The sequence below is a fragment of the Xanthomonas sp. WHRI 8932A genome, from assembly GCF_035012785.1.
GTDB lineage: Bacteria > Pseudomonadota > Gammaproteobacteria > Xanthomonadales > Xanthomonadaceae > Xanthomonas.
In genome coordinates this window covers 115,343-173,013 of the sequence record NZ_JAYGQQ010000008.1, presented here as the reverse complement: position 1 = coordinate 173,013, position 57,671 = coordinate 115,343, and the positions used below count along the sequence as shown (strand labels likewise).

Genomic DNA, 57,671 nt, shown 5'->3' with positions numbered 1-57,671 from the left:
CCCAGGCCGACGCCGATCAGCAGCCCCTGGGCGTAATCGCTCACCTGCCATGGCAGCCAGCGCCGCAAGGCACCCAGCAGAATCAGGACAACGCTGCAGACCTGCAGTACACGCAGCGCCACTGTCTTGGCGCTCATCGTGCGCCCAGCGATATCGTGGCCGTCTGCGCGTAGAGCGCTGTGCACTGCATGGCAGTACAAGTAGATTCCTTGAGCATCACAGCACTGCAAGGCAATGCGTGCACCGGCGACATGTTTGCGCTGCTGTTCACCCCATACCCCTGTGTCAAGTTCCCTTGACACAGAGAGTGCGCGCAGATTTGGGGCGTGTCAAGCATCCTTTACACCGATGTGGAGCGGATGCGTAGGTTGATCCGTCATCGTTGCGGATGCCGCTGTAGCGACACTCCAAGTCGGTACGCATAAGACATAGCGCACACGATATGGAGCGATCATTCGCCTCCTATCCGTGCCGCGTATAGAGGTTAATTGGCCAAGATGGTGTTACTCGTGCACTGAGATGCCGCTCATTGTGTGCATCGCATGCCAGCACTGCGCCATCAGCGAGCGCTGGCTAAGGTGTTGGAAAGAGCGAAGCGCAGCACTGCGCACCTTCGTGGCAAGACGCGCGCCTAGCGACCAGAGGCTTGAGCATTCCCGCTTTGACTTTAACGCAGCTAAAAAAACGACTGTACTCACCGCCAGGCGGGCGCGGCCGGTGCTCGGTGCTCGGTGCGGCATGGTCCACGCGTACACGCCGGTTCCTCCGCGCCGTCCTCTCCTACCTGACGACTGCTCGCTACGTGGTGTTAGCCACTCTTCATCGTTTGCAAAAACAGTGCGGGTGGATGGAACAGAGGTTCCATCCACCCGCAACGTGGCGCCTTGTGATTAAAGCTTTACGAAGTTCTGGGCAGAGAGCGAGCCGAAAGGCAGCGATGCAAGCGTCCCGCCGACATCGAGCGACCCGAGGTCGACCGGCGCAAAGCCCATCGCGTCGATGAGCGCGTGCACCTCGGCCTTAGCGGCAGCGTCGTCCCCGGAATAGAACAGCACACGCTTACCGCCGGCTACTTCAGGTTCGGCCAGGACGTTGACGTCGAGGTGATTGAACGCTTTGACAACCCTCGCCCCTGGCACGAAGTGCTTGAACACCTCGCTCGAATGCTTGCCCGCCAGATCCACGGCCTTGATGCCGTAGGCCGCCAGTGGATTGCTGGGATCATTGGCGTCCGCAGAAGCCGGGTCGATAAACTCCACCGGATTGGTGCCATCGATCACGATGCGCCCATTCCACGCTGGCAGGCCAGTCATGACTTTCTCGGCATCGACCCAGCGTACCGCGGCGATCACGATGTCGGCGCTCGCCGCTTCGGCAGCGGTAACCGCAGTAATCGAGGGACCAAGCTCATCGACCAGCGCAGCGAGCGAAGCCGGTCCACGGCTGTTTGAAATCGATGCTGCAATCCCTTTCTTGGCGAGTGCACGTGCCACGTTGGCGCCAAGCGCGCCAGAACCAATAATGCCGATGCTCATGATCTATTCCTGTTGATGTGATTGAAGTTGAGGGGTTCTAAAGTGAGAGAGGTTGCCAGCACCCCAAAACACTGGCGGCTCTGATGTCGACGTAATTCATCGAAATATCTATGTGTCGTCGACGTAGTGACATTTAAACTAAAAAATTACCAGACCAGAGGGATCGAGAAGCTTCCCAGCCGCGCGACGTCGGTGGCCACATCTGCGATGGTGGTTTTTCCGAGTTCGCCTTCAAGTGCTTTGCGAGCTCGGGTCAATGTCGGTTCAAGCGCGGCCAGGATGTTACCGCCCACCGCACAACTCTTGCAGGGCGGCGTCCGATGCACCGCAAACAGCTCCGTATCCTCCACCGCCGCATAGACATCGAGCAGTTTGATCTGCTTCGCCGGTTTGGCCAGCATCGCGCCACCGCCGGCGCCAAGTTGCGAACGCGTCAGCCCCGCCTCGCTGAGGCGCGACAGCAGGCCACGGATGACCACAGCACCGGTATTGGCCGAATACGCCAGGTCCTCCGAACGCATCGGCGTGCCATCGCCCACTGCAAGCGCAGTCAGGATATGGGTGGCGACGGCGAAACGGCTGCTGGTGGGCATGGGTTGAAGTGGATCTAGTGAATGTGTGTAACAAACACTAATACATATATTTGAGCGTGTCCATCTTTTTGTTTGATCTCTGCCTGTCTGGGCGCCATTCGACGCACCAACCGTCCAATGCCCCGCTAGTCCGGTAGGTCCGTGGCGACCTGCCGGCCCCTGGTGCAATGCTTTAGACGCTCAATCATCCAGCGGCCTGCAGGGCCCGGCGGCGCGCTGAGCCGGTAGATCGCCGAGATGGGCATGTGATATCCCCCGACCGGTGTGGCCTCGATCGGAAGCACGACAAGTCGTCCTTCGGCGATGTCGTTGGAGACCGCGTGAAACGGCATGCCGCCCCACCCCAGGCCACTGAGAAGAAAAGCATGCTTGGCAAACAGGTCCGCCAACCGCCAGGTCAGGGGAGACAGCACACCGAACTCCTGCCCTTCCGAGATGCTGGAGCGGTCCGTCAATACCAGTTGCACATGCTTGGCGAGCTCCTCGCGCGGAATCGGCCCGTCATAAGCGGCAAGCGGGTGATCGCTGGCTGCCACGCTGACAAAGTTGATCGTGGCAATTTGTTCCGACTCCAAGCCACTGGGCAACATCTGCAAGGACCCGACAACACCAAAGCTGGCGCGGCCATCGACCACCGGCTGCATCGCGCCGCCAAGCGCCTCGACAAATAACCGCAGCGGCGTGTCCGGGAACTGGACACGAAATTCGTGCGCGGCTTCTGCCATGGCAGTGATCGGGAAAAAGACGTCGATCACTGCGACGAGCTCAGGCTCCAGGCCACCGGATATCCCTTTCGCCCGGGCTTTCAGGTTCTCGACGCCTGCGATGATGGCTCTTGCATCCGAGAGCAGCACCTTCCCTTCCGGGGTCAGCTTGGGATATCGGCCCTGCCGATCGAACAGGCGGACGCCGAGCTGCCGTTCAAGATTGTTCATCGTTTCCGAGATGGCGGACTGCGTGCGTCGAAGGCGTCTGCCCGCCGAGGAAAAGCTCCCCTCTTCGGCTGCGGCGACAAAAGTTCTCAATTGATCGAGCGAAAGACCATCCAGCATGTTGGCGCCTTATGTGATTTTTGCTTACTAGCCCTTCCAACGGATTAAACGATGGATCGCATCGAAAAATACAGGCTTGTTGGCAGTAACACCCAGGTGTCAGCATCGCCGCCACATCTTCAGAAGCCACTCTCGATGATCGATCGCAACGACGCTGGAAGCACCGGCAAGGATCTGCCGCAGCCCCATTCCAATGCCGCAGGCATCATCGATGCATCAGATGCTACATACGACCTGATCATCGTTGGTGGCGGGTCCGCCGGCGCAGTATTGGCCAACCGTCTGAGTGCCGATGCATCGCGTCGCGTGCTGTTGATTGAGGCAGGCGTGGCCTATGCACCTAACGCGTATCCGGACGCAGTACGGCGCCAGGATCTGGTGGGCGGCGATCCACAGCACGACTGGGGCTTTCAATCAGAGCCTGGCCTGCTCGGCAGGCGCATGCCACTCAATCGCGGCAAGGTGCTGGGGGGCTCGTCGGCGATCAACGGTGCAGTGGCGATGCGGTTGCCAAAATCAGACCACGACCGCTGGGCCCAGGAACACGATCTGGCGGCACTGAGCTGGGACGCTACACAGCCGTTCTACCAGTCGCTGGAGCGTACCTCCGGGACCGGTGGCACTGGCCATGACGGTCCGTTCCCCGTGCATCAGCTCGGCGACGAAGAAGTGTCAGACCAGCACCGCGCCTTCATTGCCTCCGCGGTTGCTGCAGGCCATGAGCGCTCGGCCGGGTTTGCGACCGCGCACCCACTGGGCGTCGGCCCTTATGTCATGAACACCCGCATGGGCGTGCGGCTCACCACTGGCATGACCCTGCTGAGCGAGGCGGTGCGTGCCCGCGCCAACCTGACCATCCGCGACCAGGTGCTGGTCGATGCCGTCGTGCTGGAAGGTACGCGCGCCACCGGAGTGCGTCTGGCCAATGGCGAGGTGATCAGCGCTGACACAGTCGTTTTATCGGCAGGCACCTACGCCAGCCCGGCGATTCTGATGCGCTCGGGGATCGGTCCTGCCGACACGCTGCGCAACCTCGGCATCGACGTGGTGGCCGATCTGCCGGTGGGCCGTCGCCTGCAGGACCACCCGCTGGTTCCGACCGTGTGGTCGATTAAAAAGGAGGCCGTCGGCCTGCCGTATCCGCCCATCGGCGCCATGCTGTGGACGCGATCGCAGCATGCCGTCGGGGATGAGGCCGACCTCAACATCAGCACTGCAGCGCTGCCCGACGATGGGCAGTCATCCGACAACGCCATGTTCCTGCTGTTCGCGGCGCTGGTGCGCCCGCGGTCGGTCGGCTCTGTGACCATCGCCAGCCGCGACCCGCAGGCGCCACCGATCATCGATCTGGGTTTCCTCAGCGACGCGGGCGATCGGGAGCGCTTGATCGACGGCGTGGAACTGATCCGGAACATCGCGCGGCACACGCCGTTTGCAGAGGTGGTCGGCGGCGAGCTCGCGCCGGGCGCAGCTGTGAGCGATCGCGCCGCGCTGGATGCCACCCTGCCTGCCAGCGTGGCGACCTACCAACATCCAACCTCCACTGTGCCGATGGGAGGACAGCGCGACCCGACTGCCGTGGTCGACATCGATGGGCGCGTCCGCGGGATTGAGGGATTGCGTGTTGTCGATGCATCGATCTGGCCCGACGTGCCTTCGGTGGCGACAGCATTCCCGACCATGATGCTGGCCGAACGTATCGCATCCAACTGGATCTGGCCAAAAGCCTGACCACACCACCAACCCACCGGAGCAACGCATGAACACGCCCAACACCCACACCGCTGTCCAACTTCTACAACGCACCTTGGACACGTTTCTCGCCAAGGATATGAAAGGTTGGTCCGAACTCTGCGACGAGAACGTGGTCGTTGAGTTCCCGTTCGCACCCGATGTGTCGTCCAGGAAACTGGTAGGTCGCGCCGCCATTTACGAGTACCTGCGCAATTACCCGAACGTGATCGACGTCAAGACCATCCCGAGCCTGAAGATCCATGCCACCGACGATCCCAACGTGGCCATCGCCGAATGGAGTGCCTCAGGCACGGTCATCTCCAACGGCAACCCGTATGAAATGAGTTATGCCACGGTGGTGACGTTCAAGGATGGCCTGGTGGTCAATTACCGCGAGTACTGGAATCCGATGGCGTTTCTTGCAGCACTGAGCGACGCAAAGTTCTAAGCGTGATCGGTTGGGGAGCAGCCATGGTGGCGCCTGCGGTCAAGGCCGCACGTGGCCAACCGCGACTTAGAGCGGCTAACAAACCGTAGCGAGCAGTCGCCAGGCGGGTGTGGACGGCGCGGAGGAACCGGAGTGTATGCGTGGACCATGCCGCACTGAGCACGGGCCGCGCCCGCCTGGCGACTGCAAAGTTCTTTTACTAACCGCTCTTAGCGTTGGGAAGATTGTCGCAAGGCTTCTCGCTCGACCAGCATGTCCACAAATGCGCGGACCTTGGTCGGGCGATAACGGGCAGCAGGAAATACCGCATGGATACCGCCCAAAGGCAGGCGCCAATGCGGCAGTACTTCAATCAGGCGCCCTGCAGCGAGGTCCGCTGCCACTACATAGTCTGGAAGCACGGACAAGCCGGCACCCTGGCACACCGCTTCGCGTACCGCCATCGTGGCATCCAGAAAAATGGATGCCTGCACGTGTACCACCTGGGTCTGTCGCTGATTCGACGAGAAGGTCCACCGCAAATGATCACGCAACGCAGTGTTGGCGACGAAGGGCAACGAGAGGATGTCGGCCGGGCTATCGAGCGTTGCGAGCTCCGCTGCCATGGATGCGGGAGCGACAAGCAGTTGGCGGAAGGTGCCAATTTTTCGCGCTTGCTCGCTTGTTTCGGCCAGCCATCCGACACGGATGGCAACTTCGATATGACTGGAAATCAAATCCAGCGTTTGGTCGCTGAGCACCGCATCCACCTTGCACAGGGGATAGCGCTTGGTGAATGCAGCGATCGCAGGCACTACCACGCCCACGCCATAGTCGAACGGTGCAGTGAGCCGCAACATCCCCGACGGCTCGGCGGATCGATCGGCCAAGCCGTCAAACGCATGCTCGGCCTCGCGCAGAATCGATGCGCAGCGCGCGTAAAACTCCTGCCCCACTTCGGTGGCTTGCACTTTACGCGTGGTGCGCACCAGCAGAGAGGTACGGAACTCGCGTTCCAGTCGAGCCACTTGTTGGCTCACTACCGCCTTGGTAATGCCCAGGCGCTCGGCCGCAGCGGTGAACGAGCCGGTTTCTACCACGGCAACGAAGTACGCCAGGCGGCGGAGATTGCCGAGGTCGCCGGGTCCGTCTCCTATTTGATTGGATGCTTTCAACATACGATGCATTTACCACGTATGTATTTATCGATCAATGATCGATCCCTAGGATGGGTCCCACAGTCACAAGGAAAGCGCATGAACACCACTTTGCACTATCTGTTCGACCCACTTTGCGGCTGGTGCTACGGCGCAGCGTCGACCATTTCCGCACTGGCCACTGCGCCTGGCATCGCTGTTCAATTGCAGCCTTCCGGGTTGTTCGCCGGCAAGGGTGCTCGAGCGATGGACGATCAATTCGCCGCGTTTGCCTGGGCGAACGATCAGCGCATCGAACATCTGACCGGGCAGCGTTTCACTGAGCGCTATCGCCAGCAGGTTCTCGGCGATCGCCAGCACCCCTTCGACAGTGGTGCAGCCATATTGGCGCTGACTGCTGTGTCCCTGGTAGCACCGGCACAGCAACTGACGACGCTGACGGCCATTCAACAGGCCCGTTACGTTGACGGGAAAGATGTGACCACCACTGCCGGGCTAGTCAGGCTTCTAGAAGATCTACACCTTGCGGACGCCGCCACACGGCTGGCGCAGGCAGATGCCGAGCTTCTCGCCGTGGATCGGACGCGCATTGAAGGTGCGCAAGCACTGATGCGCGAGTTCGGCGTCCAAGGCGTACCGACGTTCATCGCAGAATCCGGCGGGAAGCGATGGCAAATCGATGCACATGCCGCCTACACCGATCCAAGCGCATTCATACGTCAACTTCAGGCTGCTTGAAAACACCGTTGCATCTTTCCAAAAGGAACGAACCATGACGACACGCAGAGAGCTCATCAAAACCATTGCCGTGGCAGGTATCGCCTCAGCCGTGCCCGCCGTCAACACTGCAATGGCCGCACAGGCGCCTTTAAAGCTGCAGCATTTTCCCGCGGGTGAAAACGGGTTTTTTCGCGCCCCGGTCCTGATCTCCGGCGCGCGCGAAGCGGTGCTGATCGATGGAGGCTTCACGCTACCCGATGGCAAAGCGCTGGCTGATGCAATCAAGGCCGGTGGCAAAACGCTGACCACCATTTACGTCAGCCAAAGCGACCCTGACTATTACTTCAGCCTGGGCCCGATCAAGGCCGCGTTTCCGGATGCACGCATCATCGCCGCATCTGCCACCGTTGCGGCCATCAAGCATAGCGTCGAGAAAAAGCTTGCGACCTGGGGTCCCCAGCTCAAGGAGAACGGGCCGCAGACACTTGCAGACATCGTCATGCCGGACGCATTCGATGGCAACGCAATCACGCTGGAAGGTCAATCCATCGCCATTGTGGATGCAGACGGCCTGGCCAACCGCCGTTACCTCGCACTCAAATCGCTCGATGCAATCTTTGGTGGCGTGCTGGTGTTCTCTGGCGTGCATGTATGGACGGCCGACACGCCGAGTGCGGAAGGACGTAAGGCATGGATCAAGACACTGGATGCGATGGCGGCCCGCAAACCGGCGCTGGTGATTCCTGGACATATGGCACCGGGCGCCGCGACCGACGTGTCGGCGATCCACTACACGCGCGACTATCTGTTGGCATTCGAAGAGGAACTGGGCAAGGCGTCCAATAGCGCCGCGCTCATCGAGGCCATGACCAAGCGCTACCCGGGAGCCGGCATGGGCACGGCATTGCAGATCGGTGCGAAAGTCGCCAAGGGCGAGATGAAGTGGGGTTGATCCGATGAAGACCAATCTGGACATCATCCGGGCAACCTATGAAGGCTCTTCCGAAGAGAACGGCAAACACCTGTTCGCAGCGCTAGCGCCTGAGGCCACCTGGACAGAGGCGGCAGGCTTCCCTTACGCGGGGACCTATACCGGTCCCGCAGAAGTCTTCGAACAGGTGTTTCATCGGCTGGCGACCGAGTGGGTGGGCTACAAGGCCGAGGTTCACACGTACTTGGCCGACAAGGACTACGTCGCAGCATTTGGCACGTATTCCGGCACCTACGCAAAGACCGGGAAATTCATGCGCGCAACCTTCGCGCATCTGTATCGGCTCAAGGACGGCAAGATCCAGAGCATGGAGCAGTATGTCGATAGCTTGATGGTTCACCGGGCGATCGCAGTCGCCGAGGAACCGCAGGGTTAGCAGCAGATCTGCGGACGTGTTGGTGCGGGCAGTGGTCTTGACGATATCTGGCATCGTCAAGACCACGTTCGAAAGACCACGGCCGATTGCAGCTGCGCGCCCGACTCAGCCAGATTGCATTGGCCAAGTGGACCACGCTGGCGATCGCGATGATGTAGCGCAGCTAGCAAAACGACTGTACTCACCGCCAGGCGGGTGCGGCCGGTGCTCGGTGCGGTATGTGCCACGCGTCCACTTCGGTACCTGCGCGCAATCCACACCCACGACGATTGCTCGCTAGGTTTTACTAGCTGCTTTTAGGTGCTCACGCGCTGTAGCGAAGTCGATCAGCTGCGAAAGGGTCCCGGCAGCGGCCGCGCCGATGTGCGGCACCGCTGCTGAGTATTCTTTCTTCCAAGCGTGCTAAGACAATCTGCACTCACACACAATCGCACCGCGCTGCTGCAATGGCGGCACCGCTGCTCGCCTCCTGCAACGGATGCGACCGCTAACGAACGCGACTGCACGCATCCCTGCGCACGAACATCCCACGGCTAGCCGCGATGGTCAGCACATGCATTCCGTTATTCTTGAGCGCCCGGCGACGGTCACCTGCAAAACGCCTGCACGCGTCATCGCGCACGTGCGTTTGCATAGGCCGCTGCACACACCATCAGGAGAGACGATGCGGTTACCCATCTTGCTTGCGATGACGCTGGCCTGCAGCACGGCATTACCGGCGCCGGCGCATGCCGCCGCACCGCGCGAAATTGCAGTGGATCTCTCCACCGCCGGCAAGCCGGTGGATCGCTTCGCCACGCTGTCGGTGGGCTCGGATTTTCCGGGCACGCTGATCCGCGCCGAGACGCAGGCGCATCTGGTGCCTGCCGTGCAGGAACTGGGATTTCGCTACATCCGCTTTCACGATGTCTTCCACGATGCGCTTGGCACCGTCAAAGAAGTGGACGGCAAGCTGGTGTACGACTGGACCAAGCTGGACCAGCTGTACGACGCATTGCTGGCCAAGCGCATTCGCCCGTTTGTCGAGCTGGGCTTTACCCCAGGCGCGATGAAAACCTCCGAGCAGACATTGTTCTATTGGAATGGCAACACCTCGCATCCGGATCCGGCCAAGTGGACCCAGTTGATCGATGCGTATGTGCGGCACATCCGTGCGCGCTACGGCGCCGATGAAGTACGGCAGTGGTACTTCGAGGTGTGGAACGAACCAAATTTGAAGGACTTCTGGGAAAACGCCGACCAGCAGGCCTACTTCGATCTGTATGCCAACACCGCGCGCACCATCAAGGCGATCGACCCGCAGCTGCGCGTCGGTGGCCCGTCCACTGCCGGCGCGGACTGGGTGCCGGAGCTGCTGGCCTTCGTTGCTAAGAACAAGCTACCCATCGATTTCGTCACCACGCATACCTATGGCGTGGACGGCGGTTTTCTCGATGAAGACGGCAAGCAGGACGTCAAGCTGTCCTCATCGCCGGATGCCATCGTGGGCGATGTGCGTCGCGTGCATGCGCAGATCAAGGCATCGGCGTTTCCGCAGTTGCCGCTGTATTTCACTGAGTGGAGCAGCAGCTACACGCCGCGCGATTATGTCCACGACAGCTATATCAGTGCGCCCTACATTCTGACCAAACTCAAGCAAGTGCAAGGGCTGGTGCAGGGCATGAGCTACTGGACCTATACCGATCTGTTCGAAGAACCCGGCCCGCCGCCGACGCCGTTCCATGGCGGGTTCGGGCTGATGAATCGCGAAGGCATTCGCAAGCCGGCCTGGTTTGCCTACAAATATTTGAACGCGCTGCAGGGCTGCGAAATTCCGCTACCCGATGCGCATGCGCTGGCAGCGGTGGATGGCAAGCGCATCGCCGCGCTGGTGTGGGATTGGCAGCAGCCGGTGCAGGCGGTGAGCAATACGCCGTTCTATACCAAACTAGTGGCCGCCACCGAGAGCGCACCGCTGCAGTTGCGCATGACCAACGTGCCCGCAGGCAATTACACCTTGCAGGTGCGCAAGACCGGCTATCGCCGTAACGACCCGCTATCGCTGTACATCGACATGGGCCTGCCCAAGGCCTTGAACCAGACCCAGTTGACCCAGCTGCAGCAAGCCACACGCGACACGCCCGAGCAGGACACACGCATCCGTGTCGGCGCCGAGGGCCTGGTGGAGGTCAATGTGCCGATGCGTAGCAATGATGTGGTGCTGGTGACCTTGCAGCCGCGCTGAGCGATGCGTCGCCGATGTTGCCAGTCACATCATCGCCGTGGCTGGCAGCGCGCAGGGATGGACGCTGCTGTTGGCGCCGCTGCGCAGGTAATCCGCGCACGGTATCAGACCAGCAGCAGGGTCACTTGAGATAGGTCTTGAGGATGGCGGCGACATCGTCGACCGCCAGCTCCCGGTCGCCCAGCGCATCCGGCGCGGCCACGTGATGCTTGAGATGTTCGCTGAGCAACTCGACCATCAACCCCTGCGCCGCACCACGGAACGCGGCGACCTGGGTCAACAGCGCGGTGCAGTCCACATCCTGCGCCAAGGCTTTCTCGAGCCCTTCCACCTGCCCGCGGATCCTGCGCACGCGCGCCAGGAGTTTGGATTTATCGTGGTTCAGATGTGACATTGCGCTATACCCCGTGGGGGTATCTCAGATACCCTATGGGGGTATCGTAGCCAGAGCTCACACCGATGTCGATCACGCCCACCGCGCCCCACTGCGCGCAGTCGCACCGCTTTGCCAGCACCAACCCCCTGGCCGAGCGCAACACCCGCAAGGCCGTGATCCTGACCGTCGTGATGATGGTGGTGGAAATCGTCGGCGGCTGGACACTCAATTCCATGGCTTTGCTCGCCGATGGCTGGCATATGAGCTCGCATGCGCTTGCATTGGGGCTGGCGTTGTTCGCCTACCGCTTTGCGCGGCGGCATGCCACCGACGCGCGCTTCACCTTCGGCACCTGGAAGGTCGAGGTGCTGGGCGGCTACAGCAGCGCGCTGCTGTTGCTGGGCGTGGCCGGCCTGATGGCCTTCCAGTCGGTGGAACGGCTGTTCTCGCCCCAGCCCGTCCAGTATCAGGAAGCCACGGTCATCGCGGTGGTCGGCCTGGCGGTCAATCTGATCTGCGCGTGGTGGCTGCGCGACTCGCATGCGCACGGGCACGATCACAGCCATGGGCATGAGCACGCGCATCATGGTCATGGTCACGCGCATGGTGAGCATGCTCACCACCACGACGGTCACGCCGATCTGAATCTACGTGCCGCGTATCTGCACGTGGTCGCCGATGCCGCCACCTCGGTGTTGGCGATCGTGGCATTGGTCGCCGGCATGCATTGGGGGGTGACGTGGCTGGACCCGCTCATGGGTATCGTCGGCGCGGTGCTGGTCACCGTGTGGGCGTGGGGACTGCTACGCAGTACCGGCCGCGTGCTGCTGGATGCGGAAATGGACGCGCCGGTGGTGGCGGAAGTGAAGCAGGTCATCGCCGAGCTTCCGCATGCGATCACCATCGCCGACCTGCATGTGTGGCGCGTCGGCAGCAATCGCTATGCCTGCGTGCTCAGCCTGGTCACTGACGCAGACATCGATGCGGATCTAGTCCGCGCTGCGTTGCAGATTCACGAAGAACTGGTGCACATCACGGTCGAGCTGCAACGCCCGCCACTGCACACAGCGCGGGCATAGCCTGGCGCATGTGCAACCGCAGGCACGCTGCCATGACGGTGCAGCACGCCTGCGGTTGCCGGCGCCATCGCGGCGGCGCCGGCGGTCCTCAGGTCTTCGCCGGTGGCGGGCTGACGTATTTTTCGCGACGAATCTGCGCGTTCGGCAGACCGGCGGCCTTCAGTGCCTCGACGCAGGTGTCCACCATGTCCGGGTTGCCGCAGAGATAGGCAATATCGGTCTGGGCATCGGGCGCGAATTCGGGCAGATGCTGCTGCACATAGCCGTGCCGCACATCGGCATGCGGCGAGTCAGGCAGCTCGCGCGACAAGCACGGCACGTAACGGAACTGCGGGTGCGCGTCGGCAAACGCGCGGAAATCCTCGCCGTACAGCAGCTCGGCCGGGGTGCGCGCGCCCTGCAGCAGGACCACCTGCACGCCACGGCTGGCGATCGCCTCGGCCAGCAACGGCAGCATCGACCGGTACGGGGTGACCCCGGTGCCGGTGGCGATCAGCACATAGCGCTGGTTGGCATCGCCCGGCGGCAGGCAGAAACGGCCGTAGGGGCCGCTGGCCTGCAACTGGTCGCCGATCTGCAGGCCTTCGAACAGCGCGGTGGCCGAGCCGCCGGGCACGAAGCTCACCGCGATCTCCACCGCCTCGCCCGGTCCCAGCGCATGGTCGTGAATGGTCGCCAGCGAATAGCTGCGCTTGGTCGGCGTGCCATCGGCGCCATTGAAGTGGATCTGGATGAACTGCCCGGGCTGGAAATCCAGCGGCTGCCCGTCGTCACGCACGAACTGGCAGTGGGCCACGGTGGGCGCAATCATGCGCCGGTCGACAAGCTTGAGGGGAAATTGAACAGGCACGAACGTATTTAGGACAGTCTGTGATCGGGGCTTGCCCCCGCGGGCTTCTATAATAACGGCCTGCAACTCGCTGCGCCGTCACGCTGACGCGAAGGAACACCTTGAATTCCCCATCTCCGATCACCGCACCCGCCCTGCGCGTGTGCGATCTGCGCAAGACCTACGACAACGGCACCCAGGCGCTCAAGGGCGTGTCGCTGGATGTGGCGCCAGGCGATTTCTTCGCCCTGCTGGGCCCCAACGGCGCCGGCAAATCGACCCTGATCGGCATCATCAGCTCGCTGGTGAACCTGTCCGGCGGGCAGGTGGAAGTGTTCGGCACCGATCTGGTCGCCCATCGCAGCGAGGCGATGCGGCTGATCGGCCTGGTGCCGCAGGAGGTCAACTTCAACCTGTTCGAAAAGCCCTTCGATATCCTGGTCAACTACGCCGGTTTCTACGGCATGCCGCGTGCGGAAGCCGAGCGTCTGGCCGAAGTGGAGCTGCGCCGCGCACACCTGTGGGAAAAGGCCCAGGTGATGAGCCGCACGCTGTCCGGCGGCATGAAACGGCGGTTGATGATCGCCCGCGCGATGATGACCCAGCCGCGCCTGCTGATTCTGGACGAGCCCACCGCCGGTGTGGATATCGAGATCCGCCGCGATATGTGGCGCGTTCTGAAAGAGATCAACGCCGCCGGCACCACCATCATCCTGACCACGCATTACCTGGAAGAAGCCGAGCACCTGTGCCGCAACCTGGCCATCATCAACCACGGCCAGATCGTCACCCAGGGGCCGATGCGCGAATTGCTGGCCAAGCTCGACGTGGAAGGCTTCCTGTTCGATATCGACGGTGACCTGCCCACTCAGCTGCCGGCGATCGAAGGCACCACGCTCACCGCCATCGACAGCCACACGCTGGATCTGGACATGCCGCGCGCGATGGACCTCAACCGCGTGTTCGCCGCGCTAGGCGATGCCGGCATCCGGGTGCGCTCGATGCGTACCAAGAGCAACCGGCTGGAAGAATTGTTCGTTCGTCTGACCGGACCCGGCGAAACCCTCGCCGACCCGGCTCCTGCTACAGCGGCGCCCGTGCGCCCGGCAGGTCACCCATGAGTTCCCCGGAGCCTTCGATGTCCGCTGTTCCCGCAACACCCCGCCAACGCAACTGGATTGCGCTGGGCACCATCGTGCGCCGCGAAGTGCAGCGCATCCTGCGCATCTGGGGCCAGACCCTGGTGCCGCCGGCCATCACCATGACGCTGTACTTCCTGATCTTCGGCGGGCTGATCGGCTCGCGCGTGGGCGACATGGGCGGCTACACCTACATGCAGTTCATCGTGCCGGGCCTGGTGATGATGAGCGTGATCCAGAACAGCTACGGCAACATTTCGTCGAGCTTTTTCGGTGCCAAGTTCGGCCGCCACGTGGAAGAACTGCTGGTCAGCCCGATGCCCAACTGGGTGATCCTGTGGGGCTATGTGTCCGGCGCGGTGCTGCGCGGGGTGATGGTCGGTGCGCTGGTGCTGATCATCGCCATGTTCTTCACTCCGGTCCGCATCCCGCATCCCTTCGTAACGCTGACCACCGTGCTGCTGGGCGCGATCATCTTTTCGCTGGCCGGCTTCGTCAACGCGGTGTACGCCAAGAAGTTCGATGACGTGGCGATCGTGCCCACCTTCATCCTGACCCCGCTGACCTACCTGGGCGGTGTGTTCTATTCGGTCAAATTGCTGCCCGGCTGGGCCGAGGCGGCCACGCATGCCAACCCGATCTTCTACATGGTCAACGCCTTCCGCTACGGCCTGCTCGGCAGCTCCGACGTGCCGATCTGGGTGGCCTACGCGCTGATGCTGGGCTTTGTCGCCGTGCTCAGCGCGCTGGCGCTGTGGCTGCTGCGCCGTGGTGTGGGGTTGCGGAGCTAACGCCGGGCGCGGATTTTATTGGGAACGCCGGTTGCTGGCGGACGCGCTTCCCCCCATCCGCCCTTCGGGCACCTTCCCCCGCCTGCGGGGGAAGGGCAAAACCAGATTGACTGAGGACAGATCACATCATGCGCATGCTCATTCTCGGCGCCGGCGGCACCGGCGGCTACTTCGGCGGACGTCTGGCGCAGGCCGGCGTGGACGTTACCTTCCTGGTGCGCGATGCGCGGGCGGCGCAGTTACAGGCCGATGGCTTGCGTCTTCGCAGCCCGCTGGGCGATGCGGATCTGCAAGTGGCGCATGTCACTGCCGCTGCCTTGCCGGCGCTGGTAGCGCAGCAGCCGTTCGACCTGGTGATCCTCAGCTGCAAGGCCTACGACCTGGATAGCGCGCTTGAGGCGATTGCACCGGCCGTGGGCGAACACACCACGGTACTGCCGATTCTCAACGGGCTGCGCCATTACGCGGCGCTGGACGAGCGCTTCGGCGCGGCGCGGGTGCTGGGCGGGCTGTGCTTCATCAGCGCCACCAAGGGCGAACACGGCGAGATTCTGCATCTGGGCAAGCCGGCAGCGATCACCTTTGGCGAGCGCGATGGCAGCGCAGACTCGACGCGCGTGCAGGCGTTTGCCGCAGCATGCACGCAGGCGGGTATTGACCATGTGGCCAGCACGCAGATCGCGCAGGAGCAGTGGAATAAATACAGCTTCCTCACCGCACTGGCAGCGGCCACCTGCCTGATGCGCGCACCGGTCGGCGCAATCGTCGCCACCGACGATGGGCGTGCGTTGATCAACGGTGTGTACAACGAATGCCTATGGGCCGCCGATGCGGCCGGGCAGACGATTCCCGAGCCGGCGCGTGCGAAAGCTTTGCAGACCTTGTTACAGGTGGATTCGCCGTTGAAGGCGTCGATGCTGCGCGATCTGGAAGCCGGCCAGGATGTGGAAGCGGCGCAGATCGTTGGCGACATGCTCAAGCGCGTGCGCGAGACCGGTCGCAATGCACCGCTGCTGATGGCGGCGAATGTGCATCTGCAGGCGTATCAGGTGTTGCGGCATAGCTGAGGCTGTTGGAGTGCGGGCGGGCGGTTGGGCTACGTGTAAACCCTCCCCCCATCCGCCCTTCGGGCACCTTCCCCCGCAGGCGGGGGAAGGGATCGGGGATCGGGGATCGGGGATGATGGTAGCTACACGGCACTGGGCCGATGGCCTCCGTCTCCACTACACCTCGTTGCTTTGGTACGTCCCTTCTCCCGCTCGCGGGAGCTACACCTCGTTACTCTGGCGCGTCCCTTCTCCCGCACGCGGGAGCTACACCTCGCTGCTCTGGCGCGTCCCTTCTCCCGCTCGCGGGAGCTACACCTCGCTGCTCTAGCACTTCCCTTCTCCCGCTCGCGGGAGAAGGTGGCGCAAAGCGCCGGATGAGGGCGCGCCGGGTTCGCGTAGCCTTCGCGCTGCAACGACGCGTTGCCCACGATGCTCTGCGTCCCATCACCCGCGTCGCCTCCCATGAAGCTGCTCAGCCACCTGTTCCGTGCCGGTCACTTTGTGATCCTGGCGTTTTTCGTGCTGTGCGCGGCGGGGCTGGTGGGGATGGCCGGCTTGGAGTTGTGGCATGGCTTCACCCCGGGCGGCGACATGGTGGTGCGCGACCGCTTCAATGTGGTGCTGGAGGCGATCGGCCTGCTCACCGTGGCGCTGGTGACGCTGGAGCTGGGCCAGACCATCTTCGAAGAAGAGATCCTGCGCGACGTCAAAGTCAGTGGCCCCACCCGCGTGCGCCGCTATCTGTCGCGGTTCTTCGTGGTGATCGTGATCGCGCTGGCGATCGAAACGCTGGTATCGATCTTCGAACTGATGCACGAGGACCCAGCCAAGCTGCCGTATGCCGCTGCCGTCGGCCTGTGCGCTGCGCTGTTGCTGATCGCCTGGGGCGTGTTCGTCAAACTCAATCGCAGCGCCGAAGAACTGGAACCCGAAGCGATGGAAGAAACCAAGCGCGAGGACCGCGAGGTCCAGGAATAACAGCGGCGATCTGGCAACTGCGCAATCATCGAGCGGGTGTGGCGGTGGCGAGTGCTGGGTGCGCGCTGCGGTGCGTGCGCCCTCGCCGCTCGCAGCCGACGAGTGCACGCGACGCTGTGGCCGCGCTGGTCCTGATCAGCTAGCGCCAGCAGCTGGCAACTGCGCAATCATCGAGCGGGTGTGTCGGCGGCGAGTGCCGGGAGCGCGCTGCGGTGCGTGCGCCCTCGCCGCTTGCAGCAGACGAGTGCTCGCGAGGCTGTGACCGGGCTGGTCCTGATCAGTTAGCGCCAGCAGCAGGCAACGGCGGCACCATCGTCGGCTTGCCATCGGCATCCAGGGCGATCATCACGAAGTGCCCGCGTGTGCACAGCTCACGCGCGCCACTGAGCAGGTCTTCGGCGATCAGCTCCACTTCCACCTTGATCGAACTGCGGCCCACCGACACCACCCGCGCGATGGTTTCCACCATTTGGCCCTGGCGGATCGGCAGCTTGAAATCCACCTGGTCCGAGCGTGCGGTCACCACCGCACGCCGCGCATAGCGCGAGGCTGCCAGAAACGCGGCCTTGTCCATCCACGCCAACGCCTGCCCGCCGAACAGCGTGCCCATGTGATTGGTGTGGTTGGGGAACACGATTTCGACCATGCGCACTTCGGTCGGCGGTGGCGTCTGCGGGCTGTCTGACATGGCGGATTCCGTTGAGAGGATTGGTTGGTCGATGCGTGCAGACGCGATTGCAGCAGCGGCGGCGCCGGGAAGCGGCGCAATGGGCGCAGCGGCGCGCGCGAGCGCGCAGTGCAGGCCATGCCGCATGGGAAGGCACCGGCATCCGGTTTGCACGTGGCGGCCCGCCGATTGACAGCTGCAGGCAGGTGCACCGCGCATCCATTGCACGGGCTGGTGCGATGGCTTATCTCGGTAATGCCCTCGCGGCCGGGGCCGCTCCTACAGGAGCGCTAGGGCGTGCCGGCGCGTTGCGAACAGACGCAGGTTCAGAGGCTGGTCTTGACCGCGGTCTCTACCTGCGCCGGCGACTGGAAACCAGGCAGGCGCGCCACTTCGCTGCCGTCGCGGTACAGCGCCAGGGTCGGCGTCTGCCGCAAGCCCAGATCGCGAAAAAATTCTTCGCCTACCACTTCCAGCTTGACCTTCAACAAGGCCACGCCTTCGGCCGCATCGCTGCTGGCGAACTTGGTCAGCGACATGTCGAGCATTTTGCAGCCCGGGCAATTGTCCTTGTAGAAATCCACCAGCGCGCGCGGGTGCGCGGCCAGGGTCTGGGTGTAGTGCTCAGGCGACGTGACGGTAATGGTGTGCATCATGGGGATCGTGTTTGCATTGAGCCAGAACCTCGTCGGTCCAGGCGGCGATGGCCTGCGCGTCGCGCTGGCCGTGGGGCATCTGTTCGATGGTCAAGCGCGGAAACGGGCTGGCGAAAAACTGTGCAATGCGATGCACCGCACCGCAAAAATAGTCCTCGCCCCACTGCGTCTCGCCCGTCCCGAAGACGGCAACACGCGGCGGTTTGCCCAGCGTTTCGACCAGTTCGACGATGAAACGTTTCATCTCCGACGGCGTGCGCCCGCCGTTGTCGGTCCAGCTGCCAAACAGAAACAGATCGTACTGTCCCGGCGCATGCGGCACCTGTTGCAGCCGCTGCACATCGGTTTCCAACCAGGTCACCGTGTGCCCGGCCGCCTCGCAGTGCAGCGCGACACTGCGCGCCACATCGCGGGTATTGCCGCTCAACGATGCCAGTGCCAGCAGGATGTTCATTTGGCGGGGAGCAGGGAATGGAGAATGGGGAATCGGAAGAGCGCGCTGCTGTCTGCGTTTGCCATTCCCGATTCCCTATTCCCGATTACTTACAGATCATCAAACCCATTATCCGAATTGGTCTTCTTGTACGACGCATTGCGCATCTCGAAGAAGTCGGTCTTGGTTTCGGTGAAGTTGTCGGCGTAGGCCTTGATCCACGGCATCACGTTGTCGTTGGCGCCTTCGTACAGCTTCTCGATGCCGAGCATGCCGGCCATCTTGTTGGCGCGGTACTTCACGTAGCGGATCATCTCGTCCACGTCGATGCCGTCGATGCCGTCCAGCACTTCGGCGGTCCACACCGTTTCCAGATCGATCGCGTGCTCGAACGCCTTGTGCACGTAGTCGGTGAGCTGGTCGCCCTGCAGCGCCTGGTTCTCGCCGATGATGGCGCGAATCAGCTCGCTGATGAACTTGGAATGCGCCAGCTCATCGCGGTTGATGAAGCTGATGATCTTGCCGGTGCCGGTCATGCGATTCTGGCGGACCAGATTGTAGAAATACGCAAAGCCGGAATAGAAGTTGATACCTTCCAGGATCGAGGACTGGATCAGCGCGCGGATCAGCGTTTCGGCGGTCTTGTCGCGCAGGAAGTCGTCGTAGGCGCCCATGATCGGCGCATTGCGCTTGATGATGGTCGGGTGCGTGCGGGCAAGCTCGAACACGCGGTTCTGATCGGCCAGGCCGGTGATCGAGGCCAGCACGTAGCTGTAGCTCTCGTTATGGATCACTTCCTGCTGGCCGATGATCGCGGCATTGGCATGCGCGGCCGGGTCGGTGATGTATTCGGCGACGTTGTAGATGAAGCGCGTCTGCGGCGAATCCAGCGTGGCCAGCAAGCCGATAATCGAATCGTAGGCATTCTTTTCGCGCGACGACAGCTCGTTGTACTGGCGCGCATCGCCCTTCATGTCCACCTCGTCGGGGATCCAGAAGTTGGTCGACAGCTCCTTGTACGCCCGATAGAAGGACGGGTACGGAATATCGTTCCAGTTGAGGATGCCGGAGGTCTGACCATTGATGATGGCAGTGGAGCGGTTGGGGTGACGCGGCTCCAGAATCTTGATGCGCTCAAGCGGTGTTGCGGACATGGGTTTCTCTACTCGTGTTCCGGGTCTAGCTCGCGTGTGGAGCGGGACGGCGGCGGCAAAATCGCGCTGGAGGAAAGCCCCCTAAGTTAGGGGGCGCGCCGAAGGCGCGGGGTGTGGGAGCTGATGAGCCGGGGCCCATGGTTCGCAAGGCGAACCATGGGGAGCTAAAGCGCGAATGCGCTTTAGCTCGAACACCACTCGCACTCACTGATATCGATGTCGTTGGAGCGCACGTAATACGTGGTCTTCAAGCCTTCGCGCCAGGCGGTCATGTGCAGATCCAGCAACGTGCTCGCACGGATGGTGCTGGGCACGTAGAAGTTGAAGCTGATCGACTGGTCGATGTGGCGCTGACGACGCGCGTTCTGGCGCACGCTGGCGAACTGGTCGACCTTGTAGGCGCCCTTTTCGTAGTACGGCCAGGTTTCCAGCGACAGGCCCGGAGCGGCGACCGGACGACGGAAGTCCTTCTTTTCTTCGTAGTAGAACGCGCTGTAGATCGGATCGATCGACGCGGTGGAGCCGGCGATCTGCGCGGTGCTCATGTTCGGCGCCACGGCCAGCATCCACGCATTGCGCACGCCATTGACCGACACCTGTGCCGACAACTCCAGCCACTGCGGGCTGTTGTAATCGCGCGCACGGAAGTACTCGCCGTTATGCCAGTCGCTGCCGCGGAACACGCTGTAGGTGCCCTTTTCCTTGGCCAGCTCCATGCTCGCCTGGATGGTCAGGTAGTTGATGCGCTCATACAGTTCGTCGCTGTAATCCTCGGCTTCCTTGGCATTCCAATGGATGGCCTTCTGCGCCAGCAGGTGATGCCAACCGAAGGTGCCCAGGCCGATGGCGCGGTACTTCTGGTTGGTGATCGTGGCCTGCGGCACCGGCAGCTGATTGAGATCGATCACGTTGTCGAGCATGCGCACCTGGATCGGGATCAACCGCTCCAGCACGTCGGCGCCCAGCAGATCGGCCTGGTCGTCCTGCGCGATGATCGCGCGGCCCAGGTTGATCGAGGACAGGTTGCACACGACGAAGTCGCCCGCCTTCTTGGTGGTGACGATCTGATTGCCGCTGATGATCTCCTGCATCATCCGCGTCGGGCTCATGTTCTGCAGGATCTCGGTGCACAGGTTGGACGAATAGACCATGCCCTCGTGCTTGTTCGGATTCTTGCGATTGACTTCATCGCGATAGAACATGAACGGATTGCCGGTTTCCAGCTGGCTGACCATGATGCGCTTGAAGATTTCGATCGCCTTGACGGTCTTGCGCGTGATGCGCTCGTCGGCAACGACTTCTTCGTACTTGCGACGGAAGCTGCTGTTGGCGTCGCCCTTCTTCTCGTCGTAGAAATCCTGCAGGTACCAGCCCTTGATCCGCTTCACTTCATGCGGATCGAACAGGTACCAGTCGCCGCGACGCTCGACCGCTTCCATGAACAGGTCCGGGATGCACACCGAGGTGAACACGTCGTGCGCGCGCAGGCGCTGGTCGCCGTTGTTCAAGCGCAGGTCCAGGAACGACTCGATGTCGCGGTGGAAGATGTCCAGATAGACCGCGATGGCGCCCTTGCGCTGGCCCAGCTGATCCACCGACACGGCGGTGTTGTTGAGCTGCTTGATCCACGGCACCACGCCGCCGGACGAGTTGGACACGCCGCGGATCGCCGAACCGGACGAACGCACATAGCCCAGGTACGCGCCCACGCCGCCGCCGTGCTTGGACACGCGCGCCACGTCGGTGTTGGAGTCGTAGATGCCCTGCAGGCTGTCGTCGACGGTGTCGATGAAGCAGCTCGACAGCTGGCCGCCGACCTTGCCGGCATTGGCCAGGGTCGGTGTGGCCACGGTCATGTACAGGTTGGACAGCGCCCAGTAGGCCTCGCCCACCAGCTGCATGCGGCGCTCGCGGCTGCCCTTGCCGGTGCCGATCTCGTCCTGCATCAGGTACAGCGCAATCGTCAGCCAACGCTCCTGCGGCAGCTCGAACACGCCGCGCGAGTTGTCGGTGGCCAGGTAACGGGTGGCCAGCAGGTACAGGCCGTTGTAGGCGAACAAGGTGTCGCGCTCGGGCGCGATCATCTTGCCGGCTTCGATCAGCTCGTCCTTGGAGTAGCGGCGCAGGATGTCGTTGGAATAGACATTACGGTCGGCCAGGCTTTCCTGCAGGCCGACGAACGAGCCGTACTTCTGGCTGGCGTCGTAGAAGCGGTTGCGGCTGGCGCGCTTGTACAGGCGGCGCAGATACAGACGCGCAGCGAAGTGCTCCCACTCCGGGGTGGTCAGATCGACGCGGGCTTCAGCCTCGCGGATCAGGTGGTCGACCAGGTCGTCGGCATTGACGCTGTCCTTGCGATCGACAAAGCCGAACACCGAACGCTTGTAGTCGGCCACGTCCAGCTGCGGGAACTCGGCATGGATCTGATCGATGGCGCGCTCCAGGCGCTCCGGCTCGAACGGAATCTTGCGGTTGCCGGCTTCCTTGGTGATCCAGGTGGAAACGGTTTGTTCTTCGATGGTCTGTGCGTGCATTGCAATGGCTTGGCGGGGGGGCGGCACGACGTCCGACGGGTCGGTCAACTCCGGCGCGCTACGGGCGGGCGCGCTGACACTGGCGGGAACGCTGGTGTTGGTTAGGGTACCGGCGGCGATCGCGGCAAGGGTGTCGTTGGTGGTCATGCGTCCTCCATGCGTAGGCACACGAACCCGCTCGGGGACGGGCTACGACCGGTTCCGGACTCCCTGGACAGCGATGACGGTGCGGGACGACCAGCACGCAAGACACGCAGTCTGCGGCGGCATCGCCATCACCAGCCATCTCCTTACCGGAGATTCCACGGCCGCCACCGCGCGGTGTGCTGTCGCGTGGTGGTCAGTGGCGAAACAACCGCAACCCCATCGGCCCACGCAGTCCGCTCCACGGCGCTGCCCTGGATGACTGGATGAAACCGAATGCGGTTGCGGCGAGGAGGCTGATCGACCGCGTACCTACCGCAGTTCGTGCTCTTTCAGGTCCAGCTGCTTGGGGCAGCCAACCACCGACTCCCCCAAGATAGTGGGGTAGCTGGGAGGGGTCAACACCAAATGTAGGAAAAAACCGCAAACCCTTGTGGCACAAAGCACTGTCTGACGAACGGTCGTCGCCAGGCCGCAGGACCCGCCAATTCGACTGCGCAGTCAAGGCCCAAACGGGCATTTTTGCTGACCAGTTGGGTTCGGTTGGGTTGGCTGCCGCACACGCACTGGTGGCAGCCGGTCACAGTTTTGCGAGCGCCCCTGCACTCAGCAGTGGACCGCACCTGACTGATCCAACCAGCCTAGACGCACAGCCTGCACCTGTCCTGCTGGCCTGACTGGCCAGCCACGACCCACTGACTCACAGCGCCACGATCGCCTGTCGCGCAATGATGGCCTGCGCCCAACGGGTGTGGACGGCCTTCTCGACCATGCCGCCATTGGATTTGAAGACGGCCGTGGTGGCGCCGAGCACCTCGCGCGCAGCGCGTAAGTCTTCGTCGCTAACCCGCAGCCCGTCCTCGATCACGGGGATCTGCATCGGATGGATCGCGGTCTTGCCGACCAGCCCCATCGCGGTATCGATGGCAAGTTCACGCCGCAATGTCTGCGGATCGTCGAAGAAATCATAGACCGGCGCGGTGAGCTGGAAGCCGTACGGCCGGAATGCCAGAACCAGTTGCTGAATGACCAGGCCCACCGGGGTGTCGTAGATCGTGGTGCCGCGTACCCGCTTCATTGCCAGCATGCTCAGCAGGTCGTTGCCGCCGATACGCACAGCCAGCACCCGCGAACTCAACGGGCTGCCCTGCAGGCAGCCACGGATCTCGCGCTGCCCCAACGGATCCATCGCCTGCGGCGTCTCCAGGGTCGGCATGATGCAAAAATCGTGATCGGCCAGCTGCCGCTCATAAGCGGCCAGCGTGTCGGTATCGATCTTGGGCAGCACGAACCCGTGTACGCGGTCGATGTCGTGCATCGCCAGCAGTTGCCCAAGCACTTCGGCGTTGCGCGGACGAATGAACCGCAGCGGGCCGTGCGACCGTGGCGGCAAGGTCGACAAGGTGCGTCGGATGTGACTCATCGCATGCGGCAGGTCGGTGGACGACACCGCATCCTCGGTGCAGGCGATCAGCGAACGCGCCTGCGGAAACTGACGTCCCGACAGCACTTCGGAAAGATTGTCGTTGGTCGCAGGCACGTACAGCGAGGCGCCCAACCGATAGGCTTCAGACATGTCGCAGATCCTTGATGACCGCAGCCGCCTTCAATGGCAGGCTGGAAAGAATGTTTACGTCAATCCCGCGGGTCTGCGCCAGCCAGCGCAGATGAGCGGTATCGGCATCGTCCGGGCGTTGCAGGCAAAGCGCGCGCGGGGCGCGTCGCAGCATTGCCCGGGTGGTCTCGCCAATGCCCACTTTCAGGCAGTGGTCATCGCGCACCGCAAATGCCGCGCGCAACTGGTGCAGGCTATCGGTGCAACGCAGTGCAGCCGCGCGACGTTGCGCCGGTTGCGCGGCGCCATCATGCACCGGCGCAGGCAGCGCTGCTGCCGCCTGGAGCAACTGCGCAACGAACCATTGCGACATGTCGCCCGCGCGTAGGTCCTGGTACAGCACACAGCCGTGGAACTGGTCGGTGGCAATGCTGGCATTGAGCACGGTACGGCTGACCAGGCCCGACACGGTGGCATTGAGAATGGCCGACGGAATCAGATAATCCTCGGTTGAGCCGTGGCCGGCGCTACACCCGGCAAGATCCACCAGCACAAACAGATCCGACGACACCTGCGTGCCCTGCGCGGCATTGAAGCCCGCCACCGAGGCATGCAATTCGGCGGTGATCGCTCCCTTGCCGGTCCAGCCGTCAACGAACACCAACGATGCTGGATCGTACTGCGCGCACAGGTGGGCCAGCGCCACGCGGTCGATCCCACGGCCGCGCAGGATCGAGATCGAATAATGCGGCACGTCCATGCCCAAGCGGCTGGCAAACACATGCCGCAATGCCACCCCGATCGGCGTGCCGGCACGCGCCAGCGATACCAGCACCGGACGCGCATGCCGTTGCCGCACCGCGCTCGCCAGTTGCAGCAGGTCGCGCGCCATCGTGGGCAGATGACGCGCCACGGCACTGCGGAACAAGGCCAGGTATTCCGGAGCTGGCAACTGCTCCGGCGTCAGCATTTCCGAATAATGCGTGTGCCCCCCCTGGATCAGGCGTTCTTTTTCCTGCAGATCCGCCATCGGCGCGACGGCGATCTGGGTCAGCAGGAAGGTCACATCACCTGGCGCATAGCTGCCCGAGAACCCGACCGATGTCATGCGTGCGCCCCGTCAACCAGGCCACGCACCTGCGCCCAGGCCTGCGACCCGGTGGGCACGATCGCCAGATCGCATAGCGACAGGAACGGCAGATCGGTCACGCTATCGCCTGCTCCCACCACGAACAGCTCGCCATGCTGCTGGCGTAGCCCGTCCAGCAGATACCGCACCGCCAGTCGCTTGTCCACGCACGGTGGCAGCACCGCCAGATTGCGTCCGTTGACGTGATGGGTGTATCCGGGATGCTGCGCCACCCATGGCGCGATGACCTGGTCGGAAATCCTGCGCACCGCCTGTTCGTCGCGCGAAGGCTCGCGCGCCACCAGATACGCCGGCTGCTGCGGCGCGCCGGCAATGCTGACCTCCAGCGCATCGCCGAAGCGGTCCGACAAGGCCTGTTGCAGCTGCTGCAGGACCGGCAGCTGTGCCTGCATCTGGGTCTGGATCGTTGCCGCCCACACCGGGTCGATCTGCCGCTGCGCATCCACAATGGTAGCGCCATGGGCCACGATCGCCGGGCCGTGGAAAGGCAGCAGCACGCGCGCGAACGTATCGAGCGTGCGCGCCGTGACCGGCACCACCAGATCGGCCTGCCGCAGCCACTGTGCGAACACGCGCTGGCGCGGCGAGGTGTAGCTCACCGCGGTGCCATCGACCAACAACGCCGCCGGCTCCAGCCCCTCTGCCTGCGGCTGCTTGCGCAACGATGAAAACAGGGTGTCGTCCAGATCGACCAAGGCCACCTGATACATCTAGGCCACCGCCTGCATCGGCGTGGTGACCCGCTGCTCGACCAGATCCACTTCGATGGCCTGCAGCTGCTGCACCAGTCGGTCAACGCAGGCGCGCTCGCGGCTTTCGTGCACCACGATCCGCACCGCGCCCGGGGAACGCGTCAGGTTGTAGAGATAGTTGGGAATCCCCTCGCCATACACGTCCTCCACCATGGCGATGTCGTCGATGGCGCCGGCCTGCATCAGCGGCGAGCGCGTGGTCGATTGCACCACCACCGCATGACCCAGCGCCTCCAGCGCCTGCGCCAGCCGTTGCGCCGGATACATGCATTCGCCGGTACCAATCACCAGGACCGGACGCTGGTCCAGCGCCGCATGGCAAGCCTGCACCAGCGCGTCCGGCAGCGCGATGGCGGCGGCCAGACCCAGGCGGGCGGTGTAGGCGCTGACATGCTGCCGACGGCAGGCCACCGCTGCGTAGGCCACCGGTGCCGGTGCCAGCACAGCCCCAGGATCACGTTCGAAACGGTGCGTGCCGGACCACAGCGAGATCGGCGCAACCTCGGCAATGCCTGGCAGCGCGGACAGCAACGTCTGCACACGGCCTTCGGAAAAGTCGGTCAGCACCACCGGGTGTACCGTGCGCAGGCGCGGGCACACTGCTCGCAAGGCGGTTGCCAGGTTCAGGAAGGTCCGGCCCGAGGTCGCCTCGTCATCCACCAGCACCACCGTGCTCACCTGTTCGAGCGCCGCACGCAGCGCGGGCGACTCGGGCAGGTAGAGAAACTGCTGGGTGGCATGGCTATGTTCTTCCTCGAAGCGCAGCACCTGCGCGCCGTCGAGCGGGTAGCGGGTGGTCTGGAGAAACATCGCCCGGCTGCCGGCGCGTTGTAGGAACGCTTCGAACACCCCGTGACCCAGACCGGTTGCGGTTTCGGCCAGTGCCACAAACAAGACCATCTCATCGGCCGGCACCGGAATCTGCGCCGCAAGCTCGGCCTGCACTTGCGCCATCGTGGACGGCGAGGCGGGCCAGTGCTTGCCCAGTACCTTGGAGACGAAGACGAAGCCGCGCTTGGGATTGCGGCGCGCACCAACGCCACAGATATCGGTCAGCGCACGGCGATTGCCGGGCTGGCCGGCGCAGTGCAACGTACCGGTGGGCAAGGTGACCTGCAGCGTGCTCATGCGTCGACCACAACCTTCGACATCACCGTGCCAGGCAAGGGATGCGCATCGGGCAGCTCCACCGCGAGCGAGATCTCGGTCACTCGAATGCCCAGGCGCGGCGCAGGAACATGCACCGGCAATTCGGGGAAGATGCAGGCGCGGTACGCAATATGCGGAAGATTGATGCCGGACATGCAGCTCATGCCGATCCCACCGGCCGCACGCGGATTGATTTCCAGCAACATCGGCGCACCAGCGATGTCGTCCTTGAACTGCACGTTGATCAGCGCGTTGGCGCCAAAGCGCTTCACCATCGCGGTGGCAAAGCCCACCAGATCCGCGCGCATGGAAAGCTGCTGCACCTTGCTGTTGGGATCCTTCTGGCGCACCACACATGCCAGCACCTCGCCATCGCGCGCGGCGATGTCCACGCTGTACTCCACACCGGGCAGATAGCGCATCACCAGATGCGGCTCAAACTCTGGCAGGCGCTGCATGCGCCCGATCCATTCCTGCGGGCTGCAGGCATAGGTGCTCGGCTCGATCCCGTCCACCAGTCGATAGAAGCCCTTGCCGTATACCGACACGGTGGGCTTGACGCATACCGCCCCATTTGCGCTCAGCTGCTCGATCGCCTCAACCGCCTCCGGCAGCGTGGTTACATAGCGGTACTCCGGCAGCGGTACCAACCCGTCCACTGCCGCGTAGACCCACTGCTTGTGATGCAGGTTGGGAAGGATGTCCGCAGGCGCCGCATGCACGATCTGGCAGCCCAGCGCCGCAAACTCCGCGCGGTGGCGGGTGAGCAGGCTCTGCTCGTAGCCGGGCACCAGGTGGGTGATCTGCAGCTGTTGCACCACCTGGTAGCACCACTGCAGATAGTCAGCCGGGTTCAGGCCCGCAGGTTCGAGCAAGGCGTGGTCGGCACGGGCAAAGCCGCGGAAGTTCTCCTGCCGATGGGAGACGCATGTCCAGATCGGCAGCGGCTCGGCCTCGCCACGAAGATGATCGATGATGCGCGCAATAGTCGCGTAGTGCCGGTTGAACCAGACGCGTGCGTGGGGAATTGACATACGGATACTCGAAAGATCAAACGCGGCCCCGCGCATGGTGCCGACCGATAAGGACGGCGCCGCAGGCGCGGCAGCCGTCCTGGATGTTTACAACTGACTGTTTACAGCTGGCCGTTGATGACCGGCAGCATGTCGTGGAACGTCCGGCCGGAGCAGGACTCGCCGATGGCATGCAGCTTCCAGTCGTTTTCATGGCGATACAGCTTGGCCATCAGCTGGGCAGTGTGATTGCCCTGGCACGACAGGTTGTAGCGTGCGACTTCCTTGTTGCCGTTGGCATCCACCAGGCGGCAGAACGCGTTTTCGATTTCCGCAAAACTCTGGCCGGTGAAGCTGTTGACGATGAACACCAGGCTCTTGATTCCGGTCGGGATCTTGTCCAACTGCACGACGATCTGCTCGTCGTCGCCATCGCCATCACCGGTGCGGTTGTCGCCGGTATGTCGAACGCTGCCGTCACGCGAGTCCAATTGCTGGAACCAGATCTGGTCGACCAGCTGATTGGCATCGTTGAACATCAGGCACGAGGCGTCCAGATCGATCGACTGGTCACGCTGGCCAAACCCCAAGAACCCCTTGGTCTTCTTTGCATCCCAACCCAGCCCCATGACCACCTTGGTCAGCTGTGCACCGCCTTCCTTGCTCAGCGAGATCCGCTGTCCCTTGCTCAAACTAACGCTCATTGCAGTCTCCTTGAGTCATCACCGAGCCGGGCCCGGTGTGAAGGTGGCCGCGCGAATCTGCATTCGCGCGGCCACTGATGATCCATCTTCGTGGCCGCTGCGCCAACGCAGCGACCCATGCGGAATCAACCGATGTTGACGCCGTACTGTGCAGCAAGCGGACCCAGGCCACCCTTGAAACCCTGGCCAACCGCACGGAACTTCCAGTCGGTGCCATTGCGGTACAGCTCGCCGAAAATCATCGCCGTTTCGGTGGAGCCGTCTTCGGTCAGGTCGTAGCGCGCCAGTTCCTTGTTGTCGGCCTTGTTGACGACGCGGATGTACGCGTTGCCCACCATGCCGAACGACTGGCGACGGCCTTCGGCCTCGTGGATGGTCACTGCAAAAGACACCTTGTCGACAGCGGCGGGGACGCCGTTGAGCGCGACAGTGATCTGCTCGTCATCGCCTTCGCCGGCGCCGGAGCGGTTGTCGCCCTGGTGCACAACCGAACCGTCCGCGGAGGTCTTGTTGTTGTAGAAGATGAAGCTGCTGTCGTCGGGCACCTTGCCGTCCGGCTTGAGCAGGAATGCACTGGCATCCAGATCGAATTCGCTACCGTCGGTGGCGCGCGGATCCCAGCCCAGGCCCACAACCACTTCGCTCAGGCCAGGTGCCTCCTTGCTGAGATTGACGTTACCGCCCTTGGAAAGACTGACGCTCATACTGAACTCCTTAGATTTACGGGGTAAGAATCAGAACCTTGCGGTTCCTGGGAAACGCGGGTGATCGTCCACGGACACACGGCAGCGCCCGCCGGACGCGACAGACCGGCTACTTGCGAGCGGCTCTCCATTCAAAACCAAAGCCGAACCGTTGATCCATCGTGTCGTGCCCGGTGAAATATTCCACCTGTTTGGTTGCACGAAGGGTGCCGTTGCTATTTTCGAGCAGGGCAATGGCGCACATGCCGTCGCGATTGTTCGGGCTGTCCAGGCGCGCTTCCAGCTCAGGTTGGCCCGGGGTACGGATGGTCACCACACCATTGGCGTTGGACCAGTTGGGGGTGCCCTCGTAGATAAAGGCGAAGATCAACACGCGCTTGATGCGCGACCACTCATCGCCATTGAGGTGCAGGAATTCGCCTTGACCGGAGCTGCCGCTGCGATCGTCGCCCATGAGCTTGACGTACGGCATCTGAGCAAGGCTGCCGAAATTGCCGCCCAGCGCCTGGATGACCGTCTTGTCTCCGTCCTGCATTTCCACCATCGCGCCTAGATCCAGATCGATGGCACGCGAAAACAGGCCACCACCGCGACTCCAGCGCAGGTTGACCGCAATCTCACCAAACTTGCCGGAGGCTTTCTCCAGTGCGACCGGCTTGGATTTCTCCAGCACGATCTTGGACAGGTTTACCGGCGGCGGCGGCGGGGCGACCGGCACAGGCGGCGGCACAGCTGCAGGTGCAGGTGCAGACGTGGTGGTGGTAGTGGTAGTGGTAGTGGTCGCGTCCGGATCGTCAGCCACATCCACGCCGAAATGCTTTGCCAGCGGGCCCAGCCCCCCGGTAAATCCCTGCCCCACCGCGCGCAGCTTCCACTGGCCGTTGCGCCGATAGAACTCGGCCAGAATCAACGCCGTCTCTGCCATGCCGACCAGCGGCGGGGCAAAGCTGCAGGCCTGGCCACCGCCCGTCACCTCCAGGGTCAGATGCTGCAGCTGCGCAAAGCGCTGCGCACGCCGTATCCCCTGATCGATGGTGATCGCAACGGCCACGCGCTCGACCGCTGCCGGTAATGCCGACAGCTGCACGCTCACCCGCCGCGCGGCGGCATCGAGCGTGACTGCGCCTGCCTGGAAGCTGGGCTGCCCATAGAAAACGAAAGCGCTGTCATCGATGACCTGACCCTGAGCGCTCAGGACGAACGCGCTGACATCCAGGTCCATGCCGGAAGGCGCGCCAGCGACCATGATCTGCGCGTCGAGGCGGTCGCCCTCAAGGGCGATGTTCTGTCCGATCTGTAGATTCGTCACTGCCCCTCCCTGGCCTGTCTACGCTGTACCGCTACACCGGCGCAGCCGGTGTGCAATCCGCAGGTCGAAAGAGTGACCTGCCCCGCAGGTCTAGTCAACCGCAGCGGCATTGGCTCCCGCGTCGGCCTGGACCAGTTGCACATGCAGCAGGCGCCCACCCTCCGCGCGCGACAGCAGCAGCTGCCGCCCCTGTGTCAGCTCCACCTTCTCGCCGATGGGGACCAGCATGCCGCCGGACGCATCGTAGAGCTCGGGCATCGCCTCATTGACCAGATACCAGCGCTGCTCGTGCAGCACGAAGTAGCCCACGCGTCTCCGTTGCTCGATGGCCAGCTTTTCATTGGGCGCGACATGTCGATTGACATGCCAGGGAAACAGGGACTGACCTGTGTACACCACCAAACGATGATTTTCCGGCCGGAACTGACCGGGCGTATGCGTTGAAAAATACAGATCCAGCACCGGCAACGCATTGGGATAGGGCGTGGAGCAGAACGGACAGCGCGGCCGTGACGTATTGTCGAAGACATACCACCCCTGCTCGCACCGGGCATTGGTGCATGGCTGCAGCAGATCGACGGTGCGCACCAGCGCGTCTTCCCACTCCGAGGCCTGCGGCCGCTGCTGCGGATCACGCAGCCCGACGGTAAAGGCGCGCAGAAACAGCGGCGACAGGTAGGGGCCTGTCAGCGTATACGGGCGCGTGGCGGTATCGGCCCAGGGCAGTTCGCTGCTGCGCACATCGCTCAACCGCACCCGATTGGACGCATCCTGCGGATCCTCCACAAACAGCGCGCGTTCGCCCATCGCCAACTCTTCGTCGCGCGTGGCATCCGGGTCGTGCACCTTGCCGCCACGCAAGGGATGGCGATACAGCAGGTACATGTAGATCAGGGTGGCCAGCGCATGCAGATCGGTCTGGATGCAGGGCAGGCTCCGCTGCGGGTCGTGCTTGGGCAGGCTGGCGGTCGCGACGACCTCCGGCGCAATGAAGTCCGGCGTCCCGACCACATCCGGCGGATATTTCCCTGGCACCACCAGCCCATCGATGTCGATGATGCAGGCGTTGCCGCCAACCGGATCGACCAGCACGTTCTTGTAGGACAGATCGGAATGCGCAAGCCCGGCCATATGCAGGCGGCGGACTGCGCGGGCAATCAATAGGCAGATGCGCAGGTGGCTGGCCCAGTTCCCCAGTTCGCGCGGATCCAGATACTTGCTGCGATTATTGGCAGAGGCAAACCACTTGCCTTCTTTCTCGCGGCCGACGATCTGCAGCACATCGCCATTGCGCGAGCCATGTTCGAAGAAGAAATGCCGCGCGTACATCGGCGCAACCAGGCCGAAGCGGCCATTCCATTCCAGGGTACGTTGCGGCCAACAGAACATGCCGCTCCAGTACTCGCCACCAACCTGATTGAAGATACCGTCGCGGAAACGGCCAACGATATTGGCAATCCGCTCGCGCACGTTGGCATCGGGCGGCTGGCGAAAGAACAGCACCACATAGCTGCCGTCCACGCTGAAATAGCAATCCTTCAGCCCGCCACTGCCGCGCAGCTGGTCGTAGAACTCGACAGCGCTGCCATCGTGGGCGGTGGTCCGGATGATGGCAGCGCTCATTGCACCCGCTCCGTCTGAATCATCAACAAGGTCCGATCGTCATGCTCGCCCGGGCACCAAAAGCCGAGATAGTCCACCAGCGCGTCCAACCAGCGTGCACTGCCCTGCTCAGCGTGCAGCTGTGGCGCAATATCGGTCTGCCACCAGTGCTGCCACTGCGCCGGGTCCTGCAGGGCACGCTCGGTGCCGAACTTGGGATCGGACACCCCGTCACTCATCAGGATCACCTTCGCACCCGCGGGCAGCCACACACAGCGCAAGCGCGCCTGCACGGCCGCCTGCGGATCGCCGGCCAACGCATCGGAAAGGAAAAACCGGGTTTGACCGGAGTACTCACCGGCGTCGGCATGCCCGAGCAACTGCACTTGGCCAGTGGCAGCGTCGTAGGCTGCCGCGGCGCCATCGCCGATCCAGTAGCTGAGGACCAGCAGCTGCGCGCCGCAGGGCCGCACGGCGGTCAGCATTAACGTCGAGGCCAGTGCACTTTCATCGACACCAAGCAAGTTGGCGTGTTGGACCAGTGCCTGGTTGGCCGAGACCAGGCTGGCGCAAACGGCCTGCAACAGACGTGGTTGCAGCCGGGGCAGGACCTCGGCGTGCTGCGGCCACTGCAGCGCCTGGTTGTGCGCCCAGCATTCGATGCCATCCAGGTGCGCCGCCAGCGTGGTGACGGCATGCCGGGTCAGCAGCTCCGAGCCGCGTCGCGACAGCGGCGCCGACCCGGCGCCGTCTGCCACCGCACAGACCAGCCAGCGTGCATCTCGGTCGGTGGCAATGGCGAAATCGTCTTCGCGGAAGCTGGCCGTATTGGCATGTGACCGCCCGCGCACACTGGCGGCGACCACCTGCGCGCCAGCAATCTGCGCGTACGCCGTTGCGGTATGCGGTTTACGCAGGCCCAAGGCCGCGTCCGGCTCGCGCTGCTTCCACAGCGCGCGCGGGTCTGGATTGACCAGCAGGCTGGCCACCCCGGCATGCACTGGGGCGCCCCCTGCGACGTCGACCGCCATGAACCGCGCCGTAAAATGCATTTCTTCACCGGTCGCCGTGGCGGTGCTCGGCATACCGGACAGGACGCCGTCCGCTGCGTCGAAGCGCAAGCCGCTTCCCTGAAGGCCCTCCACGGCCACCAGGCGGTACTGAAGTTGGGGCCGCTGCGGATCGCTGACCGGCGTGGCCTGAGCGCGATACGGCGTGCCCGCGGTGGCGTTGGCAAATCGCCACCGCAGCGCCGTTGTGGCTGCGGTGGTGGCGGGCGCCACGAAGAGCGCATCGACCGCCACGCCAGTAGCCGACGCCTGTACCGCAGGAGCATCCATGTCGCCCAGCGCGATCGATGCGAGCGGGGTCTGCCCGGCTTGACTCGGTACTGTTGCAACCTGCGCCGCGGCAGTCGGGGAGGGAGTGGGCGGGGGCGTGGATGCCAACGCGCCTGCCAGCGGTGGCGCCATGCGCAAGGCGGTGGCGTCGAGCCAATGCAGCAACTCCAGCACCGGCGCTTCCTGCAGCAGCTGCCGGAGCCGGGCCGGTTCCGGCGCAACGCCATGCTGACGGAGGTAGCTGCCAAGCACCTCGGCCAGGGCGGCCTGCGCCTGTGTGCGCGCCGGTGGCGCAGGTGGTGGCAATGGCGACATCAGCTAGCCCCGTGCACGCGAGATTTCGACCGATTCCCCATCGGCGAAACAGCCGAAATAGGCGCGTTGCTTGCACCATGGGCAGGTCTGCTCCCCTTCCCCGGCAACGCAGAACGTATTGCCGCAGGAACACATCGCAAATCCGATCCGGTTTCCGCAATGCGGGCAACTTGGCGTGCCGAAGATCTGGTCCGACTCCACCGTGGCGAAGTTGGGCGCCTCCGACGACATCTCGAAATAACTGTTCTTGACCGGGTAGCAGCCCACCAGCCGATACGTGGTGGCACTGAGTTGCGCGCTGCCGACATCGAAGGATTGATGCATGGGCTCGTAGCGCGAGATATACGGCAATTCGCTACGCTGGCACTTTGACACGAAGTAGGCGTTGGACTCGTCGACGCGCTCCATCGGCTTGTCCAGATTGAGCTTCTTCAGGATCGACACATCGGCGTCCGGCAGCTGCTCTTCCTTGGCCACATCGCCCACGCTGCGGCTACGCGCCTGTACCGATTGCGTGACCCAGGCGATGAAGCGCTGGAACGCACCGTCGCTGCTGTCATCGAGCGTCAGCACCTTGTCGGCATCGGTGAACTGGCTGAGCACTCCCAGGTCGGCATTGCGCCCGATCGAGACCGCCACCAACGAGACGCGGCTGGCGTAGTGCTGCTGCCAGCGCGACAGTGCCGGCGCGATATCGTCGGTTGGCTTGCCATCGGTGATTAGGAAGGCGATCGGCTTCCAGTCGCCCTTGCGCTCAGGGCTGTTGCGGCGCACTGAAGCGTCTACCTCGTCCATCAGGTAGTTCATCGCCCGGCCCAGCGAGGTCCCACCACCCGCCGGCAGGCTGGGCACGACCACGCTCGTCAGTTCGGTCAGTGGAAGCAACCGGCGCACCTGGCCGGCGAAGGCGATGATCGAAATCCACGCTGTTTCCAGCGCGTGCGGATCTGTCCGTAACGTCGCCACGATATGCGACAGGCCTTCTTCGAGCCGATACAGGTTTTCCCCGATCATTGACTCGGAGACGTCGAGCAGGAAATAGATCGGAAGGCGACGCATCTCAAACTCCGCAACGAAGACAGCGACTCAACAACACGGCAACTGCGCTTACAGCACCAGCTGGATTTCGCTCGGCGGCGGCGGCAGCGCCGTGCTCTCCGGGGTGCCCTGGCTCCGGCTGCCGCCGCTGACCGCTGCCGACACCCACTTGAAGAAGCTGGTGAACGACGCGCTGTCCAGCGTATCCAGAGCAAACACATTGGCGGTGAACATGGACAGGTACGTCGACTTGGCCTTGGGCCCCGCCGCACAGGCGATGATGTTGGCGAAGTTGCGCTTGCTCAATTCGGGAATCTGTTCCTCGAACACCTGCAGATCGGTGGGGCTGCCATCGGTCATCACGAACAGCAGCGGCGCCCAATCGCCCTTGGCGTCTTCGCTGGAACGACGCACTTCCAGATCCACACGCTCGCAGACATGCTCCAGCGCCTTGCCGAGCATGGTGGGACCCGAATCGGGCGTGGTGATTTCCGGCAATTGCAACTGGTCCAGCGGCGTCAGCGGCAGGATGGTCTTCACGTCCGCGTCGAAGGTCATCAAGCAGATGTGCACGCTCTCCAGGGCCGATGGATCCTGCCGCAGCGAGGTCACCAGGGCACGCAGCCCGACATTGACCGCAGCGATCGGTTCGCCGCGCATGGATCCGGAGGTATCGAGCAATAGATAGACGGGCAAACGACGCATGACTTCACCTGCTAAAGGAAATGCGGGAAAAAGGCGGCTTTATCGTGTCAGACACGCTGGCCAGACATGCGGCAGGCGCAGCGCGCTGCCGGCCAGGCCGGCGTCGCGCGACGCTGTGGACCTGGCCGTACCAGCGTCGTTCCCTACAGAACGCAGCGAACGACAGTCGGCTACGCGCTGTCGCCAGCCAGATGCCGCTTGCGGTAGCGGATCGATGACCACACCGATGCCGCGATGAAAGCCACACCGATCAGGCCGGTCAGCACTTCCGGCACATGCTGCACCGTGCCGATGAGCATGATGATCGCCAGCACGCCGATAGCGTAGTGCGCGCCGTGCTCCAGGAATACGAACTCGTCCAACGTGCCCTTGTGCACCAGATAGACCGTCATCGAGCGCACGAACATCGCGCCGATCGCCAGGCCCAGCATGATGATGACCACGTCACGGGTAATCGCGAACGCGCCGATCACGCCATCGAAGGAGAAGGACGCATCCAGCACTTCCAGGTACAAGAACGCAGCCACGCCCGAGCGCTTGGCGACGCTGACCCCGTTTTCGTCCTCTTCGGATTCGAACAGCGCATCCACGCTATCGACCAGCAGGTACAGCAGGATGCCGCCCATGCCGGCAAACAGCACGCTCTGGAAGATGTCCTGCGGCAGGAATAGCTTGGTCCCCAGCAGCACGGCGACGGCGACGATGACGGCCATGGCGTCTGCCTTGCCCAGCTTGCCGACCAGCCGCTCAACCGGACCCAACCAGTGCAGCTCGCGGTCGCGATCGAACAGGAAGTTGAGGAATACCAGCAGCAGGAACATGCCACCGAACGCCGCAATGGACGGATAGTGGTCGGTCAGGACCTGGCTGTATTTGTCCGGCTCGTTGAGCGCCAGATCGATCACCGGCATCAAGCCCATGCCGGTCGCCACCGACACGATCACGATGGGAAACACCAAGCGCATGCCGAACACGGCGATGAGAATGCCGACGGTCAAAAACAGCTTCCGCCAGAATTCGCTCATGTGCTTGAGCACGCCGGCGTTAACCACGGCATTGTCGAAGGACAGCGAGACTTCGAGCACGCTCAGCACGGCGCACAGCCACAACGCTTGCCACATCCCCATGCTCGAGTTATGGCCCCACCACGCCGCGACGCCCAGACAGAGCGCGGTGATGACAAACGACATTCTAAAATCACGAAACATTGAAACTCCCGATAGTGCTGAGACGAAAACGAGCGGTCACGACCTTGGTACGCAGGCAATACCTACGCGTTTCAGGACGGAGCGAGCAAAAAAGGGGGATGGCCATCTGCCAACGCGTCGCGCCACACCACTGTCTGGCTCCGACCGTCGTGTGGCGGCAAATCGCGCTCCGATGACGCCGTGCGCGTGCACATCTGGCACTGCGGCAAGGGTGAAGCGCGTCGACCGATCATCGCCTTCCAACATGACATCGTCCATGAAATCGGAATCGGCTGCGGGTGGAATCCCGTGCAGCAGGAGTCTACGGCCATTCCCAGCCCAGTACCAGCAAGGCTCCGCCCGCTGCCCGCGCCTCAGCCGGCCACCGGCAGTGTCACCGCCATCAGGGTCGCATCGTCCGGATCCGGGCGTACGCCAAAGCCCAGGCTCTGGCACATCGCCAGCATGGTGCGGTTCTCGCGCAGCACCTGGCCTTCGATCTGCTTCAGGCCAAGCCAGCGCGCGTACTCGATCATGATGCGCATCAGCTGCCAGCCGATGCCGTGGCCCTTGAGGTCGGAGCGGATCAGGATGCCGTACTCGCCACGCTCGTAATCGGCGTCGGCATGCAGGCGCACCGCGCCGAGCATATCGCCGGTCTTGGGGTCGATGGCCACCAGCGCGATCGAGCGCGCGTAGTCCAGCTGGGTCAGGCGGGCGATGAATTCGTGGCTGAAATGCTTGACCGACTGGAAGAACCGCAACCGCAGGTCTTCATCGGTGACGCGCGCGAAGAAGGCGCGGAACAGCGCATCGTCTTCCGGGCGTACCGGGCGCACCAGCGCGTGGGTGCCATCGCCGAGCGCGATCTGGCGCTCCCATTCTTTCGGGTACGGGAAGATCGCAAAACGCGGATGGCCGCGGCCCTTGTGCAGCTTGCGCGCCGGCGCCACCGCCACGCGGGCATCCAGCGCGATCACGCCATCGCGGTCGGCCAGCAGCGGGTTGATATCCAGCTCGGTGATTTCCGGGATGTCGGCCGCCAGCTGCGCCAGCTTGACCAGCACCAGCGCCACGGCGCGCTCGTCGGCGGCCGGCACGTCGCGATAGGCCTTGAGGATGCGCGAGACGCGGGTGCGGCCGATCAATTCATGGGCCAGGCGCAAGTCCAGCGGTGGCAAAGCGAGCTCGCGGTCGTTGATCACCTCCACTGCGGTACCGCCACGGCCGAACACGATCGCCGGGCCAAACACCGGGTCGTCGGCAATGCCGGCGATCAACTCGCGCGCCTTGGGCCGCAGCACGGTGGGCTGCACGATCACCCCTTCGATGACCGCGTTCGGCAGCGCGGCGCGGGCACGCGCCAGGATGCCGGCCGCCGCCTCGCGCACCGCCGCCACGCTGGACAGGTTCAGGCGCACGCCATCCACGTCGGACTTGTGCGCGATGTCGCCGGACAACACCTTCAAGGTGACCGTGCGCCCCATTGCCAGCAGCGGGTCGGCCAGCAAGGCGGCCTCGTTGGCGGTGGTGGCCACCTGCAACGGCACGATCGGGATGCCGTAGGCGGCCAGCAGCCGGTTGGTCGCCACCGGGTCCAGCCAACGCCGGCCCGCAGCCAAGGCTTCATCGACCACCGCGCGGGCGATGCCGGCATCCACCACGAAGTCTTCCGGCAGGCTGGGCGGGGTTTCCATCAGCGCCGCCTGCGCCTCGCGGTAACGCACCAGGTGGGTGAAGCCGCGCACCGCATCCGATTCGGTGGCGTAGGTGGGCACACGCGCGGCGTTGAGCGCGGCGATCGCCGCGTCGTCCTGGCCCAGCCACACCGCAAACACCGGCTTGTCGCGCTGATAGCGGTTGCGTTGCTCCAGCGCGCGGGTCAGTGCCTTGGCCGCGTCGGCCGAGGAAGTGAATGCGGTGGGCACGTTGACCACCAGCAAGGCGTCGTTTTCGGGGTCGTCCAGCAGCGCTTCGATCGCCGCGGCATAGCGCGCGCCATCGGCGTCGACAATGATGTCCACCGGGTTGCTGCGCGACCACCCTTCCGGCAGCGACTGGTCCAGCCGCTCCAGGGTCTTGGCCGACAACTCGGCCAACGTGCCGCCACGCAGCACCAACTGGTCCACCGCCAGCTGCCCCACCCCGCCGCCATTGCTCAGGATGGCCAGACGCCGGCCCGGGAAGCTGCCGAGCCGGCCCAGCGTTTCGGCCGCGGCGAACAACTCGTCCAATGCGCCAACGCGCAGCAGCCCGGCACGCGCGAACGCGGCGCCATACACCGCATCCGAGCCGGCCAGCGCCTGCGCGTGGGTATCGGCATTGGGATTGATGCGGAACTGCCGGCCGGACTTGACCACCACCACCGGTTTGGCGCGTGCGGCCGCACGCGCGGCCGACATGAACTTGCGCGCATCGCCGATGCGTTCGACGTAGAGCAGGATGGCGCGGGTGCGGTAGTCGGTAGCGAAGTAATCGAGCAGGTCGCCGAAGTCCACATCCAGCGTATCGCCCAGCGACACCACCGCCGAGAACCCGACCGAACGCGCCACGCCCCACTCCACCAAGGCAGCGGCAATCGCGCTGGATTCGGAAATCAGCGCCAGATCGCCGGCCTGTGGGCAGTGCGCGGCGATGCTGGCATTGAGCCGCGCATGCGGGGCGATCACGCCCAGGCAATGCGGGCCGAGGATGCGCATGCCCTTTGCCCGTGCAGCCGCTTCCATGCGTGCGGCCGGCGAACCAGGGCCACGGCCCAAACCGGCGGTGAGGATGATGGCTGCTGCCACCCCGCGCCGCGCGGCGATGGAGACGATGCGCGGCACGATGCGCGCCGGCGCGGTGATCACTACCAGGTCCGGCACCCACGGCAGATCGGTCAAGCGCGCCACCGTGCGCACGCCATCGATCTCGCTATAGCGCGGGCTCACCCAACCGATCTGCCCGGGGAAGCCGGCCGCGCGCAGATTGCGCACCACCGCCCGCCCGGCCGAGCGATCGCGCGGACTGCCACCCACCACCGCAACGGTGCTGGGGCGGAAGACCTGTTGCAGGTGATAGGTACTCATTGTGCGGGGGAGAACACTGCCATCGCGCTACGGTACACGCACTGCCGTGCGAGGGCATGCGGCAAGGTTGGCGAACGCGAGATGGCGGGGCGGCCGACCGGTGCGCGTGCTCCGCGGCCAGGGACTTGGCGCAGCCGTCTCGCGGCATGGCCGTCGTCGACAATCGTCGATCGTTTCCACCGAAGACCGTTCGGGTTGGTGATTTGTTTGACTGGTCAGTGCACCACTGCCTGCACCGTCGTCATGCCTGCCGCAGCGCATCGCGGTGCCCGGCCTGTCGATGCCTGCCTACTTTGAAAGTGTCGAGGTCGATGTGCGGCAACGCTGGGCGCTGTAAGCCACCGAATAGGGTTCGTCGTAGCATTTGATCAAGCCATCGACGACATCCAGGTTTGGTGGCCAGCGCACCTTCATCTCAGCTCGGCCCTTCTCGGCGGGAAAAACCATATAGCCATCCTGCAGCGGCGGCATATCCTTGGCCTGCGGATAGGGCACCGTCGCAAGTCGCGCACGTGCGGCATCCAGGCCGGCGCGGTCGCGTTTGAGGAACGCGAGCATCGCATCCACATACAGATTCCAGCCGGCGAGATCCTCGGCGGCTGGCTTGTAAGACTTTTCGAACAAGGCGATCGCCTGTGCCGTTTGACCAGCCTCTGCACGCAGCTGGCCTTCGTGCCAGGTCACTATGCCGCCAGTGATCGCATGCGCCAGGCGATACTCGCGCAGCAGGTCGGCTGCCGCCAGGGCGCAACCAGGGCGGTCGGCGATGGTGCGCCAGCCGCCCTGCATGTCTTGGTCGAAGGCGTTCTCATCCAGCGCCAGCATGGCGGCGCGATCATAGGCACAGGCCGGTGGATGGGCCTGTTCGGCCCATCCTGGCTGCAACATGGCGACCAGCAATGCACTCGCCCCAAGTACATACCGCAGCGCCTTGTTGCCCATCGCGATCTCCTTATCGGTCGTGTTGGCAGAGCCTACAACAACGTTCCGCTCAAGATCGCCGCGGCAATGCTGAAATAGATCACCAGCCCGGTGACATCCACCAGCGTGGCCACGAACGGTGCCGAGGCGCTGGCCGGGTCGAAGCCGAAGCGTTGCAGCACGAATGGCAGCATCGAGCCGGACAGCGAGCCGAAGGTGACGATGCCGATCAGCGCCGCACCGATGGTCAGCGCCACCATCTGCCAGTGCGGGCCATAGTCGTACAGGCCGGCGGTTTGCCAGATGGCGATGCGCACGATCGCCAGCACGCCCAGAATCGCGCCAAGGGTCAGCCCGGTGGGCAGCTCGCGCAGCGCCACTTTCCACCAGTCGCCCAGGCGGATTTCACGCAGCGCCAGCGAACGGATCAGCAGCGAAGTGGCCTGCGAGCCGGAGTTGCCGCCCGAGCTCATGATCAACGGAATGAACAAGGTCAGCACCACCGCCTTGGACAACTCGTCCTCGAAGTGCTGCATGGCGCTGGCGGTGAGCATTTCGCCCAGAAACAGCACACTCAACCAACCGGCGCGCTTCTTGATCATCTGGCCAAACCCGATGTGCATGTAGGGCTTGTCCAGCGCCTCCATGCCGCCGAACTTGTGCACGTCTTCGGTGGATTCGGCGATCAATGCGTCGAGCACATCGTCAACGGTGACGATGCCCAGCACATGCCCGCGCGCATCCACCACCGGGATCGCGAGCAGGTCGTGGCGGCGGATCAGGCGCGCCACTTCTTCCTGATCCAGCGCCGGGTCCACGGTGACCGGCGGATTGACCTGTGCCACCTCCAGGATCGGTGCCTCCGGCGCGCCGGTGATCAGCCGGCGCATGGTGACCACCTGCTGCAGCACGCGGGTCTGCGGGTCGAGCAGATAGATGGCGTAAACGGTCTCGCGGCTGCGCTCCACTTCGCGGATGTGCTGCAAGGTGCGGCCCACTGTCCAGTCGGACGATACCGCCACGAATTCGGTGGTCATCAACGCACCGGCGGTGCTGGGCGGGTAGCGCATCAGCGCCTGGATCGACAGCCGCGCCTCGGCACTGAGCAACCACAGCAGCGGCTGGCGCTGCTCGGCATCCAGGCCATGGAAGATATCGGTGGCGCGGTCGTCAGCCATCTGCCCGAGCAGCGATGCGGCCTGCTCGGCTGGCAGCAGGGCGACCAGTGCGCTGGCATCGCGCAGCTCGGGTTGTTCGAGCAACTTCACCGCACGCGGCGGCGGCAACGCGGCCAGCACGTGTGCCGCATCATCACGATCGAGCGTGTTGAGATATTCCACCGCATCGGCCGTGTTGAGCTCGGCCAGGGGTGCGGTCAAGACATCGACGCCTTGGGCAAGGCGCAGGGTTTCGTTGTACATGGTGGTTCGCCTGGTGACGACCGTCGTCGATGACAGCCGGCGAACCTGAGCCTCAGGCGCGCGCCAGCTGGGTCATCGACCCGGGTCTAGGGTGACTGTCGCTGGACATGAGTAAAGGCTCCGAAAGGTGCGCACCGACCGGTGATCCGGGCGGCGGCGCGGCGCAGTCTGCGCGCCTGCGCTCGCTTGGTCAATCCTTGGCAGCCGCCCCGCTTCACCGGGCGTCCAGCATGCCGAGCCTGCACTGCACGGCGCTGGCGCAGGCCATGCCGCTCACCCCGCAGACAACGCGCGATTGACGCTGCGCAAGAGGCGAGTACGCGGAGGTGCCATCGTCGTGGCACCTCCGCGCGGGGTGCGCATTCGCCTGCACACCTGTCGCCGCGATGCGCCCAGCCGCGCCAAGAGGTCGTGCTGGTCGGAGCGAATCCACCGGCCGTCGCAAACCTGTGGTGTGCGGCACAGCAATCGGTACAGTCCGCTTCTTGGCACAACCAACCCACCGCACATCTTCGTGGAAGGGCGCGCGCCATCGCGTCTCTCCGCTTCCGTCGCTGCTCAGGAATCACCAATGCCGTCTTCTATGTCGTTTTTGTTACGCCATCTCCGCCCGGTGTGTCTGTGTGCCGCCGCGGGCTGGGTCACGGTCGGCATGGCGCAAACCACGCTGCCTGCAACGCCCCCCGTGGAGGCGCACGAAACCCCCCAACACGTCGGGCATGAGTGGGGCTATACCGGTCCGGAGGGCGCCGAGCACTGGGCCGAACTGGCCAAGGAAAACGTGCTGTGCGGCAACGGCCAACAGAACAGCCCGATCGATCTGAAAGGCGCGCTCGACGCCAACCTGGGCAAGCTGGAGCTGGACTACAGCGCCGTGCCGCTGGCGGTGCGCAACACCGGTCATTCCATCCAGCTGGAGCTGCATGACGGCGGCACCATGGTGATCGGCGGCAAGCAGTACACCGCGTTGCAGTTGCACTTCCATCACCCGAGCGAGCACCTGTTGAACGGCCGGCGCTTCCCGATGGAGGCGCACATCGTGCACCAGGGCCCGGATGGAACCCTGGGCGTGCTGGCGATCTTCTTCGAAACCGGCAAGGCCAATCCTGCCTTCCAGCGGGTGCTGGATGCCATGCCCAAAGACAAGAACCAGACCCGTCAGGTCGCCAACGCCTCGGTGCGGGCCAGCGATTTCCTTCCGCCCAAGCAGCAACGCCGCTTCTATCGCTACGAAGGCTCGCTGACCACCCCGCCGTGCAGCGAAACGGTGGACTGGGTGGTGCTCGAGCAGCCGGTGCAGGTGTCCGAAGAGCAGATCAACGCCTTCGAGCGTGTCTACCCATTCAACGCCCGGCCGCTGCAGCCGCTGGATCGACGCTTCCTGCTCAAGAGCCACTGAGCGCAGCCAACCGAACGCAGCGCGCGGCCACACGGCGGGAATGCATGGCGCAGTGAGATGCGCCGTGCATGCCGCACAGCGCACCGGCCGCGCGCCGCTGGCGGCTGCGCAGTGGCCCTGCGCAGGCTGCTCGGCGTCCTGCTATCGCAGGCGCACTAGCGGGGGTCTTATTCGCTTCGAGAGTGCGATCTCAGTGCGTCCAGCACACCAGCTCCGCCTGACGGATGCTGGGCGCTGCGGTCGCCGCTTGGCCGCGGGTACCGGCGTGGCCGGTTGCATGGCGCTGCCGCACGTCACAGCATCGCACCGCGCGTGGCATGCGATGCGCATCGGCGGCGACTCCGGCACGTTGGTGCAAGCTGGCCGACTGCTGCGGGCGGCATAATGCGCACCTCAACGGAGAATGTGCATGCATAGCGGTGGCCTGGAACTGGCTCTGGTCCTGATGCTGGCCGCCATCGTGGCGGTACCAGTGTTCAAGCGCTTCGGCCTTGGCGCGGTGCTGGCCTATCTGGTCGCCGGCGTGGTGCTGGGCCCGGATGGTGTGGGCGTGGTGCAGGATGCCGAGCGCATCAGCGGCGCGGCCGAAATCGGCGTGGTGATGCTGCTGTTCGTGATCGGCCTGGAGCTCTCGCCAGCCCGCCTGAAGGTAATGCGCCATTCGGTGTTCGGCGCCGGCGCCACCCAGGTGGTGGTGACGGCCATGATCCTGGGCGGCCTGCTGATGCTGGGCAACCTGGGCTGGAAAACATCGCTCATCGTCGGCGTGGCGCTGGCGTTGTCGTCCACTGCGGTGGGCCTGCAGCTGCTGGCCGAACGCAAGGCGCTGGGCAGCGATTACGGGCGACTGGCCTTCGCCATCCTGCTGTTTCAGGATCTGATCGCGATCCCGTTGCTGGCCGCCATTCCGTTGCTCGGTGGCAGCAAGAACGCCACTCTCGCCTGGCCCGATGTGGCCAAGGCGATGGCCGCATTGGCGCTGGTGATCCTGTGCGGGCGCTTTGTGTTGCGCTATCTGTTCAACGTGGTGGCGCGCACCCGCATGCCGGAGGTATTCACCGCCAGCGCGTTGCTGGTGGTGCTGGGTACTGCCTGGATCATGCAGGAGGCCGGGCTGAGCGCCAGCCTGGGTGCCTTCATCGCCGGCGTGCTGCTGGCCGATTCGGAATTCCGCCACGAACTCGAATCGCAGATCGAACCGTTCGAAGGTTTGCTGCTGGGCTTGTTCTTTATTTCGGTGGGCATGGGCATCGACCTCAATCGCGTGGTCGCCGAACCGGGGTTGATCGCCGCCGGCGTGGCGATCTTGCTGGTGGTGAAGTTCTCGCTGCTGGTCGGTATCGGCAGCGTCGCCAAGCTACCGCTACGCAGCAGCCTGATGCTGGGCAGCGTGTTGTGGCTGGGCGGCGAATTCGCGTTTGTGGTGTTCAACGAAGCCGATCGCGTCGGCCTGCTGGATCCGGCCAATCACGACCGCCTGGTGGCCATCGTCGGCGTCTCCATGGCGTTGACGCCGCTGTTGCTGCTCGGCATGCAGCGCCTGCTCAACGGACCGTTGCGGGTACAGGTGCCCAAGTCCGAGCGGCCCTTCGACACCATCGATGCGCAGTCGCCGCAGGTGCTGATCGCCGGCGTGGGCCGTTTTGGCCAGGTGGTGGCCCGCCTGCTTACCTCGCGCCATGTGCCGTTTGTGGCGCTGGAGCACAACCCCGACACGGTGGAGGATATCCGTCGCTTCGGCGGCGAACTGTATTACGGCGACCCGACCCGGCCGGACCTGCTACGCGCTGCCGGCGCCGACCGCATCAAGGTGTTCGTGATTGCGGTGGACGACCCGGAAACCAACATCAAGACGGTGCGGCTGATCCGCCGCCTGTACCCGCAGGCCACCGTGCTGGCGCGCGCGCGTAACCGCCAACACGCCTGGAAACTGATGGACCTGGGCGCCGAACCATTCCGCGAGGTATTCGCCTCCAGCCTGGAACTGGGCGGACGCGTGCTGACATCGCTCGGCGTGGGCGATGCGCTCGCGCGCGAACACATCGAGCGCTTCCGCAAGCACGACGAAGACCTGATGCGTGCGCAACACCTGGTCTACGACGACGAAGCCAAGGTGCTGCAGACCTCGCGCGATGCGCGCGAAGACCTGATGCGCCTGTTCGAAGCCGACGTCAAGGCGGATGTGGATGGGGATGACGTGCCAGTGGCGGCCACGCGCGATGCGTAAATGCGCTTGGCAAACTCATAACCAGACGCGCACTGCCAGCGAGCTTGACCGAATGACAATCAAACGCCCTCGCTGAATCGCCAAGTGAACCAGCCACACGACACGCAGGCCGCAATCACAGTTGCAAGGCCAATCTGCGAACGCGTGTACCCACAAGAGCCGATAAGGCGCTGTGCGCCCAACCCGCCCAGCAGAAGGCCCGTGCCCACGCAAATCGGAGCAGTCAGGTGTGCCCACTCACCGCGCAGATCATGTGCAAAGTCGCTGACACCGTAGGTGGCCAACACACTGCTGATTCCTGCACCCAGCAAGACAGCGCCAGCAGCGAATAGTAGCCAACAAGATAGAGTCTTTATTGACTGCAAAACTTTATCCACTGGATTCACTCCATAAGCCGCCTGCGCGATACAGCGGAACTGCTAGCGCCTGCTGCGCGCCCTCTGAATTAATACGTCGCGACGTCCTACAAGGCGCTCTGGATGAAGCCTGTAGATCCTCGGCGCCCACGTATAGGCAACCACGGTTGCCGCCTCCTGCTCTGTCAGGGTATTCAGTGACTTTGCAAACAGATGGTGAGACAACGCGTTCAAACCATTGCCATGTCCGTTATAGGCAAGAGTCGAATAGAGTGCAATAACCTCGTCCTGCGACAGATGTAGCCAGAGAAGTTTCCCCCAAAGCAATTCACCCATACGTGACCAAAATCCAGTGCTGCCCGGCAGAAAGCGCGTGCGCAACCGCATTGCGACTAGAGCCGAGGGCGCTGCACTCCCCCGATGCAGCACTTGGATATACCGCCGAATATTCGGCGGTGGGGAGCGGTCAAAAGGATCCGCACTAACAAGAATGGCCCGGATATCGCTCAAACGGGGCGAGAATACGAAAACGTCGTAAGCGACGACTACAAGGATGGGCAGAACTAGGGTCGAGATGGCAATAAAACTTAGCGCCCTTGAATGAAATTTCATCGCAAATCCCGTCCACTCTAAGATTTTATCCAACCCAGCGAGCCTGCAGGCAGATTGAACAATTGTCCAGCCAAACCACTTACTTTCGTGCGCGCCATCGGAAAACTAGTAATGTCGCCCTCACCCAGCCATTTTCTGGAAGTGGCTCCTTCAGCTGCCGAGGCAGCCCGCACCCCATCCAATGCTGCTTGATAAATCCCTTTTCAGCATCGCAATTTTTTTCAAGTGTTGCTAGATAAAAGCGTTATCCGAGACGAGATACTCGATTGAATTAAGCAACATGATCGATTCCTCTGATTCGCTTTCAAAGGACGCTGGGATTGCACTGCGCTTCATCCCAGCCCACGGCCCTTTCGTATTCTTAACGAACAAAACACTAAGGGGCCCTGCAAAATCCCTAAATACATGACCGAAGCAACAAACCAACCATACATTTGAGAGTGAATGCTGCCAAATCGCACGTGTTGACTGATTGAGGAATGAAAATAAGGAGAGAACGTCCACTCCAAAAAAATGCTCACCAGGAAGCTGATTAACCAGCCCAACAACGCCGACAAAATCAAGCCAACAATCGTTCCGCCGCTGGCTTTTCGTAGCGCAAGGCCAACGCCAAGAACAGCGGCACTTTGGAGAGCTGCAAACAGGACTGCCGGAGCTCTAAGCTCCAGCCCTGCTATCCACGCCCAAACCAAAACAAACGTGGCAACGCAGACTACTAAAACCGGCCTACTTAACTGTTGCATCCCGAAATCCCCTCGACAACGACCCTGGAAATACGGACCCTTCGAAGTTGTTGAAGACTTCCGAAGCGTTCAGAACATTGGAAACGTTCAAAGCACATGTCGGACCGGTCGCAGTTGGAGACATCATGACCTGACGTCTAATCTTCTTCTCCTGCTTTTCGCTTGTGTCTTTACACTGGACCCCAACAGTATCCCCTTCGGCTTCGTGATACTTCTTGAATCCATCCAAGTGATTCCCGTCTAATACTTCACTTCTGTGCTGTATCCCGTATCCACCGGATGGGTCGTGCAGCTCCCCTCCCGTACTGCTGTTATATAAGGCAGAGTGATTTCCTAAGCCAACCACAGTTCGTACCGTAAGCAAACAGGTCTCAAGACCAAGCGGATCGAGGAGACTTATTGGATTGCCTAGGACATAGGCATAAGTGCTTATTCCTCCCTGCATCCCGATCGGATCACTCTGCCCATACCGCCCAGTAGCCGCATCGTAGTCCCGGAAATAGTTCTGATTGAACCCGCTCGCTGCATCAAACCGCTGGCCCGGAAAGCGCACGTCGACCACCATCGCGATGCCGTCTCCATCCGGATCCTGATTGGGCGCGGTGTTGCCGAACGCTTCGCCTTTCAGGCTCCAGTTCCACACAGCAACGTCGCGGACAGCATCGACGACCACACGTGGGCTGCCGAGGTGATCAGGTTCGACGTAGTACAATTGACCGCCTTTGGCCAGCAGGCCTACCGGTAAGTCGTCCAGCCAGATGACTTGTTGCCTGCCTACGCCATTAGTGTCTTAGTCGCCCAGCCAGTGGCCCGCCTCGTCGTAAAGCGTGTAGCTATTGGTGGTACCCAGGTAGCGACGTACCTATTCGCCGCGGCCGTTGTAGCGGTAGTTCATGACCGCGGCACCTGCGCGTTTTACCTGGGTCATGCGGCCGGTGGTGTCGTACAGGTATTCGCGTGCCTTGCCGCCGATGGTGAGGGTATTGCCCATCTTGTCGTAGGTGCGCGTCACGCCGGCGACCGCACTCAGGCGATGGTTGGTGGTTGAGTATGTGTAGGTTTGCGTCGCGCCGCCAACCTTGGCGCTGAGACGATTTCCGATGCCATCGTAGCTATAGCCGTCGATCACGCTACCAGTAGTGCCATCCTTGAGTGCAGTCAGCCGACCAAGCGCGTCATAGGTCAGCTCAAGCTCTGGTGTCGGATTGCCCTCGGGAGTCAGGGCAATGAGGTTACTACCAGATCGAAGCAACTCATCCTCATAAGGCCCCTCACGTTCCGCATGGATTACCTACTCAGGAAAAGGCCACTTCTTATGCCAAGGCAATTCGCACCCTAGCCATTCCGTACCCTCTGAGATAAATTTCTTTATCTTTCCATATCGACCAAGCATCTTTGGGTGAAAAACTCGATCTGAATTTAGAAACTCAATTGAGTTCATTATAATTATTTTTTCTTCCGAATTTTCTTTTATTTCAATAATAATATCATGATAATCGTCAAACAAAGTCCACACCCAGTATCCGATCGAATTAACCGCGTTGTCTTTAGTCTTTTTTGGCCACTTATCCTCAAAATCACTTGAACACAGGCGATTTTCATCCATTTTACGCAGCAACTCAATCCCGGTATTTCTAGCAGAATAGTCGATCACTGAGCACCTCAGCACCTTTTGAATGACAAAAAAATGTAGCTTGCTAGCCCGCCCTGTCGTCGCACCCACTCCTGCCTGGAGAATACCAGCTACACTTATCACTGATCTCTTCATCAATTAACATGTCCGCGAAAGCGGATGATCTGAACGAGCTTTTCCAAACTCACGCTTGGGAAGATCTCGCCCAATTCGGAGAGCAATGCAATGACCTTGTCGTCCCGATCTAGTTGCCTATTTATTTATATTTTGGTTGAACCGGCAACTTCGCGATAACCCTTGCAATCGTCCAACCAACCAAGCGGACTTATCAATTTGAATTTAAGAGCATAGGTTAGAGTCGCGTTGTTTAGTGAATTTTTAATATCCACAGAGCCGTCTTCCAGAACTCCAACACATCCCGTTTTTCCCAAAAAATCAAAGAGACCACTTGAGTAAAAGGCGTTAAATTTAACGGGACCCAAGTGAAACACGGCGCCAGCGGGCTGAATGAATATCGACACCATCTCTCGCTGAGTGGTGTCACTATTCGTAGATGCGAGCCTATTTGTCTTCGCAATGATCACTTGCACGCCATCGCCGCTAATGCCTTGATGACACGCCATCTGAGACCTTGCAATTTCGGCAGATAGCTTTGAACTTGGTCGACAATTATCTGCATCAGCTATAACGCCATTTCTAACATTTAGTGATGTGCTACTGCACCCGGCCAGACAAGCTGACCCTATTATAAATAAATTTACCTTATTCCGTATATTCATAAAACCCCTCCCCATTTCGTTCTTGCCAGCTTTTGTTCGCCCTGCAGTTTCTTCATAGATATTATCATGGTTGTGAGCACTATAAAATATTCTTTTATTCAGATGAGGTCATTCATGGACAATGGCGTCATATAAATCAGCGCGTTGAGCCGGCGAAAGGTTATCCAAATAACGGTCGCCTAACGAGATTTTCTTTTAGCATAATTAATACATCCCACTTTATTACCAACTAATCCTTCACCTGCAGCTGCCCAGGGCAATTTAGATCCATTTCTTTTCATTTTTCGCAAGCATTGAACAATATTCAATATCGTCTTGTCTCAGCCCAAAGAAGTCGATCAAACTCACTGGATTGCTAGAAACATAGGCATATGTGTTCCTTCCACCATTCAATCCAATCGAATCACTGTCCCCATGTCGACCAGAGGCCGCATCGTAATCCCGCAAGTAGTTCTGATTGAACCCGCTGGCCGCATCAAAGCGCTGCCCTGGGAAGCGCATGTCAAACACCATCGCGGCGCCATCCCCATCCAGATCCTGGTTGGGCGCGGTGTTGCCGAACGCTTCGCCTTTCAGTCTCCAGTTTCACACGTCAACGTCGCGGGCGGCATCGACGACCACACGGGGACTGCCGAGGCGATCTGGTTCGATGTAGTGCAGTTGACCGCCGTCGGCCAGCAGGCCTACCGGTAAGTCGTCCAGCCAGATCGTTTCCTGCTTGGGTGCGCCGTTGGTGTCGTAGTCGGCTACGTCTTCCAGCTTGTAAATATTATCTGCTCTGAGATAGAGGCGCACATGACGGATATCGATTATATCCAAAACACCCAGCCCTATAGCCAGACTCAAATACGCTAGCAACCACCCTATTTTATCCATATATCCGCTTTAAATAATTCCATAGCGATCAAGGACAAAATGCTGGGTGATTCTTATACAGCACCCAAGTCAATCCGAAGTAATACTTAGATCCACTTTCTGATGGCATCATTTGAACTATCAAGCTAATGCCGCTCTTACACAACTTCAGTTCTTTGTCATTTTTAAGGGCGCGCCGCCATCCCATTTCTAAAGATTTTCTTTCATAATAGTTAAGAACATCCCGATTAATTGAAGTGGAGGCCACATGAGCTGAAAAACTAGTTATCGGGCCTTTATCCAGACCCGCCTTTGATATCAACCTGGAACTCTCTTCTAAGGGAAATTTTTCGAACTGGCGAGCGAGATTATTAACACTCACCTTCTTATCTATATCCCCCATCACTATGGCCGTAATTTTTTCTGGCCCCAGCGCGTATAATAAGACGCTAAGAGCTGCGGTCAGCAATAATAATATGAAGGCGCGATAACTCATATGCGATAATTTCACTTAAAGTTCCAAATAAGAAAAATACAATTATAGGGCTTCAATGAAAATCCCGGCATGCCTAATCCGAGCTCCAACGCCGCTCCCGCTGCGTTGTAAACTAACGCTTCTTCTGGTTAATAGTAAGTACCTGCACCAGTTGTAGCGCCGGTTACAAAAGTGTCCACTTCAGCACCTGATTTTTCGCAGGTCATTTTCCCAGCCGAAATGGATCCACCTATATTTCCACTTACAAGCGAACCAGGTCCAGGCCTTATGAATCCAAATCCAAGGAATACAATATTATTTCTAGTCACAGTAATGCCAGCGCTCGCAACGTAAATCCCGGCCGACAGATGCAGATAATCTATGCGACTTTGTCCTGGCTTTTTAGTCAAGCCAGAGTAGTAAGAAAGGGTTCGATTAGATCCGACATCTTGAAGACCTAAAATATTCTTAAAAGCCAGCGGATTGGCTTTTACATACGAGAATGTACTGATTCACCCATCTAGTCCAATCGGATCACTCTGACCATACCGACCTGTGGCCGCATCGTAATCCCGGAAGTAGTTCTGATTGAACCCGCTGGCCGCATCAAATCGCTGCCCTAGGAAGCGCATGTCGAACATCATCGCGGTGCCATCCCCATCCGGATCCTGGGTGGGCGCAGTGTTGCCGAACGCTTCGCCTTTCAGGCTCCAGTTCCACACGGCAACGTCGCGTGTGGCATCGACGACCACACGGGGGCTGCCGAGATGATCGGGTTCGACGTAGTGCAGTTGACCGCCGTTGGCCAGCAGGACCACCGGCAAGTCGTCCAGCCAGATCGCTTGCTGCTTGGGTGCGCCGTTGGTGTCGTAATCACCGAGCCAGTGGCCCGCCTCATCGTAGAGCGTGTAGGTATTGTTGGTGCCTAGGTAACGACGTAACTCCTCGCCGCGGCCGTTGTAGCGGTAGTTCATGACTGCGACACCTGCGCGTTTTACTTGGGTCATGCGGCCGGTGGTGTCGTACAGGTATTCGCGTGCCTTGCCGCCGATGGTGAGGGTATTGCCCATCTTGTCGTAAGTATGTGCCACGCCTGTGACTGCGCTCAAGCGGTGGTTGGTCGTCGGATAGGTATGGGTCTGCGTGGCGCCACCGACCTTGGCACTGAGGTGATTGCCGGTGCCATCATAGCTGTAGCCATCGATCACAGTGGATTGATACCGTCTTTGGGGTAGAGTAAGCCGGCATAGCGCGCAAAATGGTGCTGCCGATTAAGTGAATATGACCCTGTTTTTTGCTGTACGTTGCGCAGAATTTGTTAAATAAAATATTTTCCGAATTACATAGCCGCACTAACTCATCATATTTATTCACAGGGTATATAATTTCTGCAGCTGCAGGGTAAGTGGTTATACGCTCCGAGAATCCAGGATTTTTATTAAAGCGGAGTTGTAAAACAATTTCGGCAGGCAACGACTTCAAATATTTTTGCAGTCATATCGACTGCATATTGCATACCATAATCCTGATTATTGTCACTTATGCCACAGCTTGCGGAATGAAGCTTGCTCCGTAATGCAGTAGCGCACAATAATCACTTCGCACACGAATTCAATACTTTATAGATTGCTTCGGTGTTGGTGGCGCCTAGGCACAGTATACCTACCCACCGCAGTAACATTTATCAGTATGCACCAGTGCAGCTCCAAATCCCCGCATCGTCTGTGGATCGATGAACACATAAATTACTTCCAGGTCCAAAATATTTAATTATTAACTCGTAGTGCTCAGGACTATTCGAAACAAAGAATAATTTGATATTGGCAGAATTAGCAGCAGATAAAATCTGGGGATAGCCCTCTAGATCATCAATTGATCTTGGATAAGCCTCGTTCTCAGTTCGATAGGATTCAATTGAGCGGACCAGATCATCACCAATTTCCTTGGTTTTTTCAGCTTTTACGCCATGACCAGGAGCCGCACAAGCGGCTAGGCTCATCAATAAAATAATTGATAACTTTGAGTTTTTAGTAATCATTGTCCCAGACAGCCATTTTGAACCTCACTTTGCAAAGCATTCCAAATTTCCCCAGCCAAGCTGGTTGAGTCGCTAGCAATGTATGAATCTTCCCATAATTGTGCCTGAGCCTCGTACTTGCCAGCTCCAAAGAGAGCGTTGAAGTACTGAGAAGCCTGTTCAGCATTAGAAGGACTGGCATAGTCATAGGGGCTCCCTAAGCCAAGTGTATAACCTACCTGAGGAAGTATTAGGCGCGAGGTCACTTTTGCACCCCGACGACGCTGCCACACATGAAAGACTTCATGGGCAAGAGTTGAACGCGCTTCGCTTTTATTGAGATCAATACCTTTGTTTATATCACCATCAATGAACAAGCTGCGGGGCAACTTAACATTGCTACCGCGGAGGGATGAAGCGCGACTTCCCGATGTTTGTTGAATATCTAGTGAAGCCGTATCGAATCCACCACCGAAAAGGCTACTTACAAAAGACGATTCTTGATCGAGTGGAGGACGCAAACCGAATGGGTCAAGCGAAAGGAACGGGCGACCATTTGCATATGAGTAGCTATTCACACCTCCTTTTAATCCAATCGGATCACTCTGCCCATACCGCCCAGTAGCCGCGTCGTAGTCACGGAAGTAGTTCTGATTGAACCCGCTCGCTGCATCGAACCGCTGCCCCGGGAAGCGCATGTCGAACACCATCGCGGCGCCATCCCCATCCGGATCCTGGTTAGGTGCGGTGTTGCCGAACGCTTCGCCTTTCAGGCTCCAATTCCACACAGCAACGTCGCGGACAGCATCGACGACCACACGTGGGCTGCCGAGGTGATCGGGTTCGATGTAGTGCAGTTGACCGCCGTTGGCCAGCAGGCCTACCGGCAAGTCGTCCAGCCAGATCGCTTGTTGGCCGGCTACGCCGTTAGTGTCGTAGTCGCCCAGCCAGTGGCCCGCCTCATCGTAGAGCGTGTAGGTATTGTTGGTGCCTAGGTAACGGCGTACCTGCTCGCCGCGGCCGTTGTAGCGGTAGTTCATGACCGCGGCACCTGCGCGTTTTACCTGGGTCATGCGGCCGGTGGTGTCGTACAGGTATTCGCGCGCCTTGCCGCCGATGGTGAGGGTATTGCCCATCTTGTCGTAGGTGCGCGCCACGCCGGCGACCGCACTCAGGCGATGGTTGGTGGTTGGGTAGGTGTAGGCCTGCGTCGCGCCGCCGACCTTCGCACTCAGGCGATTGCCGGTGGCATCGTAGCTGTAGCCATCGATTACGGTATTGGCGGCTCCGTCCTTCAGCGCTGTGAGCCGACCGAGGGCGTCGTAGTCCAGTCGTAGCTCTGGTGTCGGATTGCCAGCCGGGGTCAGAGCGGTGAGGTCGCCAACGGCATCGAAGCCAAATCCGATTTCCAAGCCGCCCGCGCGGGTGTCTTGGATGCTACGGGGGCGGTAGTCAAGATCGTACATGCGCGCCAGCTTACGGCCGTTACCGTAAGTCCAGCCCGAGGATTGACCGAACGGGTAATAAGTCGCATTGCCCAGCAGGCGCTGGCGGCTGCCACCTGGTGCGGTGACCCCAACATCGGTCGTTTGCCCTTGCGCGTTGCGGACGTAATCGACCGTTGTGCCGTCCGGGTAGACCATCGACCGCAAGCGGCCGCCCGGTGTGTAGTCGTAGCGCAACACCAACACCTTGCCGTTGACCGTTTGCACCTTGCGCACTACCTCGCCGAAGCGGTTGTAGCAGTGTTGGGTGGTACCGCTGCCATCCTGGAGCTTAGCCAGGCGCCCGACGGTGAACGTCTCACTGCTGGCGCACACGCTCTGCGTGACGTCATAGGTGTAGCTAACATTGAAGCCGGTGGTTGGGTAGCTGATGCTCAAGACGCGGTTGAGCGCGTCGTAGCCATACGTAGAGGTGACGCCGCGTGCATCGGTCTGCTTAGCGCGGTTGCCGGCGCTGTCGTAGGTGTAGCTGGTGACGCCGGTGTCCGGGCTGGTCAGTTTCAGGGTATCGCCGAAACCGTTGTACGTGTAGCGCGTGTCCAGACGTTTGGGGTCCTTGACCTGCAACGGGCGATCCTGGGTGTCGTAATCCACATTGGTTTCGGCCTCGATGCCATCGACATCCTGCAACGTGCGCGCAAGCCGGCCGAGTGGGTCGTGCTCTTGCAAGGTGCTACGGCCGAATGCGTCGGTGATCAAGCGCAGGTTGCCGTTTGCATCGTAGGCGTAGTCGGTAGGATTTGCGGCTGCGTCCGCCTGCGTTTCCAGTTGACCCAATTGATTGTAAATACGGCTCAAGCTGCGCTTGAGCGCACCTTGTGCATCTTTGGTCTGCTCCTCCAGACGATTGCCAGCCTTATCGAGCACGTAATGGAGGGTATTGCCCAGCGTATCGGTGACATCGGTGAGGCGTTGGGCCTGGTCGTAGACAAACGTGGCGTAACTGCCATCGGGCTGTGCGATGCGCTTGACCAAGCCGGTGGGCCAATATTCGAACGTGGTGACGCGATTCTGCGCGGAAGTAGCGCCATGCACCGTGGTCGATGCCAACCAACCACGTGGGTGATAGCTGTAATCAGTCAGCACCCCGTTCTCGTCGACGGCAGAAAGAACCCGCCCCGCTACGTCATAGCTCAGATTCTCGCGGATCTGGCCGCGGGCATTGATGGTTTGCTTGAGGTCGCCCTTGCGATACGGGCACGGTCCGGTGCCGGTCTGGCACCCGGCGGCATCGATGGGGTAGTAATTGTATGTGGTGCGGTCGTCGATATCCGTGCGCGGGCCATCGATGGACTTCAGATAGCCCGGGACCGGGCAGGTGCTATCTACTGCGGCGACATCGGATGCCTCGCAGTAGCTGTAAGCCACATCGCGCCTCTCACTGGACGTTGCGCCAATGATCGACACTCGAATCGGCTGAAGTCGCTCGTTGCGGGTATAGGAAATGGTGCGTCCAGCGCTTTGGATCGAGAGCATCCGGTTGGAGCCGACGGCCGTCCGGGTCGTGGTCGTACGTGCTTGCGGAAGTCCAGATGCTTCCTGGACGGTGTGGACATTGATCTCCACGCCATTCTCGGTCAGCTCGGAATAGCTATGCTTGGTCTGCACCCCAAGCTTGTCGGTCACAGCGCTGAGCCTCCTGCGATAGTCGGTCGCCTGATCGTAATAGGCGTAGCTCATCGTGCCGTCGCTCCCTGCCACGGATGCGACCTTTGGAGATTCGCCGCCCGCGGTCGTCATCGTGTAATCGACCGTGTTGCCCAGGGCATCGGTGACCGCGGTGCCGGTGGACGAATACGCGAGCGTGACGCCATCGATACCGCCGGCGTGCTGGCTGGAGATTGCGCGGCCGGCATTGTCATAGGCGAAGGTACTGAAGCGCCGGCCGTCTTCCGTGGTAACGCCGGTCAGGTGCCGGGGAAAGCGCGTGTCCTCGTAGTGATAGGTCCGGCCCTTGCCATCAGCATAGGTTACGGTGACCAAGCGTCGTTGATCGTAGCCGTAGCTGGCGAGCTGTACGCCAGCGGAGACGATGCCCGTGATCAGCGCGTCGTCGCTGTCTTCGGCGTACACGAGTCCGACGGAGCGGCCCTGCAGCGAGGCGATGCTTTGCAGCCGGCCGCGCGCGTTGTAGGCATACACCAGCCCGTTGCCGTCCTCTGTGATGCGCGAGATCAGCTTGCCCTGGGCGTCGAAGGTGTAGATGGCGTCCTGGCGATACAGCATCCATTGATTGCCATTAGCGATGATGCGCTCGCCGGAGGCATTGGCAGCGCGATAGTCCGAACCCACTTTGCGGAAAGGCACGGCGTAACCGCTGCCCTCCACTAGGCCCAACGTATCGCCCTGGATCGTCAGATGCAGGTTGTGCGAGAACGTCCAGCCTGGCCCGAATCCTCCAGTGTTCAGTGCAATGCCCGAATGGTAGTAACGCGTCAGGGTGAGCCAGCCTAGATCGAAATCTCGCTCGGTCTGGAACTTTTCGCCGGTTTTGACGTC

At 61.6% G+C, this 57,671-nt stretch carries 47 protein-coding genes, 2 other RNA genes and 4 pseudogenes (2 of these 53 running past the window's edge); 14 read left to right on the top strand and 39 right to left on the bottom strand.

What is annotated here, in order from left to right; genetic code table 11:
• A protein-coding gene (locus VC212_RS14505) for a hypothetical protein (RefSeq protein WP_115554863.1) crosses the window boundary here: on the bottom strand, positions 1-137 show its beginning. It extends 451 nt beyond the left edge of the window; 137 of the gene's 588 nt are visible here — the first part of the coding sequence; its start codon is at positions 135-137; its stop codon lies off the left edge, out of view.
• 601 nt (positions 138-738) lie between these two features.
• Here VC212_RS14505 and VC212_RS14500 point away from each other — a divergent pair.
• A non-coding RNA gene (locus VC212_RS14500) (sX9 sRNA) lies at positions 739-814 on the top strand.
• A gap of 76 nt (positions 815-890) precedes the next feature.
• Here VC212_RS14500 and VC212_RS14495 read toward each other — a convergent pair.
• The 3 genes from VC212_RS14495 to VC212_RS14485 form a co-directional block, all read right to left on the bottom strand.
• Positions 891-1,535: an NAD(P)-binding domain-containing protein gene (locus VC212_RS14495; RefSeq protein WP_055847116.1), complete on the bottom strand. Its 645-nt coding sequence runs from the start codon at positions 1,533-1,535 to the stop codon at positions 891-893.
• Between the two features lie 146 nt (positions 1,536-1,681).
• Positions 1,682-2,128, bottom strand: a complete 447-nt coding sequence (locus VC212_RS14490; protein ID WP_323526184.1) for an Rrf2 family transcriptional regulator — start codon at positions 2,126-2,128, stop codon at positions 1,682-1,684.
• A 125-nt stretch (positions 2,129-2,253) separates the two neighbouring features.
• Positions 2,254-3,180: a LysR family transcriptional regulator gene (locus tag VC212_RS14485; RefSeq protein WP_323526183.1), complete on the bottom strand. Its 927-nt coding sequence runs from the start codon at positions 3,178-3,180 to the stop codon at positions 2,254-2,256.
• 135 nt (positions 3,181-3,315) lie between these two features.
• Here VC212_RS14485 and VC212_RS14480 point away from each other — a divergent pair, with 135 nt between their 5' ends.
• The gene (locus tag VC212_RS14480; RefSeq protein ID WP_115554867.1) at positions 3,316-4,911 is read left to right on the top strand and encodes a GMC family oxidoreductase N-terminal domain-containing protein; all 1,596 of its coding nucleotides are present in this window, start codon (positions 3,316-3,318) and stop codon (positions 4,909-4,911) included.
• A 28-nt stretch (positions 4,912-4,939) separates the two neighbouring features.
• Positions 4,940-5,362: a nuclear transport factor 2 family protein gene (locus VC212_RS14475; protein WP_115554868.1), complete on the top strand. Its 423-nt coding sequence runs from the start codon at positions 4,940-4,942 to the stop codon at positions 5,360-5,362.
• A 73-nt stretch (positions 5,363-5,435) separates the two neighbouring features.
• Here VC212_RS14475 and VC212_RS14470 read toward each other — a convergent pair.
• Positions 5,436-5,511, bottom strand: a non-coding RNA gene (locus tag VC212_RS14470) — sX9 sRNA.
• Positions 5,512-5,571: 60 nt separating this feature from the next.
• Positions 5,572-6,516 (bottom strand): LysR family transcriptional regulator, encoded by a 945-nt coding sequence (locus tag VC212_RS14465; protein ID WP_238691852.1) that lies wholly within the window; start codon positions 6,514-6,516, stop codon positions 5,572-5,574.
• An 81-nt stretch (positions 6,517-6,597) separates the two neighbouring features.
• On the opposite strand from VC212_RS14465, the gene VC212_RS14460 reads away from it, so the two are divergent.
• The 4 genes from VC212_RS14460 to VC212_RS14445 all read left to right on the top strand — a co-directional run bounded on the left by VC212_RS14460 (position 6,598) and on the right by VC212_RS14445 (position 10,809).
• Positions 6,598-7,236, top strand: coding sequence for a DsbA family protein (locus tag VC212_RS14460; RefSeq protein WP_115554870.1), 639 nt, complete (start codon positions 6,598-6,600; stop codon positions 7,234-7,236).
• Positions 7,178-8,170, top strand: coding sequence for an MBL fold metallo-hydrolase (locus tag VC212_RS14455; protein WP_323526182.1), 993 nt, complete (start codon positions 7,178-7,180; stop codon positions 8,168-8,170). Before VC212_RS14460 ends, VC212_RS14455 begins: the two co-directional genes overlap by 59 nt.
• Positions 8,171-8,174: 4 nt before the next feature.
• Positions 8,175-8,585 (top strand): nuclear transport factor 2 family protein, encoded by a 411-nt coding sequence (locus VC212_RS14450; RefSeq protein ID WP_323526181.1) that lies wholly within the window; start codon positions 8,175-8,177, stop codon positions 8,583-8,585.
• A gap of 664 nt (positions 8,586-9,249) precedes the next feature.
• On the top strand, positions 9,250-10,809 hold the full coding sequence (locus tag VC212_RS14445; RefSeq protein ID WP_323526180.1) for a beta-xylosidase: 1,560 nt from the start codon (positions 9,250-9,252) through the stop codon (positions 10,807-10,809).
• 121 nt (positions 10,810-10,930) lie between these two features.
• Here VC212_RS14445 and VC212_RS14440 read toward each other — a convergent pair whose 3' ends face one another.
• On the bottom strand, positions 10,931-11,203 hold the full coding sequence (locus VC212_RS14440; RefSeq protein ID WP_055847097.1) for a metal/formaldehyde-sensitive transcriptional repressor: 273 nt from the start codon (positions 11,201-11,203) through the stop codon (positions 10,931-10,933).
• A 65-nt stretch (positions 11,204-11,268) separates the two neighbouring features.
• On the opposite strand from VC212_RS14440, the gene dmeF reads away from it, so the two are divergent.
• Entirely contained in the window at positions 11,269-12,264 is a 996-nt protein-coding gene (gene dmeF / locus VC212_RS14435; protein WP_323526179.1) for a CDF family Co(II)/Ni(II) efflux transporter DmeF, read from the top strand.
• 88 nt (positions 12,265-12,352) lie between these two features.
• Here dmeF and VC212_RS14430 read toward each other — a convergent pair whose 3' ends face one another.
• Positions 12,353-13,180, bottom strand: a complete 828-nt coding sequence (locus tag VC212_RS14430) for a ferredoxin--NADP reductase (protein ID WP_323526178.1) — start codon at positions 13,178-13,180, stop codon at positions 12,353-12,355.
• A gap of 35 nt (positions 13,181-13,215) precedes the next feature.
• On the opposite strand from VC212_RS14430, the gene VC212_RS14425 reads away from it, so the two are divergent.
• The 4 genes from VC212_RS14425 to VC212_RS14410 all read left to right on the top strand — a co-directional run bounded on the left by VC212_RS14425 (position 13,216) and on the right by VC212_RS14410 (position 17,050).
• Positions 13,216-14,214, top strand: a complete 999-nt coding sequence (locus VC212_RS14425) for an ABC transporter ATP-binding protein (RefSeq protein WP_115529432.1) — start codon at positions 13,216-13,218, stop codon at positions 14,212-14,214.
• Positions 14,211-15,023: an ABC transporter permease gene (locus VC212_RS14420; protein ID WP_193552480.1), complete on the top strand. Its 813-nt coding sequence runs from the start codon at positions 14,211-14,213 to the stop codon at positions 15,021-15,023. The genes VC212_RS14425 and VC212_RS14420 overlap by 4 nt, the downstream gene beginning before the upstream one ends.
• A 128-nt stretch (positions 15,024-15,151) precedes the next feature.
• Positions 15,152-16,090, top strand: coding sequence for a 2-dehydropantoate 2-reductase (panE, locus tag VC212_RS14415; RefSeq protein ID WP_323526177.1), 939 nt, complete (start codon positions 15,152-15,154; stop codon positions 16,088-16,090).
• A 444-nt stretch (positions 16,091-16,534) separates the two neighbouring features.
• Positions 16,535-17,050 carry a hypothetical protein gene (locus tag VC212_RS14410; RefSeq protein WP_055847079.1) on the top strand — a complete coding sequence of 172 codons (516 nt, stop codon included), beginning with the start codon at positions 16,535-16,537 and terminating at the stop codon, positions 17,048-17,050.
• A gap of 277 nt (positions 17,051-17,327) precedes the next feature.
• Here the strand turns inward: VC212_RS14410 and VC212_RS14405 are convergent, their stop codons facing one another.
• The 21 genes from VC212_RS14405 to mgtE form a co-directional block, all read right to left on the bottom strand.
• Positions 17,328-17,738, bottom strand: a complete 411-nt coding sequence (locus tag VC212_RS14405; protein ID WP_323523166.1) for an acyl-CoA thioesterase — start codon at positions 17,736-17,738, stop codon at positions 17,328-17,330.
• A gap of 305 nt (positions 17,739-18,043) precedes the next feature.
• A complete protein-coding gene (locus VC212_RS14400) occupies positions 18,044-18,370 on the bottom strand; it encodes a thioredoxin family protein (RefSeq protein WP_323526176.1) in 327 nt (108 codons plus the stop codon).
• A complete protein-coding gene (locus VC212_RS14395) occupies positions 18,342-18,827 on the bottom strand; it encodes a flavodoxin (RefSeq protein WP_115514208.1) in 486 nt (161 codons plus the stop codon). The genes VC212_RS14400 and VC212_RS14395 overlap by 29 nt, the downstream gene beginning before the upstream one ends.
• Before the next feature lie 89 nt (positions 18,828-18,916).
• Positions 18,917-19,960, bottom strand: coding sequence for a ribonucleotide-diphosphate reductase subunit beta (locus VC212_RS14390; RefSeq protein WP_055847060.1), 1,044 nt, complete (start codon positions 19,958-19,960; stop codon positions 18,917-18,919).
• A 182-nt stretch (positions 19,961-20,142) separates the two neighbouring features.
• Entirely contained in the window at positions 20,143-22,641 is a 2,499-nt protein-coding gene (locus VC212_RS14385; protein ID WP_323526175.1) for a ribonucleoside-diphosphate reductase subunit alpha, read from the bottom strand.
• 697 nt (positions 22,642-23,338) lie between these two features.
• The gene (locus VC212_RS14380) at positions 23,339-24,214 is read right to left on the bottom strand and encodes an HpcH/HpaI aldolase/citrate lyase family protein (RefSeq protein ID WP_115514211.1); all 876 of its coding nucleotides are present in this window, start codon (positions 24,212-24,214) and stop codon (positions 23,339-23,341) included.
• Positions 24,207-25,301: a cysteine protease StiP domain-containing protein gene (locus VC212_RS14375; RefSeq protein WP_323526174.1), complete on the bottom strand. Its 1,095-nt coding sequence runs from the start codon at positions 25,299-25,301 to the stop codon at positions 24,207-24,209. The genes VC212_RS14380 and VC212_RS14375 overlap by 8 nt, the downstream gene beginning before the upstream one ends.
• On the bottom strand, positions 25,298-26,053 hold the full coding sequence (locus tag VC212_RS14370) for a hypothetical protein (protein WP_323526172.1): 756 nt from the start codon (positions 26,051-26,053) through the stop codon (positions 25,298-25,300). The genes VC212_RS14375 and VC212_RS14370 overlap by 4 nt, the downstream gene beginning before the upstream one ends.
• Positions 26,054-27,223 (bottom strand): phosphoribosyltransferase domain-containing protein, encoded by a 1,170-nt coding sequence (locus VC212_RS14365; RefSeq protein WP_323526171.1) that lies wholly within the window; start codon positions 27,221-27,223, stop codon positions 26,054-26,056.
• Positions 27,220-28,278: an ATP-grasp domain-containing protein gene (locus VC212_RS14360; RefSeq protein ID WP_323526169.1), complete on the bottom strand. Its 1,059-nt coding sequence runs from the start codon at positions 28,276-28,278 to the stop codon at positions 27,220-27,222. The genes VC212_RS14365 and VC212_RS14360 overlap by 4 nt, the downstream gene beginning before the upstream one ends.
• Positions 28,279-28,379: 101 nt before the next feature.
• Positions 28,380-28,961, bottom strand: coding sequence for a TerD family protein (locus VC212_RS14355; RefSeq protein ID WP_115514216.1), 582 nt, complete (start codon positions 28,959-28,961; stop codon positions 28,380-28,382).
• A 125-nt stretch (positions 28,962-29,086) separates the two neighbouring features.
• Entirely contained in the window at positions 29,087-29,665 is a 579-nt protein-coding gene (locus VC212_RS14350) for a TerD family protein (protein ID WP_115514217.1), read from the bottom strand.
• Positions 29,666-29,774: 109 nt separating this feature from the next.
• The gene (locus tag VC212_RS14345) at positions 29,775-30,974 is read right to left on the bottom strand and encodes a TerD family protein (protein ID WP_323526167.1); all 1,200 of its coding nucleotides are present in this window, start codon (positions 30,972-30,974) and stop codon (positions 29,775-29,777) included.
• Positions 30,975-31,064: 90 nt separating this feature from the next.
• Complete coding sequence (locus tag VC212_RS14340; protein ID WP_323526166.1) at positions 31,065-32,597, bottom strand: kinase; 1,533 nt, start codon at positions 32,595-32,597, stop codon at positions 31,065-31,067.
• Positions 32,594-34,231 carry a protein phosphatase 2C domain-containing protein gene (locus tag VC212_RS14335; RefSeq protein WP_323526165.1) on the bottom strand — a complete coding sequence of 546 codons (1,638 nt, stop codon included), beginning with the start codon at positions 34,229-34,231 and terminating at the stop codon, positions 32,594-32,596. Before VC212_RS14335 ends, VC212_RS14340 begins: the two co-directional genes overlap by 4 nt.
• Before the next feature lie 3 nt (positions 34,232-34,234).
• On the bottom strand, positions 34,235-35,290 hold the full coding sequence (locus VC212_RS14330) for a TerY-C metal binding domain-containing protein (protein ID WP_115514221.1): 1,056 nt from the start codon (positions 35,288-35,290) through the stop codon (positions 34,235-34,237).
• Positions 35,291-35,338: 48 nt separating this feature from the next.
• Entirely contained in the window at positions 35,339-35,974 is a 636-nt protein-coding gene (locus VC212_RS14325; RefSeq protein WP_323526164.1) for a VWA domain-containing protein, read from the bottom strand.
• A 170-nt stretch (positions 35,975-36,144) separates the two neighbouring features.
• Positions 36,145-37,182 carry a DUF475 domain-containing protein gene (locus VC212_RS14320; RefSeq protein ID WP_115514222.1) on the bottom strand — a complete coding sequence of 346 codons (1,038 nt, stop codon included), beginning with the start codon at positions 37,180-37,182 and terminating at the stop codon, positions 36,145-36,147.
• 353 nt (positions 37,183-37,535) lie between these two features.
• The gene (locus VC212_RS14315; RefSeq protein WP_323518131.1) at positions 37,536-40,229 is read right to left on the bottom strand and encodes a bifunctional acetate--CoA ligase family protein/GNAT family N-acetyltransferase; all 2,694 of its coding nucleotides are present in this window, start codon (positions 40,227-40,229) and stop codon (positions 37,536-37,538) included.
• Between the two features lie 288 nt (positions 40,230-40,517).
• Positions 40,518-41,171, bottom strand: coding sequence for a hypothetical protein (locus VC212_RS14310; RefSeq protein ID WP_115529201.1), 654 nt, complete (start codon positions 41,169-41,171; stop codon positions 40,518-40,520).
• Positions 41,172-41,203: 32 nt separating this feature from the next.
• Entirely contained in the window at positions 41,204-42,571 is a 1,368-nt protein-coding gene (mgtE, locus tag VC212_RS14305; RefSeq protein ID WP_115554885.1) for a magnesium transporter, read from the bottom strand.
• A 571-nt stretch (positions 42,572-43,142) separates the two neighbouring features.
• Between mgtE and VC212_RS14300 the strand changes: the two genes are divergently transcribed.
• Positions 43,143-43,970: a carbonic anhydrase family protein gene (locus VC212_RS14300; RefSeq protein ID WP_115563309.1), complete on the top strand. Its 828-nt coding sequence runs from the start codon at positions 43,143-43,145 to the stop codon at positions 43,968-43,970.
• Between the two features lie 409 nt (positions 43,971-44,379).
• Positions 44,380-46,197, top strand: coding sequence for a monovalent cation:proton antiporter-2 (CPA2) family protein (locus VC212_RS14295; protein ID WP_115554887.1), 1,818 nt, complete (start codon positions 44,380-44,382; stop codon positions 46,195-46,197).
• Between the two features lie 419 nt (positions 46,198-46,616).
• Here VC212_RS14295 and VC212_RS14290 read toward each other — a convergent pair whose 3' ends face one another.
• From VC212_RS14290 to VC212_RS14245, 10 genes and pseudogenes are all read right to left on the bottom strand, one after another.
• Positions 46,617-47,165 carry a transglycosylase domain-containing protein gene (locus tag VC212_RS14290; protein WP_323526163.1) on the bottom strand — a complete coding sequence of 183 codons (549 nt, stop codon included), beginning with the start codon at positions 47,163-47,165 and terminating at the stop codon, positions 46,617-46,619.
• Positions 47,166-47,497: 332 nt separating this feature from the next.
• Entirely contained in the window at positions 47,498-47,908 is a 411-nt protein-coding gene (locus VC212_RS14285; protein ID WP_323526162.1) for a hypothetical protein, read from the bottom strand.
• Positions 47,892-49,142: pseudogene (locus VC212_RS14280) on the bottom strand (RHS repeat-associated core domain-containing protein); the annotation flags it as partial. The pseudogene VC212_RS14280 and the gene VC212_RS14285, both read right to left, overlap by 17 nt.
• 57 nt (positions 49,143-49,199) lie before the next feature.
• A complete protein-coding gene (locus VC212_RS14275) occupies positions 49,200-49,562 on the bottom strand; it encodes a hypothetical protein (RefSeq protein WP_323526161.1) in 363 nt (120 codons plus the stop codon).
• 119 nt (positions 49,563-49,681) lie between these two features.
• Positions 49,682-49,825: pseudogene (locus tag VC212_RS14270) on the bottom strand (IS3 family transposase); the annotation flags it as partial.
• A gap of 756 nt (positions 49,826-50,581) precedes the next feature.
• Positions 50,582-51,064, bottom strand: a pseudogene (locus VC212_RS14265) (RHS repeat-associated core domain-containing protein); the annotation flags it as partial.
• 160 nt (positions 51,065-51,224) lie between these two features.
• Positions 51,225-51,686: a hypothetical protein gene (locus VC212_RS14260; RefSeq protein ID WP_323526159.1), complete on the bottom strand. Its 462-nt coding sequence runs from the start codon at positions 51,684-51,686 to the stop codon at positions 51,225-51,227.
• Positions 51,687-51,799: 113 nt separating this feature from the next.
• Positions 51,800-52,861, bottom strand: a pseudogene (locus VC212_RS14255) (RHS repeat-associated core domain-containing protein); the annotation flags it as partial.
• A gap of 473 nt (positions 52,862-53,334) precedes the next feature.
• Entirely contained in the window at positions 53,335-53,688 is a 354-nt protein-coding gene (locus tag VC212_RS14250) for a hypothetical protein (protein ID WP_323518138.1), read from the bottom strand.
• Positions 53,685-57,671, bottom strand: partial view of an RHS repeat-associated core domain-containing protein gene (locus VC212_RS14245; RefSeq protein ID WP_323526158.1) — the 3' portion only. It continues 753 nt past the right edge of the window; 3,987 of the gene's 4,740 nt are visible here — the last part of the coding sequence; its start codon lies off the right edge, out of view — the gene reads right to left on this strand; its stop codon occupies positions 53,685-53,687. Before VC212_RS14245 ends, VC212_RS14250 begins: the two co-directional genes overlap by 4 nt.

Excerpts from the sequence above, each read along its gene's own strand:
- VC212_RS14325 (WP_323526164.1), bottom strand. The coding sequence starts at position 35,974 with ATGCGTCGTTTGCCCGTCTATCTATTGCTCGATACCTCCGGATCCATG.
- VC212_RS14450 (WP_323526181.1), top strand. The coding sequence starts at position 8,175 with ATGAAGACCAATCTGGACATCATCCGGGCAACCTATGAAGGCTCTTCC.
- VC212_RS14310 (WP_115529201.1), bottom strand. The coding sequence starts at position 41,171 with ATGGGCAACAAGGCGCTGCGGTATGTACTTGGGGCGAGTGCATTGCTG.
- VC212_RS14295 (WP_115554887.1), top strand. The coding sequence starts at position 44,380 with ATGCATAGCGGTGGCCTGGAACTGGCTCTGGTCCTGATGCTGGCCGCC.
- panE (WP_323526177.1), top strand. The coding sequence starts at position 15,152 with ATGCGCATGCTCATTCTCGGCGCCGGCGGCACCGGCGGCTACTTCGGC.
- VC212_RS14335 (WP_323526165.1), bottom strand. The coding sequence starts at position 34,231 with ATGTCGCCATTGCCACCACCTGCGCCACCGGCGCGCACACAGGCGCAG.
- VC212_RS14390 (WP_055847060.1), bottom strand. The coding sequence starts at position 19,960 with ATGTCCGCAACACCGCTTGAGCGCATCAAGATTCTGGAGCCGCGTCAC.
- VC212_RS14350 (WP_115514217.1), bottom strand. The coding sequence starts at position 29,665 with ATGAGCGTCAGTCTTTCCAAGGGCGGTAACGTCAATCTCAGCAAGGAG.
- VC212_RS14375 (WP_323526174.1), bottom strand. The coding sequence starts at position 25,301 with ATGACATCGGTCGGGTTCTCGGGCAGCTATGCGCCAGGTGATGTGACC.
- VC212_RS14300 (WP_115563309.1), top strand. The coding sequence starts at position 43,143 with ATGCCGTCTTCTATGTCGTTTTTGTTACGCCATCTCCGCCCGGTGTGT.
- mgtE (WP_115554885.1), bottom strand. The coding sequence starts at position 42,571 with ATGTACAACGAAACCCTGCGCCTTGCCCAAGGCGTCGATGTCTTGACC.
- VC212_RS14485 (WP_323526183.1), bottom strand. The coding sequence starts at position 3,180 with ATGCTGGATGGTCTTTCGCTCGATCAATTGAGAACTTTTGTCGCCGCA.
- VC212_RS14320 (WP_115514222.1), bottom strand. The coding sequence starts at position 37,182 with ATGTTTCGTGATTTTAGAATGTCGTTTGTCATCACCGCGCTCTGTCTG.
- dmeF (WP_323526179.1), top strand. The coding sequence starts at position 11,269 with ATGTCGATCACGCCCACCGCGCCCCACTGCGCGCAGTCGCACCGCTTT.
- VC212_RS14395 (WP_115514208.1), bottom strand. The coding sequence starts at position 18,827 with ATGAACATCCTGCTGGCACTGGCATCGTTGAGCGGCAATACCCGCGAT.
- VC212_RS14445 (WP_323526180.1), top strand. The coding sequence starts at position 9,250 with ATGCGGTTACCCATCTTGCTTGCGATGACGCTGGCCTGCAGCACGGCA.
- VC212_RS14475 (WP_115554868.1), top strand. The coding sequence starts at position 4,940 with ATGAACACGCCCAACACCCACACCGCTGTCCAACTTCTACAACGCACC.
- VC212_RS14380 (WP_115514211.1), bottom strand. The coding sequence starts at position 24,214 with ATGTCTGAAGCCTATCGGTTGGGCGCCTCGCTGTACGTGCCTGCGACC.
- VC212_RS14400 (WP_323526176.1), bottom strand. The coding sequence starts at position 18,370 with ATGCACACCATTACCGTCACGTCGCCTGAGCACTACACCCAGACCCTG.
- VC212_RS14385 (WP_323526175.1), bottom strand. The coding sequence starts at position 22,641 with ATGACCACCAACGACACCCTTGCCGCGATCGCCGCCGGTACCCTAACC.
- VC212_RS14370 (WP_323526172.1), bottom strand. The coding sequence starts at position 26,053 with ATGTATCAGGTGGCCTTGGTCGATCTGGACGACACCCTGTTTTCATCG.
- VC212_RS14290 (WP_323526163.1), bottom strand. The coding sequence starts at position 47,165 with ATGAAATTTCATTCAAGGGCGCTAAGTTTTATTGCCATCTCGACCCTA.
- VC212_RS14405 (WP_323523166.1), bottom strand. The coding sequence starts at position 17,738 with ATGTCAGACAGCCCGCAGACGCCACCGCCGACCGAAGTGCGCATGGTC.
- VC212_RS14315 (WP_323518131.1), bottom strand. The coding sequence starts at position 40,229 with ATGAGTACCTATCACCTGCAACAGGTCTTCCGCCCCAGCACCGTTGCG.
- VC212_RS14285 (WP_323526162.1), bottom strand. The coding sequence starts at position 47,908 with ATGCAACAGTTAAGTAGGCCGGTTTTAGTAGTCTGCGTTGCCACGTTT.
- VC212_RS14455 (WP_323526182.1), top strand. The coding sequence starts at position 7,178 with ATGCACATGCCGCCTACACCGATCCAAGCGCATTCATACGTCAACTTC.
- VC212_RS14410 (WP_055847079.1), top strand. The coding sequence starts at position 16,535 with ATGAAGCTGCTCAGCCACCTGTTCCGTGCCGGTCACTTTGTGATCCTG.
- VC212_RS14250 (WP_323518138.1), bottom strand. The coding sequence starts at position 53,688 with ATGATTACTAAAAACTCAAAGTTATCAATTATTTTATTGATGAGCCTA.
- VC212_RS14355 (WP_115514216.1), bottom strand. The coding sequence starts at position 28,961 with ATGAGCGTTAGTTTGAGCAAGGGACAGCGGATCTCGCTGAGCAAGGAA.
- VC212_RS14360 (WP_323526169.1), bottom strand. The coding sequence starts at position 28,278 with ATGTCAATTCCCCACGCACGCGTCTGGTTCAACCGGCACTACGCGACT.
- VC212_RS14480 (WP_115554867.1), top strand. The coding sequence starts at position 3,316 with ATGATCGATCGCAACGACGCTGGAAGCACCGGCAAGGATCTGCCGCAG.
- VC212_RS14440 (WP_055847097.1), bottom strand. The coding sequence starts at position 11,203 with ATGTCACATCTGAACCACGATAAATCCAAACTCCTGGCGCGCGTGCGC.
- VC212_RS14340 (WP_323526166.1), bottom strand. The coding sequence starts at position 32,597 with ATGAGCGCTGCCATCATCCGGACCACCGCCCACGATGGCAGCGCTGTC.
- VC212_RS14420 (WP_193552480.1), top strand. The coding sequence starts at position 14,211 with ATGAGTTCCCCGGAGCCTTCGATGTCCGCTGTTCCCGCAACACCCCGC.
- VC212_RS14495 (WP_055847116.1), bottom strand. The coding sequence starts at position 1,535 with ATGAGCATCGGCATTATTGGTTCTGGCGCGCTTGGCGCCAACGTGGCA.
- VC212_RS14490 (WP_323526184.1), bottom strand. The coding sequence starts at position 2,128 with ATGCCCACCAGCAGCCGTTTCGCCGTCGCCACCCATATCCTGACTGCG.
- VC212_RS14365 (WP_323526171.1), bottom strand. The coding sequence starts at position 27,223 with ATGAGCACGCTGCAGGTCACCTTGCCCACCGGTACGTTGCACTGCGCC.
- VC212_RS14460 (WP_115554870.1), top strand. The coding sequence starts at position 6,598 with ATGAACACCACTTTGCACTATCTGTTCGACCCACTTTGCGGCTGGTGC.
- VC212_RS14330 (WP_115514221.1), bottom strand. The coding sequence starts at position 35,290 with ATGCGTCGCCTTCCGATCTATTTCCTGCTCGACGTCTCCGAGTCAATG.